We start from the raw sequence: 55500 nt of genomic DNA on the forward strand, positions 1-55500 counted from the left end.
GGCCAGCACGACCGCGTGCCGGCGGAGGCGACGACCCTCGCTCCAGCGCCAGACGGCCACGAGGGTCCCGATCGCGATCGCGATGAGCACGTACGTCAGCAGCCGGTTGCCGAACTCGATCAGACCGTGCAGGCCCAGCTCGCTGTGCGGCACGAAGGACTCCTCCGTGCAGCGCGGCCAGGTCGGGCAGCCAAGCCCTGACGCGGTGAGCCGGACGAGACCCCCCGTGAGGATGATGACCGTGTTCGCGACGAGGCTCGCCCAGGCCCACCGCTGCACGACGGCGCGGTCAGGGTGGCGCAGACCCAGGGTCGGGTAGCCGGACGGCGTGGAGGTCATTCCCATCGGAAGGTCCTAGCGGTGAGGGCGGTGCCGACGGCAGCCCACGCCGCGAGCACCACGAGGGGGAGCAGGTCGACCGTGCCGCCCTCGAAGGCCGAGCGCATGCCCTCGCCGAGAGCGCCCGACGGAAGCAGGGCGAGCACGCCCTGGGCGCCGTCGGGGTAGCGGGACAGGGGGACCAGCAGGCCCCCGCCGACGAGGAGGAGCACGTACACCAGGTTGGCCACGGCGAGCGTGGCCTCGGCACGCAGCGTTCCTGCGATGAGGAGACCGAGCGAGCCGAAGGCGGCCGTGCCCAGCACCGCGAGCAGCACGAGCAGCGCCCACGGGGCGAGGCCACCGGCCGGGTCCCACCCGAGCAGCAGGGCGACGCACGCGAGCACGAGCAGCTGGAGGAGCTCGACGACCACGACCGCCGCCGACTTGCCGGCGAGCAGCCCCCACCGGGGCAGTGGAGAGGCGCCGAGCCGCTTGAGCACGCCGTAGCGGCGCTCGAAGCCGGTCGCGATCGCGACCGACGTGAACGACGTCGAGAGCACCGCGAGGCCGAGGACGCCGGGGGTGACGACGTCGATCGGCCGTCCTGCGCCGAGGTCGACCACGCGGCCCGACCGGGTGCCCGCGACGAGCAGGAGCAGCGGGATGACCAGCGTGATCAGCAGCTGCTCGCCGTTGCGGGCGAGCAGGCGCAGCTCCATGCGGGTCTGCGCCGCCACCATGGCCGCGGTCGACGCGGCGCCGGGGCGGGGGGAGAGGTCGAGACTCATCGCAGGGCACGTCCCGTCAGGTCGAGGAACCGGTCCTCGAGCGTCTGGCGCTCCACGAGCACCGAGTCCGCGAGGACGCCCTGTCCGGCGAACCACGCGGTGAGCGTGGCGAGCAGTGACGGGTCGACGGCGCCGACGACGACGTACTGGCCCGGGGCCTGCTCGTGCACCTTGCTCTCCGGCGGCAGCGCCGACATGAGGGCGTCGACGTCGAGCGCCGGCCGCGCGGTGAACCGCACCGTGTTCTCCGCCCCCGAGCGCGAGAGCTCGGCGGGGGAGCCGCTCGCGATGACCCGGCCGGCGTCGACGATGTGGACGACGTCGCTCAAGGCCTCGGCCTCGTCCATGAAGTGGGTGGTGAGCACCGTCGTGACGCCACCAGACCGCAGCTCGTCGATCAGGTCCCACGTCGCGCGTCGGGCCTGCGGGTCCAGGCCGGCGGTGGGCTCGTCGAGGAAGACCAGCTCGGGACGCCCGACCACGGCCATGGCCAGCCCGAGTCGCTGCTGCTGCCCGCCCGACAACCGGCGGTAGGCGGTGCGACCGCACGAGCCCAGGCCGAGCCGCTCGCTGAGGGCGTCGACGTCGAGGGGGTGGGCGTGCAGCGACGCCATGTGGCGCAGCATCTCCTCGGCTCGCACGCCCGACCAGGCGCCACCGGCCTGGAGCATGACGCCGACACGGGGACGCAGACGGACGGCGTCGCGGACCGGGTCCAGGCCGAGCACCCGGACGTGCCCAGAGGTGGGGCGTCGGAAGCCCTCGCACGTCTCGACGGTGCTCGTCTTGCCGGCGCCGTTGGGACCGAGGATCGACGTGACCGTGCCGGCCTCGACCTCGAGCGAGAGTCCGTCGACCGCGGTGACGTCGCCGTAGCGGACCACCAGGTCGGTGACGGCGACGGCGGGCTGGTTCACCAGGACAGTCTAGTGATCGGGTGCCACGCCGGCGGCCCCGACCCGGCCTAGGGTGGGCCCGTGGACCTGCCCGTCATGCCGCCGCTGCGACCGATGCTCGCCAAGTCCGTGGCGGCCGTGCCGTCGGCGGACGGGGACTACCTCTTCGAGCCCAAGTGGGACGGCTTCCGGGCCATCGTCTTCCGCGACGGCGACGAGGTCGAGATCGCGAGCCGTTCCACCAAGTCGCTGACGCGTTACTTCCCCGACGTCGTGGCGGCCGTCCTGGAGCAGCTTCCCGACCGGTGCGTCGTCGACGGAGAGATCGTCACGGCCGTCGGTGACCGGCTCGACTTCGACACGCTGTCGCAGCGCATCCACCCCGCGGCCTCGCGCGTCGAGATGCTCGCCCGGGAGACGCCGGCCAGCCTCGTGGTCTTCGACCTGCTGGCCCTGGGCGACACGTCCTTCGTCGACGCGCCGCTCGGCGAGCGTCGGGCGGCCCTGGAACGCGCACTGTCCGACCTGTCCGCCCCCGTCCACCTCACGCGCACCACGGGGGAGTCGGCCGAGGCCATCCGCTGGTTCCACCAGTTCGAGGGGGCGGGCCTCGACGGGGTCATGGCCAAGCGCCTCGACGGGTCGTACGTGCCCAACGGCCGCTCGATGCTGAAGATCAAGCACGCGAGGACGGCCGACGTCGTGGTCGCGGGATACCGGTTGCACAAGACCTCCACGCCCGAGCAGCCGCTGCTCGGATCGATGCTGCTGGGCCTGTTCACCGAGGACGGCCGCCTCCAGCACGTGGGTGTCTGCGCCTCCTTCTCGGCCGCCCGCCGGGCCGAGCTCGTCGACGAGCTGGGCCCGTTGCGTGCGGATATCGACCAGCACCCCTGGGGCGCCTGGCAGAGCGAGGAGGCACACGCCGACGGACGGCTGCCCGGTGGCCAGAGCCGCTGGACGGGCACCAAGGACCTGTCGTTCGTGCCGCTGCGGCCCGAGCGGGTCGTCGAGGTCGGGTACGAGCACATGGAGGGCCGGGGCGAGCAGGGTCGCTTCCGGCACACCGCGCAGTTCAAGCGGTGGCGCCCCGACCGCGAACCCGGCTCGTGCACCTACGAGCAGCTCGAGGAGGTCGTGGCCTACGACCTCGGTGACGTCCTGACGTAGTCGACCGCCGGGGTGGCCGGTGCGAGCGCCGCGATCAGTCCGTCGCCAACCTGCGCAGCTGCTCGAGCAAGGCCTCGGACGGGACGAGCTCGTCGCCGGTCAGCAGGTCCTCGCGCACCTGTCGGGGGAGCGTCTCCACCCCGTCCTCGCCCAGGTGGCGCACCTCGTCGTGGAGTGCCTCCATGCGTGCGTCGAGCGCGTGTGCGGAGTCGGCGGCGTCGCACAGGCGCTCGGCCAGGTCGTCGGGCACGGCGCCGCGGTACTTGTAGTGGATCTTGTGCTCGAGGCTCGCCCAGAAGTCCATCGCGATGGTGCGCAGCTGCACCTCGACCGTCACCGGCACCGGCCCGTCGGACAGGTAGACCGGGACCTCCAGGAGCGTGTGCAGGCTGCGGTAGCCGTTCGTCTTCGGGGCGGCGATGTAGTCGCGGACGTCGAGCACCGTGAGGTCGTCCTGGGAGGTGAGCAGGTCGTGCACGCGGTACACGTCGGACACGAAGCTGCAGGTGACGCGCACCCCGGCGATGTCGGTGATGGTCTCGCGGATCGAGGCGTAGGTGGGGCGGGTGCCCTTGCGCCGCATCTTCTCGGCGAGGCTGTCGGGCGACTTCAGCCGCGAGGCGATGTGCTCGATCGGGTTCGTGTCGTGCATGAGGTCGAACTCGTCGCGCAGGATCGTCAGCTTGGTGACGACCTCCTCCATGCCGAAGCGGTGGCGGAGCATGAAGCGGCTGAAGTCCTGGCGGAGCAGCTTCGGGTCGCCGACGTGCAGGACGTCGTCGTCCAGGGGCACGGTGGCTCGGCTGCTCAGCTCCACCCGGTCAGCGTACGTCCCCGGCCTCGCGTCGATCCGTGGCTAACCTGTGACTCGTGGGAGTCATGGACGACGCCGAGCGTCTCGCGCCGGGGTCGAGGTCACGCTGGGGTGCCTGGTTGTCCGCCCACCACGCCGACACGCGCGGTGTCTGGCTCGAGGTGCCGGACCGGGTCGCCGACGGTGACGACGCCCTGTCCTACGAGAACGCGGTCTGCGAGGCGCTTTGCTGGGGCTGGATCGACGGGCAGGCCCGCTCAGGCGGTGAGGTCGGCGGCTCGGTCATCTGGTTCTCGCCGCGCCGGCCGGGCAGCCCGTGGGCGGCGTCGAACCGGGCGCGGGTGGAGCGGCTCGAGGCGGAGGGCCGGATGCGACCCCCAGGGCGGGCCCTGGTCGACGGAGCGCGCGGCGACGGATCGTGGACGGTCCTCGTCGGTCCCGAGAACGGGGTGGAGCCCGATGCCCTGCGTCGGGGTCTGGATGCCCATCCGGAGGCCCGGGCCTTCTGGGAGGCCCTGCCCCGCAGCGCCAGGCTCTACGCCCTCACGCAGGTGGCCACGGCCAAGCGCGAGGAGACGCGGCTGACGCGCATCGAGAAGCTGGTGGCGCAGTGCCGCGTGGGGACGCGACCGGACCGCGCTTGAAACGACATGAACAAATGTCCCGGTTTCGCGTCCGGCGACGGCTGCGTCACCTAGGATTTCGTCTGAAGCAGCGCAGAGGACGCGCGTCAAAGCGGCTCGGGGTCCCCCGTGTCCTGCACACACAGGGGTTGAGGACATGAAGTCTCGTGCCGTCGCGCTCGGCGTGGCCGTGTTGTTGATCACCGGGACATGGGCGGCAGCTGGCGCCACGCACGTCTACGAGCCCGCCCTCGAGGCCAAGGAGGGCCTGGTGTTCGTGGGCGGGCCGATCCGACTGGGCACCAACTTCGCCCTGCACGCCAATGGAACCCATGCCGTGCCTGGCGTCAAGAGCGTCAAGCGACGCGCCAATTGCGACATCGACGTCCATGTCGACTCCAGGAAGGGCGACAAGGTCGTCTCGGTCCTCGTCGACGAGGACGAGACCGTGTCGCGGCTCGGCATCACCGCAGGAGCTAGTGGAGGCTTGAACAAGATCAGCATCCAGATGTGGCGCAACGGCAAGAGGATCTGCCCCAACGACAAACGATTCGGGGCGTACGGCAACCTCTGGCTGCAGATTCTCATCTTCCGCCCGTCCGCGGCGGTCGACGAGTCCGAGTCGCGCTCCGACCTCCCGGCGGTTCCGGAGCGGAGCCCCGAGTCCGAGCGCGTCGACGCAGACTCCGAGGCGGATCCGCGGCTGCCGCCGGAACACGGCGACGTCCCGGCCCCCCAGGCCCCGGGTGAGGACGTCGAGGCACCCACGCCTTGAAGCCCGTCAGGTCGCGGCGTCCTTGGTGACCTTGTTCCGCGTGTCCTTGCTCGGCTGCACCCGCTTCGGCTCGCCCGGCATCTTCGGGTACTCCGGCGGGTAGGGCATGTCGCCGAGTCCACGCTCGAGGTCGGCGCGCCAGAGGTCGAGCAGGGGCTCGAGGGAGTGCGGTTGCGCGTCGATGTCGGCCCAGGCGTCGCCGCCCTGGGACGTCAGCAGGTCGGGGACGGTCCGGAGCGTGAAGGCCATCGGGTCGTCCACCGCGGCGAGTCCTTCCCACGTGAGGGGGAAGGAGACCGGTGCGCCCTGCTTCGGACGCAGGCTGTAGGCCGACGCGATCGTGCGGTCGCGGGCGTTCTGGTTGACGTCGACGAAGATGCGGTCGCCGCGCTCCTCCTTCCACCAGGCGGTGGTGAGCCGGTCGCTACGGCGTTCGAGCTCACGGCCCAGCGCGATCGCCGCGTGGCGCACGTCGGTGAAGGTCCGGCGTGGCTCGATGCGCACGTACACGTGCACGCCGTTCTTCCCGCTGGTCTTGGGGAACCCGCGCAGTCCCAGCTCCTCCAGCAGGGCCCGCACGTGCTCGGCCTCGCGGACGGCGTCGGCGAAGCCGGTGGCGCCGTGCGGGTCGAGGTCGATGCGCAGCTCGTCGGGGCGGTCGACGTCGGCGCGACGCACGGGCCACGGGTGGAAGGTGACCGTGCCCATCTGTGCGGCCCAGGCGACGACCGCGACGTGGTCCGGGCACAGCTCGTCGGCGACCCGGCCGGACGGGAAGTGCACGCGGACCGAACGGGCCCACTCGGGCATGCCGCGCATGAGCCGCTTCTGGTAGAACGCATCACCCTGCGGCCCACGACCGTGCGTGGCGTCGCGCGCGGTGAGCGTCATGCCGGGCAGCACGCCCTTGGGCCAGCGCTCGAGCGCCGTCGGACGGTCCCGCAGCGCTCGGACGATGCCGTCGGCGACCGCGACGTAGTACTCGACGACCTCGCGCTTGGTGATCTCCGGACCGTGGTCGGAGGCAGGGAAGATCACGCGCTCCGCGCTCGAGACACGTACCTCTCGTCCGTCCGCGTCGACCAGCACCGCGGGTGCCTTGGCAGCCATGTCGGTCAGCGTAGGCCCAGGTCGCGCGCTCCGCGGTGCTCCGGGGCCGGAGTGAGGCTGACCTTCGTTGAACGCCGGGAATCATTAACGGCACACTGGTGTTGTGAAATACATGCGTGCGGAGGAGATGTCGGCAGTCGTCGACGACGCCCCCACGCGCGAACGCGTCGCGACGTCGATCCTGGAGCACGGTCCGTCGACCGCCGCGGACCTCGCGCGGCGCCTCGGGCTCACGCCCGCAGCGGTGCGTCGCCACCTCGACGTGCTCCTGGCCGACGGGGTCGTGGCCCAGCGCCAGCCCCGCGCCACCACGGGTCGTGGGCGAGGCCGTCCGGCCAAGGTCTTCATGATCACCGATGCCGGACGCGACACCTTCGCGCACGCCTACGACGACCTCGCGGTCGACGCCCTCGGCTTCCTCGCCGAGACCGCCGGTGACGGCGCGGTCGTCGAGTTCGCCGCACGACGTCTGCGTGGTCTCACCGAGAAGTACCGCCCCCTCGTCGACGCCGCACCGGTCGACGAGCGCCCCCGCGTGCTGGCCGAGGCGCTCAGCGCCGACGGCTTCGCCGCGTCGGCAGGCACCACGCCGGCGGGCGCCCAGATCTGCCAGCACCACTGCCCGGTCGCGCACGTGGCCGCGGAGTTCCCCCAGCTGTGCGAGGCCGAGACGGCGATGTTCGCCGAGCTGCTCGGCTCCCACGTGCAGCGGCTCGCCACCATCGCCCACGGCGACGGCGTGTGCACGACCCACCTGCCCCATCCCCCTTCCCAAGCCACTGGTCCCACCACAGAGAGGGTGTCGTCATGACGACCAACTCGATCGAAGAGCTCAACCCCGGGCTCAAGGACGTCGGACGCTACGAGTTCGGCTGGTCCGACGCCGACGACAAGGGCGCGAACGTCCAGCGCGGTCTGTCCGAGGAGGTCGTGCGCAACATCTCCGGCCTCAAGGACGAGCCCGAGTGGATGCTCGCCCAGCGCCTCAAGGGTCTGCGCCTGTTCGGCCGCAAGCCCATGCCCGTCTGGGGCGCCGAGCTCGACGGCATCGACTTCGACAACATCAAGTACTTCGTGCGGTCCACGGAGAAGCAGGCCGCCACGTGGGACGACCTTCCCGAGGACATCAAGAACACCTACGACCGGCTCGGCATCCCCGAGGCCGAGAAGCAGCGTCTCGTCTCGGGCGTCGCCGCGCAGTACGAGTCCGAGGTCGTCTACCACTCGATCCGCGAGGACCTCGAGGAGAAGGGCGTCCTCTTCCTCGACACCGACACCGCGCTGAAGGAGCACCCCGAGCTCTTCGAGGAGTACTTCGGCACCGTCATCCCCGTCGGTGACAACAAGTTCTCGGCGCTCAACACGGCCGTGTGGTCCGGTGGCTCGTTCATCTACGTGCCCAAGGGCGTCCACGTCGATATCCCGCTGCAGGCCTACTTCCGGATCAACACCGAGAACATGGGCCAGTTCGAGCGGACGCTGATCATCGCCGACGAGGACTCCTACGTCCACTACGTCGAGGGCTGCACCGCGCCGATCTACTCCAGCGACTCGCTGCACTCGGCCGTCGTGGAGATCGTCGTCAAAAAGGGCGCCCGCGTCCGGTACACGACCATCCAGAACTGGTCGAACAACGTGTACAACCTGGTCACCAAGCGCGCCGTCTGCGAGGCCGGCGCCACCATGGAGTGGGTCGACGGCAACATCGGCTCCAAGGTCACCATGAAGTACCCGGCCGTCTACCTGATGGGCGAGCACGCCCGCGGCGAGACGCTGTCCATCGCCTTCGCCGGCGAGGGTCAGCACCAGGACGCCGGCGCCAAGATGGTGCACGCCGCGCCGCACACGTCGAGCTCGATCCTGAGCAAGTCGGTGGCGCGCGGTGGCGGTCGCACCTCCTACCGCGGCCTGCTGCAGGTCATGGAGGGCGCGCACGGCTCGGCCAGCACCGTCAAGTGCGACGCGCTGCTGGTCGACCAGATCAGCCGGTCCGACACCTACCCGTACGTCGACGTCCGCGAGGACGACGTGACGCTCGGCCACGAGGCCACGGTCTCGAAGGTCAGCGACGACCAGCTCTTCTACTTCATGCAGCGCGGCATGGAGGAGGACGAGGCCATGGCGATGATCGTCCGCGGCTTCGTCGAGCCCATCGCGCGCGAGCTCCCCATGGAGTACGCGCTCGAGCTGAACCGTCTCATCGAGCTGCAGATGGAGGGAGCCGTCGGATGACCCTCACCGACACCGACCGCACGGTCGAGAACATCGAGCAGGCGCTGGAGCTCGACCACGTCCAGTCCCACCTGCACCCCGTCCCCTCCTACGACGTCGCCACGCACCCGGTGCCGACGGGTCTCGAGGAGATCTGGCGCTTCACACCGCTCAAGCGGCTGCGCGGACTGCTGGAGGGCTCGCCGTCCGACGCGTCGCTCACCTGGGACGAGCAGCTGCCCGAGGGCGTCACGCTCACCCGCATCAGCACGCAGGAGGCGCAGGCCCTCGCGGTGAACGCCCCGTTCGACCGTCTGGGAGCGCTGGCCGTGGCCAACGCCGGGGGAGCGGTGCTGCTCGACGTCCCCGCCAACACCGAGCTGAGCGAGCCGGTACGTCTGCGGCTCACCGGTGACTCGGTCGAGTCCACCGTCTGGGGCCACGTCGTGGTCCGGGTCGGTGCGCACGCGAAGGCCACGGTCGTCATGGACCACGCCGGCAGCGCCACGTACGACGCGTTCACGCAGGTCGTGGTGGCCGACGGCGGTTCGCTCGACCTCGTCACCGTCAACGACTGGGCGGACGACGCCGTCCACGCCGGCCAGTACAACGTGCGGGTCGGGCGTGACGCCTCGGTGCGCGCCTTCGAGATCTCCCTCGGTGGAGACCTCGTGCGCACCAACGTCAACGTCGACTACGCCGGTCCCGGCGGCAGCGCCGAGCTGCTCGGCGTGTACTTCGCCGACGCCGGCCAGCACATCGAGCACCGTCAGTTCATCGACCACACGGCGCCCCGCACGCGCAGCAACGTCGAGTACAAGGGCGCGCTGCAGGGCCAGGACGCCCACACGGTGTGGGTCGGCAACGTGCTGATCCGCAAGGTCGCCGAGGGCATCGACACCTTCGAGCAGAACGACAACCTCGTCCTGACCGACGGCGCCAAGGCCGACTCCGTGCCGAACCTGGAGATCGAGACCGGTGACATCGCCGGTGCCGGTCACGCCAGCACCACGGGCCGCTTCGACGACAACCACCTGTTCTACCTGCAGAGCCGGGGGATCGAGGAGTCCGAGGCGCGTCGTCTCGTCGTCCACGGGTTCTTCAACGACATCATCCGTCGGATCGGCGTGCCCGAGCTGCAGGAGCGGCTCGTCGCGGCCATCGAGGACGAGCTGTCCGGTGCGGACCTGTCGAAGCTGGACCGCCGCCCGGAGGCCCCGACCGAGGCCGGTGCCTGAGCGATGAGCGAGCAGCAGACCGACCAGCAGGTGGGCGGACCGCAGTTCGCCGCGCCCCTCGACGTCCTCGTCGAGGGGGCGGCGACGCCGGTGACCGTCGACGGCGTCGACATCGCCCTCGTGCGCGACGGCGACGACGTCTACGCCATCCGCGACGAGTGCTCGCACGCCGCCATCCCTCTCTCCGAGGGAGAGGTGGAGGGCTGTGAGATCGAGTGCTGGCTGCACGGGTCGCGCTTCGACGTGCGCACCGGCTCGCCGCTCAACCTGCCGGCCACCGAGGCCGTGCCCACCTACCCCACGACCATCACCGACGGACGCGTCCTCGTCGACGTCTCCGCCCCCACCAGGAGCTGAACCACATGAGCACCCTCGAGATCAAGAACCTGCACGTCACCGTCAAGACCGAGGAGGGCGACAAGGAGATCCTCCGCGGCGTCGACCTCACGATCAACAGCGGCGAGGTCCACGCCATCATGGGCCCGAACGGGTCGGGCAAGTCCACGCTCGCCTACTCGATCGCCGGTCACCCGAAGTACACCGTGACCGAGGGCGAGGTGCTGCTCGACGGCGAGAACATCCTCGAGCTCAGCGTCGACGAGCGTGCGCGGGCCGGCCTGTTCCTGGCCATGCAGTACCCCGTCGAGGTCCCGGGCGTGTCCGTCGCGAACTTCCTGCGGACCGCCAAGACCGCCATCGACGGCGAGGCCCCCAAGCTGCGCACGTGGGTCAAGGACGTCAACGCGGCCCTCGAGCGCGTCACGCTCGACCCGACGTTCGCGCAGCGCAGCGTCAACGAGGGCTTCTCCGGTGGTGAGAAGAAGCGTCACGAGATCGCCCAGCTGGAGCTGCTCAACCCGAAGTTCGCCGTGCTCGACGAGACCGACTCCGGACTCGACATCGACGCCCTGCGGGTCGTCTCCGACGGCGTCAACCGGTACACCGGCCAGGGCGACCGCGGGCTGCTGCTCATCACGCACTACACGCGCATCCTGCAGTACATCAAGCCCGACCACGTGCACGTCTTCGTCGCCGGCCGCCTGGCCGAGTCCGGCGGCCGCGAGCTGGCCGACCAGCTCGAGGCCGAGGGCTACGACAAGTACGTGAAGGCCGCGGCGGTCTGAGCATGACGGTGAGCACTGCCGTGTCCTCGGTGGCGAACGGTGCGGGCTACGACGTCGAGGCTGTCCGCAGGGACTTCCCGATCCTCGAGCGCACCCTCGCCGGCGGTCTTCCGCTGGTGTACCTCGACAGCGCCAACACGTCGCAGAAGCCGCGCCAGGTCGTCGACGCCATCGAGCAGCACTACCTGCAGCACAACGCCAACGTCGCCCGCGCCATGCACCAGCTGGGTGCCGAGGCGAGCGAGGCGTTCGAGCTCGGTCGAACCAAGGTGGCCGACTTCATCGGTGCCCCCCGGCGCGAGGAGGTCGTGTTCACCAAGAACGCGTCCGAGGCGCTCAACCTGGTGGCGCGCGTGCTCGGCGACGCCGGTCCGGGGCACGAGCACGGTGTCGGGGAGGGCGACGAGGTCGTCATCACCGAGATGGAGCACCACTCCAACATCGTCCCGTGGCAGCAGCTCACCGAGCGGACCGGCGCCACGCTGCGCTGGTTCGGCGTCACCGACGAGGGTCGCCTCGACCTCGACGACCTCGAGTCGCTCGTCACCGAGCGCACCAAGGTCGTCTCGCTCACGTGGGTCTCGAACATGCTCGGCACCATCAACCCCGTCGAGCGCGTCGTCGCCCGCGCCCACGAGGTGGGCGCCCTCGTGGTGGTCGACGCCTCGCAGGCCGTGCCGCAGATCCCGGTCGACGTCGCCGCGCTCGGGGCCGACCTCGTGGTCTTCACCGGCCACAAGATGGTCGGACCCACCGGCATCGGCGTCCTGTGGGGCCGCTACGACCTGCTCGCCTCGCTTCCCCCGTTCCTCGGCGGTGGCGAGATGATCGAGACGGTCACCATGGCCGGCTCCACCTTCGCCGCCCCGCCGCACCGCTTCGAGGCCGGAACGCCGCCGATCGCCCAGGCGGTCGGCCTCGGTGCCGCGGTCGACTACCTGTCGTCCCTCGGCATGGAGAACGTGGCCGCGCACGAGCAGGCGATCACGGCGTACGCGCTGCAGCGACTGCAGGAGGTCGACGGTCTGACCGTGGTCGGACCCACCGAGGCGGTGCAGCGTGGGGGAGCGATCAGCTTCACCCTCGACGACGTGCACCCGCACGACGTCGCCCAGCTGCTCGACTCCCGTGGCGTGGCGGTCCGCGCCGGGCACCACTGCGCCAAGCCGGCGCACCAGAGGTTCGGTGTCCAGTCGACGACTCGCGCGTCGTTCTACCTGTACACGACCGAGGCCGAGATCGACGCGCTCGTCGACGCGGTTCGGCACACCCAGCGCTACTTCGGAGGGCGGTGACCCATGAGCGACGCCACGCAGGTCGACTCGCTGTACCAGGAGATCATCCTCGACCACTACAAGCAGAAGCACGGCGCGGGACTCCGTGACCCGTTCGAGTCCCAGGTGCACCACGTCAACCCCACGTGCGGCGACGAGGTCACGCTGCGGGTCCACCTCGACGGCAGCACCGTGTCCGACGTGTCCTACGACGCCGTCGGCTGCTCGATCAGCCAGGCCTCGGCCTCGGTGATGAACGACCTCGTGGTCGGCAAGCCCGTCGACGACGCCCTCGCCGTGCTCGACGCGTTCCAGGCCCTCATGCAGGGCAAGGGCGCCGTCGAGCCTGACGAGGACGTGCTCGAGGACGGCATCGCCTTCGCCGGTGTCGCCCAGTTCCCGGCGCGCGTCAAGTGCGCGCTGCTCTCGTGGATGGCGTTCAAGGACGCCACCAGCCAAGCTCTCATCACGCAGGAGGACGCATGAGCGACCCCGTCACCACCCCTGACCACTCCGACCTGCCCGACGTGTCCGCACCGGCCGGTGCCACCACGGCCGAGGACGTGCTGGAGGCCATGAAGGACGTCGTCGACCCCGAGCTCGGGATCAACGTGGTCGACCTCGGCCTCGTCTACGGCGCCGACGTCGACGAGCACAGCAACACCGTGCTCTCCATGACGCTCACCTCGGCCGCCTGCCCGCTGACCGACGTCATCGAGGACCAGACGCGCGCCGCGCTCGACGGGATCGTCAACGACTTCCGCATCGAGTGGGTCTGGATGCCGCCGTGGGGTCCGGACAAGATCACCGACGACGGCCGCGAGATGCTCCGCGCCCTCGGCTTCAACGTCGGCTGAGGCGCACCGCTCGTTCCTCACGGCACCGGCGGTTCGTTCCTCACCGCCGTCGGGCTGACGCCCGGGCGCCAGCCTCGCTTCGCTCGGCCCATGGTCGGGGTCGTGCATGTCACGCCCTCACGACGCCACCTTGTCGGACGGACGCCGTAGACTCCTCGGGTGAGCTACTACCAGCGGGAGTGACGACCGGACCACGTCCGGCGTTCTCGCACTCCCTCTGACCTCGTAAGGCTCCCCATGATCACCGTCCACGACGTGACGCTGCGCTTCGGCGCCCGCGTCCTCATGCAGAACGTCTCCTTCCGCGTCGACAAGGGCGACAAGGTCGGTCTGGTCGGGCGCAACGGCGCCGGCAAGACCACCCTCACGCGGATGCTCTCCGGTGACGGCCAGCCCGCCGAGGGCTCCATCACCAGCTCCGGGAAGATCGGCTACCTGCCCCAGGACCCGAAGTCCGGCGACCTGTCGATCACCGCGCGCGACCGCATCCTGGGTGCCCGTGGCCTCGACGAGGCGCTCTCCACGATGCGCAAGGCCGAGCTGGACATGGGGTCGGCCGACCCCGACGTCGCCGAGCGCGCCATGAAGCTCTACGGCCGTGCGCAGGACGTGTTCTCCGCCGGTGGCGGCTACGCGGCCGAGGCGGAGGCCGCGACCATCTCCAACGCGCTCGGTCTTCCCGACCGCGTCCTGGACCAGCAGCTCCAGACCCTGTCCGGCGGTCAGCGTCGACGTATCGAGCTCGCGCGGATCCTGTTCAGCGACGCCGACACCCTGCTGCTGGACGAGCCCACCAACCACCTCGACGCGGACTCCGTGACGTGGCTGCGCGGCTTCCTCAAGACGTTCTCCGGCGGGCTGGTCATCATCAGCCACGACGTCGAGCTGGTCGAGGAGACCGTGAACAAGGTCTTCTACCTCGACGCGAACCGCGCCACGATCGACATCTACAACACCGGGTGGAAGCACTACCTGCGCCAGCGCGAGGCCGACGAGGCCCGACGCAAGCGGGAGCGCGAGATCACCACCAAGACCGCCGAGCGACTCGTCGCCCAGGGCAACCGGATGCGGGCGAAGGCCAGCAAGGCCACCGCGGCCCAGCAGATGCTGCGCCGCGCCGAGCAGATGATGTCGGGCCTCGACGACGTGCGCCAGGCCGACAAGGTCGCCAAGATCGACTTCCCGAAGCCGGCCGCGTGCGGCAAGACCCCGCTCATGGCCGAGGGGCTCAGCAAGTCCTACGGCGCGCTCGAGATCTTCGCCGGCGTCGACCTGGCGATCGACAAGGGCAGCCGCGTCGTCGTGCTCGGGCTCAACGGTGCCGGCAAGACGACCCTGCTGCGGATGCTCGCCGGGACCCTGGAGTCCGACACCGGAAAGCTCCTGCCGGGCCACGGCCTGAAGATCGGCTACTTCGCCCAGGAGCACGAGACGCTCGACATGGACCGCACGGTCCTCGAGAACATGCAGCGGACGGCTCCGGAGCTGACCGACACCCAGGCACGCAGCGTGCTCGGCGCCTTCCTGTTCTCCGGCGACGACACCGCGAAGCCCGCCCGGGTCCTGTCCGGTGGAGAGCGGACGCGACTGGCCCTCGCCGGCCTCATCGTCTCGAGCGCCAACGTGCTGCTGCTGGACGAGCCGACGAACAACCTCGACCCCGCGTCCCGCGAGGAGGTGCTCGACGCGATCCGCCGCTACGAGGGCGCGATCGTCCTCGTCTCGCACGACGAGGGTGCCGTCCGCGCGCTCGACCCCGACCGGGTGCTCCTGCTGCCCGATGGCGACGAGGACCTCTGGAACGACGGCTACGCCGAGCTCGTGTCCCTGGCCTGATCGTCGGTCCTGGCGTCCGGCCGGCGCCGTTCGAGCCACTCGGCGCGGGCGAACCAGACGAAGCCGCCGATCGCCAGTGCGGCGAAGAACCACCACTGCAGGCCGTAGAAGAAGTGCGGCCCGCCGCCGAGATCGGGCTCCGGCTCCAGCTCCAGGCCCCCGGTCCCACCGGTCTGGCCGCGCAGGTTCAGGTAGCCCGAGCGGACCGGGTACGGCAGCGTGCTGCCGACGCCGACGCTCGAGATCGACCGGACCTGCCCGTCCACGGGGACCACGGCCTCGTCGCCGGCGCCGTTGTCCGGACGCAGCCAGCCCTCGACCTCCACCCGGCCCGTGGGAGGCGCAGGGACGTCCTCGGGGGCGGCCGACGTGTTCGCGGTGGGCACCCAGCCGCGGTCGACCAGGACGGCCGTCCCGTCCTCGAGCAGGAGCGGCGTGACGACCTCGGCACCCGGCCGGCCGTCGCGGGTGCGGAACTTCACCGTGACCTGGGACGTCGGGTCGTACCGGCCCTCCACGAGGACCCGGGTCCACTCCTGGTCCTTCGCGACCTTCCCACCGGCCGGGACCACCTCGTCGAGCGGGACGGGGGCGATCGCGAGGTGCTTCTCGACGAGCTCGTTGGAGGCGTGGCGCACCTCGCGCTTCTGCCACTGCCAGTCGCCCATGAGCACGCAGACGACCGCGAAAGCCAGCACGGCGAGGAAGAACCCGATCCATCGGGGTGTGAGCAGGAACCGCACGACCCGAACCTAGCCGGGCGGACCGAACGCCCACCGGCAGGGCTGGGCTGCGAACCCTAGGATGGAGCGATGGACCTCGGTGATCGGCACGGACGTGTGGCCACGGACCTGCGCGTCTCGCTCACCGACCGGTGCAACCTGCGCTGCCAGTACTGCATGCCGGCCGAGGGGCTCGACTGGATGCCCACCGCGGAGGTGCTCACCGACGACGAGGTCGTGCGCCTCATCCACGTCGCGGTGACCAGGCTCGGCGTCACCGACGTGCGCTTCACCGGCGGAGAGCCGCTGCTGCGACGCGGCCTCGCCTCGATCATCGCCGCCACCAAGGCCATGCCCGGCTCGCCGCGCACCGCGATCACGACGAACGCGCTCGGCCTGACCCGCACGGCGAAGGCCCTGGCCGCCGCCGGGCTCGACCGGGTCAACGTCAGCCTCGACACCACCGACCCCGAGATGTTCTCGAAGATCACCCTGCGCGACCGGTTCCGCGACGTGGTGGCCGGCCTGGAGGCGGCGGCCGAGGCCGGTCTCGCACCGGTCAAGATCAACGCCGTGCTGCTGCGGGGCCTCAACGAGGACGAGGGTCCCGACCTGCTCCGCTGGGCCATGGAGCGGGACTACCACCTGCGCTTCATCGAGCAGATGCCGCTGGACGCCCAGCACGGCTGGGACCGCAGCCGGATGATCACGGCCGACGAGATCCTCACGCGGCTGTCCGAGCACGTCACGCTCACGCCGCTCGACGGACGCGGGAGCGCTCCGGCGGAGCGCTTCCTCGTCGACGGCGGCCCTCACACGGTCGGCATCATCGGCTCGGTCACCCGGCCGTTCTGCTCGGAGTGCAACCGCGTGCGGCTCACGGCCGACGGCCAGGTGCGCACCTGCCTGTTCGCCCGCGAGGAGTCGGACCTGCGGGGCCCGCTGCGCGACGGCGCCGACGACGAGGAGCTGGCGCGCCGGTGGTCGGAGGCCATGTGGGGCAAGCGCCCCGGGCACGGGATCGACGACCCGACCTTCCTGCAGCCCACGCGACCGATGTCGTCGATCGGCGGCTGAGCAGCACGAGCGACCGAGCGACCTGGCGACTCAGTCGAAGCCGCGGCCCTCGGTCCAGGTGATCGTGCCGCCCGACCCGTCGAAGTCGACGCGGCTGCCGTCGTCGGCCACCGTCACCGACTCGAAGTCGTCGACGTCGTCGATCGTGCGCACGTCCCACGCGTCGGTGACGCCCGCGAGCGCCGCAGCCACGACCTGCTGCGGGGGCTCGCCGTCGTAGCAGTAGAGGCCGAACCCTGCGGTCAGCGCCACCGTGCCGCCGGCCTGCTGCAGCTCGACGCCCTGGCACGGGTCCTCGGCCGACTCGACGAGCGTGGCCGGTGCGCTCCAGTCGTCCTGCCCAGCGGGCCGCACCTGGACCACCAGACCGGTCCCGGCGACCAGGTAGGCGGCCACGCGCGCGCCGTCGTCCAGCGCGACCTCGGCCCGGAAGTCCTGCGGGTCCTGCCCCTCGGGGACGACCGGGGAGCCCAGCGGCTCTCCCGCTCCGGGGCTCGAGGTCTGCGACGGAGCGGCGGACGACGTGCCAGGCGACGTCGGCGCGGCCGCGGGATCGTCGTCGCCGCCGCACCCGGCGGCGAGGGCGGCGATCAGCAGCAGGGCCGCGGCACGGTGGGGGAGCGGACGCATGCTCCGACCCTAGGTGACGAGCAGCGGGTCACCCGGGGGTGACGTCGTCCTGCAGCGGCAGCGTGTCGCGGTAGAAGTCGCGCGCCGACAGGAACGACCTCAGCGTCGGCTCGTGCTCGTCGCACGCCAACCAGGTCTTGCGCCGGTCCGGCGTGTGGATCTTCGGGTTGTTCCACTCGATCCGGTGCACCGCTGCGGCCGTGCATCCCTTGGACGAGCAGATCAGCTCCTCACTCACGAGGGGCGCCGTCGCCGATCTCGCCGAACGGGGACGGCTTCATCAGGTCGCTCCCGTCGGCCTTGCTGCGCACGCCGGCGTTGGCGAGGATCACCGAGGTGTACGGCAGGAAGACCGCACCGACGAAGAGCAGGACGCCGAGCCACAGCACGTGGTTCCAGACCAGGACGCCGCCGATGAAGCACAGCGTGCGGAAGCCCATGCTCAGCGCGTACCGCAGCTCGCGTGCGCCGAGCTCGTCGCTGTGGCCCGTGCTCGCCGACGTGATGGAGTAGACCTGCTCACCGCGGCGCTCGGCCGCCTCGTCGCGGCGCTGGGCAGCATCACCGCGGCGCTGTCCTGGGCCTGCTGACGAGGAGTCCGACGGTGTCTGGTTCACTCCTCCAGCGTACGTCGGTCCCGGTCGTCCCGCCGGGCAGGCATGATGTCCCCATGAGCAACCGCACCTACCGCGTGACCGAGATCGTCGGCACCTCCCCGGACGGCGTCACCGAGGCCATCGAGAACGGCATCGAGCGGGCCGGAAGGACGCTGCGCCACCTCGACTGGTTCGAGGTCGAGGGCATCCGCGGCCAGATCACCGACACGTCCGTCTCCCACTACCAGGTGACGATGAAGATCGGGTTCCGGCTCGAGGACGACGAGTAAGGTCCGAGACCCTTCAGGAGCCGTCGGCGTGGTCCTCGTCCGCGTCGGCGGCCTCGACCTCCTCGCGCGTGATGCCGAGCAGGTAGACGATGGAGTCGAGGTACGGCGAGTTGACCGACGTGCGTGCCTGGTCGCGCACGACGGGCTTGGCGTTGAACGCGATGCCGAGGCCCGCGGCCGCCAGCATGTCGAGGTCGTTGGCGCCGTCTCCCACGGCGACGGTGTTCTTGATGCCGATCCGCGCCTCGGCGGCGAAGCGTCGCAGTGCCTCGGCCTTCCCGGCGCGGTCGACCACCCGGCCGACGACCCGGCCGGTGAGGCGCCCGTCGACGATCTCGAGCTCGTTGGCGGCCACGTAGTCGATGCCGAGGTCCGCGGCGATCCGCTCGATGATCTGGGTGAAGCCGCCGCTCACGAGGGCGAAGCGGTAGCCCAGTCGCTTGAGGCTCCGGATCATCGTGCGCGCGCCCGGCGTGTAGGTGAGCGCGGCGTGGACCTCCTCGAGCGCCGAGGCGGGCACGCCCTCGAGGCGCGCGACGCGCTGACGCAGCGACTCCTCGAAGTCGATCTCGCCGCGCATGGCGGACTCGGTGACCGCCGCGACCTCGTCGGCGCACCCTGCGTGCTCGGCCAGCATCTCGATGACCTCGCCCTGGATCAGGGTGGAGTCCACGTCCATGACGACCAGCCGTTGGGCATGGCGCAGGATCCCGCGCTCCTCGACCGCGATGTCGACGCCGTGCTCGTACGCAGCGGCCGCCAGGTCGGCCTGCAGCACGTCGGGGTCGGCGCCCGAGACCTCGAGCCGCAGGGCGGTCACCGGGTAGCGGGCGAGGCGCAGGATGCGGTCGATGTTCCCATCGGCGGCCTTGATGCGGCTGGTCAGCGCCGTCATGGCAGCCGGCCGCAGCGGGTGGCCGAGCACCGTCACCTGGCTGCGCCCGACGCGGCGCGGGCGGTTGTCACCCACCCCGTGCTCGAGTTCGACGTCCATCCCGAGCTCGGCGGCCACCTCACGCAAGGACCGCTCCATGGGGGTGGGGTCCTGCTGCACAGGCTCGCTACCGGCCGCGTCGCTCGCCAACGAGACCAGGACGCTCAGCACCAGGCGTCCTCGCACGACCAGCTGCTCGACGTCGACGACCTCGACGTCGAACGGCTCCAGGCACGCGAAGAGCCGGGTCGAGACGCCGCTGCGGTCGGGGCCGGTGAGCGTCACGAGCAGGGTCGGCGAGGTCAGGTGCACGGCTGGCACATGGGGCGTCATCGAGGACGAGGCTATCGTCCGGCCGCCGCTTCGGCGCATGGGACGTCGCGATAGGTTGGACGCATCGTGGCCGCGGACGAACGGCCGCGGTCGACCGCCGGCGAGAACAGTGCAGGAGACCCACTCATGGCCACCGCGTTCCAGCTCGACTCGGTGAGCGTGGTGAGGCCTGGCAAGGTCCTGCTCGACGACGTGTCCTGGACGGTCGGCGAGGACGAGCGCTGGGTCGTCCTCGGCCCCAACGGAGCAGGCAAGAGCACGCTCCTGCAGGTCGTCGGCGCCCACCTGCACCCCACCTCCGGCACCGCGGAGATCCTCGGGCAGCGTCTCGGCCAGACCGACGTGTTCGACCTGCGGACCCGCATCGGGCACAGCGCCACGGCGATCGCCGACCGCATCCCTGCTGGCGAGCGCGTCGAGGACGTGGTGGTGTCCGCCGCGCACGCGGTCACCGGCCGCTGGAACGAGTCCTACGACGAGGACGACCTGACCCGCGCGCACCAGATCATGGGCGAGCTCGGGATCACCCGGCTCGCCGACCGCACCTTCGGCACGCTGTCGGAGGGTGAGCGCAAGCGCACGTTGATCGCCCGCGCGCTCATGACCGACCCCGAGCTGCTCCTGCTCGACGAGCCGGGCGCCGGCCTGGACCTCGGAGCGCGCGAGGACCTGCTCGCGAGCCTGGACCTGCTCTCCTCCACCGAGGGCGCCCCCGTGCTCGTCATGGTGTCCCACCACGTGGAGGAGATCCCGCAGGGCTTCACGCACGTGCTGCTGCTGCGTGACGGCAGGATCGTCGAGGCCGGCCCGCTCGAGCAGGTCCTCACCGCCGAGTCCCTCGGACACACCTTCGGCATGCGCCTCGAGCTCGACCACGTCGACGGCCGGTACGCCGCGCGTCGCGCCCAGTACGGGCGCCGTGCGTTGCGGTGATTGCACGACGATCCGACTGGTAGCGTGACGCACCCGGTGGGGGGCCAGGTCCAAGATCGACGGGCCGCCCCGACGACAGGAGGGCACCGATGATCGAGTGGATGACGGACAACGCCTGGGTGACCTGGGTCGGGATCGCGGTGCTGCTCGCCGTGGCCGAGCTGCTCAGCCTCGACCTCGTCCTGCTGATGTTCGCCCTCGGCGCGCTGGCCGCGGCCGTCGCCGCAGCGGTGGGGGCGCCCTTCTGGGTGGCCATGCTGCTGTTCGGTGTCGTGTCCGTCGGGCTGCTCTTCCTGGCCCGGCCGCCGATCGTCGCACGTCTGCACGCCGGGCCCACCCTGACCACGGGCCATCACGCCCTCGTGGGCCGCACCGGCGTCGTGCTCGAGCCGGTCGGCCCGTTCGGCGGTCGCATCACCCTCGCCAGCGAGGTGTGGTCGGCCCGCACCACCGACGACCGGGAGCTCGAGCCGGGCGCCGAGGTCGTCGTGACCAGCATCGACGGTGCCACCGCCGTCATCACCTCGAAGGAGCCCACCGCATGACCGCCTTGACCATCTTCCTGGTCCTGCTGGCGATCCTCGCCGTCGTCGTCGTGTCGATGACGGTCAAGATCGTCCCGCAGGCCCGAGCCGGCATCGTGGAGCGGTTCGGCAAGTACCGCACCACCCTGACGGCCGGCCTCAACATCGTCATGCCCTTCATCGACAAGGTGCGCTACATGATCGACCTGCGTGAGCAGGTCGTGTCGTTCCCGCCGCAGCCGGTCATCACCGAGGACAACCTGACGGTCTCGATCGACACCGTCATCTACTTCCAGGTCACCGACCCGGTGGCCGCGACCTACGAGATCGCCCACTACATCCAGGCGATCGAGCAGCTGACCATGACGACGCTGCGCAACATCATCGGTGGCATGAGCCTGGAGCACGCCCTGACGAGCCGCGACCAGATCAACTCCGGCCTGCGCGGCGAGCTCGACGGCGCCACCGGCAAGTGGGGCATCCGCGTGAACCGCGTGGAGCTCAAGGGCATCGACCCGCCGCCGTCGATCATCGACGCCATGGAGAAGCAGATGCGCGCCGAGCGTGACAAGCGCGCCGCGATCCTGACCGCCGAGGGTGACCGCCAGAGCCGGATCCTGTCGGCCGAGGGCCAGAAGCAGGCCGCCATCCTCACGGCCGAGGGCCAGAAGCAGGCCTCGATCCTGTCGGCCGAGGGCGAGAAGCAGGCGGCCATCCTCACCGCACAGGGCGAGGGCCGGGCCATCGAGACCGTCTTCCAGGCGATCCACGACGGCAACCCCGACCAGAAGCTGCTGTCGTACCAGTACCTGCAGACCCTGCCGAAGATCGCGAGTGGCGAGAACGCCTCCACCTGGATCATCCCGGCCGAGCTCACCAAGGCGCTCGGCACCCTCGGCGGGACGGTCGGCACCGTGCCCGTCGACGGCGGCGGCAGCAAGAAGCGGGTCGACCTCGACGAGCCGATCGAGACGGGGACCTCGTCCTCGGGCACCGAGGCGGCCGTCCAGGCGGCTCTCGAGGCCGCACGGGCCGCCGAGAAGCCGGGCGTCAGCCCGTCCAAGGAGCCCGACGTCCCGACCTTCGGTGGCGACGAGCCCCCGGCGGAGCCCCCCACCCCGACGTCCTGACGGACCCGCAGCACGACGACGGCCCCGGAGCACCTCGCTCCGGGGCCGTCCTCGTCGGTGTCAGTGCTGGTACGTGCCGTGCAGGATGGCGCGACCGAGCGTCTTGAAGGCCAGGTTGAAGCCGACGACGGCGGGGGAGGCGTCGCCGTCGACGCCCAGCGTCGGCTCACCCACGGCGTGCACCACGAAGAAGTAGCGGTGCGGCTGGTCGCCCTCGGGCGGGGCCGCACCCATGAAGGCCTTGGTCCCGCCGTCGTTGCGCACGTGGAAGGCGCCCTCCGGGAGCGAGGCGTCGTCGGCGCCGGCACCGGCCGGCAGCGACGTCACGTCGGCGGGGACGTCGACGACCGTCCAGTGCCAGAAGCCCGAGACGATCGGCGCGTCGGGGTCGAAGCACGTGACGACGTACGACTGCGTCCCCTCGGGCGCACCGCTCCACGAGAGCTGGGGCGAGGTGTCGCCGTGCGCGTTGACCTGGTCGTCCTTCAGCGGGGCGCCGTCGGTCACGTCGTCACTGGTGACGGTGAACGGCGCAGCGGCCGGGAGCAGCGGGTAGGGGTCCGGGGTGACGGGGCGTTCGAGGCTCATGCCTCCACGCTAGCGACGACGCCTGAGTCGTGCAGGGCGGTCGTGCGGGGCGATCGGGGCGGGGCGCACGGCCTAGGGTGGGGCGGTGGCCAGGATCGAGCACGTCGAGGACCTCGACGACCCCCGTCTCGGCGACTACCTGGACCTGCGGGACGTGCAGATGCGGCTGGCGCACGAGAGCGAGCACGGCATCTACCTCGCGGAGGGGGAGAAGGTCGTGCGCCGAGCCCACGAGGCCGGGCACGAGGCTGCCTCGTTCCTCATGGCACCGCGCTGGCTCGACGGCCTCGCCAACGTGCTCGACGCGAGCGACGCGCCGTGCTTCGTCATGGACGAGAAGCGGATCGAGCAGGTGACGGGCTTCCACGTGCACCGCGGAGCCTTGGCCGCGATCCGTCGCCCCGCGCCCGTCTCGCCCGAGGTCGTGCTGGCCGACGCCCGCCGCGTCGTGGTGCTCGAGGACCTCGTCGACCACACGAACGTGGGGGCGGTCTTCCGGGTCGCGGCCGCGCTCGGCTTCGACGCCGTGCTGCTCTCGCCGCGGTGCGCGGACCCGTTCTACCGACGCGCCGTGAAGGTGGCGATGGGTGCGGTGTTCTCGGTACCCCACGCCCGTGCAGACGACTGGTACGCGACGCCGGCCCTGCTCGCCGAGCACGGCTTCACGACCTACGCCATGACGCTCGCCGACGACGCGGTCTCGCTCGAGGACGTGCACGAGGTGCCCGACCGGCTCGCACTCGTCGTGGGCTCGGAGGGCCCGGGGCTGACGGCGCACTGGCAGCGCAGCAGCGACGTGCGCGTGACGATCCCGATGGCGGCCGGCATCGACAGCCTGAACGTGGCGACGTCCGTGGCGGTGGCGTGCTGGCACCTGCGCGGTCGGTGACGGACCGACGGGGGAGCGGTCAGTCCTCCTCGATCGACGCCGGGGTGACCGGCCAGTCGTCGGGGTAGGCGTCGGCCAGCTCGTCGTGCCGCTTGTGGAGCTTCTTGCGTGCCTTGGCCGGCACGCGGTCGCCGAAGACCGTGCCGAACAGGTGGTCGGTCTCGTGCTGCAGGCAGCGGGCCAGCAGTCCGGTGCCGTGGAACTCCACCGGCCGCCCGGTCTCGTCGAACCCGGTCACGCTCGCGACGTCGGGACGCGAGCACTCCGTGAAGGCTCCCGGGAGCGAGAGACATCCCTCGTCCGCGGTGTCGAGGTTGCGGTCCGCCGTGGCGGGCAGCGTGAGCACCGGGTTCACCACCACGCCCGTGACGCGCACGTCGTCGTCGTCCGGACAGTCGAAGACGAACACCTTGAGGTCGACGCCCACCTGGTTGGCGGCGAGACCGACGCCGTTCGCGGCGTGCATGGTCGCGGTCATGTCGCGCACGAGCGTGGCGAGGGCGTCGTCGAACTCGGTGACGTCCTTCAGCTCGTGGTGCATGACCGGCGTGCCCCACCGGGTGATCGGCAGGACGGTGCCGCCGTCGGGAAGTGGACGGGAAGAGGGGTGCGATGCCACGCGTCACAACGTATCGCGGACACGCTGGCGCCGATGCGTGGACTCCGACCTGTGACGTCGGATACGATCACCACATCGTACTGCAACTCACAGTTACAGTACGGTCGGATGCAGCACCACCGGCACGACCCCCACCAGCACCACCCCCAGCCGTCCTGGGCGGGAAACCCTCTCGACCCGATCCACCCCTTCGTCCCTGTCAAGGAGACCCCGTGGCGAACCGACCAGACCCCATGGGCATCGGTCTTGCGGTGCTCAACCGCATCGCGAGCTCACCGGCCATCGACAAGCTCGGCCTGCGCAAGGCCACCGAGCGCGCCGTCTACCAGGGCGCCAAGTCCGGCTTCCAGGTCGCGGCCAACGCCAACCGCACGTTCAAGCGGGTCAAGGGCTCGGGCAAGCCGAAGCGCCTCGACGCCACGAGCGACAGCGGTCTGTTCGACCTGACGCCCACCGAGGACCAGCAGATGATGGTCGACGTCATCGGCGAGTTCGCGTCCGAGGTCCTGCGCCCCGGTGCCGAGGCCGCCGAGAACGCCGACGACACCCCGAAGGAGGTGCTCGACCAGACCACCGAGTTCGGCCTCACGCTGCTGAACGTCCCCGAGTCCCTCGGCGGGCTCTCCGAGGAGCGCTCGGCCGTCACGGGCGTGCTCGTCAACGAGGCGCTCGCCTACGGCGACATGGGCCAGGCCGTCGCCTGCCTCGCGCCCGCCTCCGTCGCCACGGCCATCTCGCTGTGGGGCACGGACGAGCAGCAGCAGACGTACCTCCCGGCCTTCACCGGCGACGACGTCCCGGCGGCCGCCCTCGCGATCGCCGAGGCGCGCACGCTGTTCGACCCGTTCGAGCTGCAGACCACGGCGACCGCGACCGACGGCGGCTACCGCCTCGACGGCATCAAGTCCGGCGTGGTGCGCGGCACCGAGGCCGAGCTGTTCGTCGTGGGGGCCGTCCTCGACGGCAGCCCGCGGCTGTTCGTCGTGGAGTCCGGCACCAGCGGGATCTCGCTGGCCGCGGACCCCTCCATGGGTCTGCGTGCGGCCGGGCTCACCCGCCTGCGCCTGGACGGCGTCGTGGTCCCCGAGACGGCGCTGCTCGGCACGACCGACGACTACCGCGAGTGCGTCCGGCTCTCCCGCCTCGCGTGGGCGGCCCTGGCCGTCGGCACCGGACGCGCGGTGCTCGACTACGTCAAGGAGTACGTGAAGACCCGCGAGGCGTTCGGCGAGCCGATCGCCCACCGTCAGGCCGTCGCCTTCATGGTGGCGAACATCGCGATCGAGCTCGAGGGCATGCGCCTCGTGACGCTGAAGGCCGCCTCGCGCGCCGAGCAGGGTCGCGACGCCTCCCGCGAGATCGCCCTCGCCCGCCGACTGGCGAGCGAGTACGGCATGAAGATCGGCACCGACGGCGTCCAGCTGCTCGGTGGGCACGGCTTCGTCAAGGAGCACCCGGTGGAGCGGTGGTACCGCGACCTGCGGGCCGTCGCAGTCCTGGAAGGAGCAGTCCTCGTCTGAGGGCGGACCACATCATGATCAATCTCGACACCCCCAAGAAGTTCCGCGGGTTCGTCCAGCAGGCCCACGAGGTCGCCGACAACTTCCTGCGCGCCAACTCCCGCAAGTACGACCTCGCCGAGCACTCCTACCCCAAGGAGCTCGACCTCCTCGCCTCGTTGATCGACGGCATGGGCGACTCCGGCCAGGGCCAGGGCGCCGGTGCGGCCGGCGTCCGCCGCACCGAGGACGAGGAGATCAAGGGCAAGGGCAAGAACGCCGTCAAGAACGGCACCAACCTCTCGTCGGTCCTCTCGGTCATCGAGATGTGCTGGGGCGACGTCGGACTCCTGCTGTCGATGCCGCGCCAGGGCCTGGGCAACTCCGCGATCGCGTCCGTCGCGACCGACGAGCAGCTCGAGAAGTTCAAGGGCACGTGGGCCGCGATGGCCATCACCGAGCCGGGCTGCGGCTCGGACTCCGCGGCCATCCGCACGACGGCGATCAAGGACGGCGACGAGTACGTCCTCAACGGCGAGAAGATCTACGTGACGTCCGGCGACCGGGCCGACTCCGTGGTCGTGTGGGCCACGCTCGACCCCAAGCTCGGTCGCGCCGCGATCAAGAGCTTCGTGGTGCCGAAGACCCTGCCCGGCATCCGGGTCGAGCGTCTCGAGCACAAGCTCGGCATCCGGGCGTCCGACACGGCCGTCATCGTGCTGGACAACTGCCGTGTGCCGGCCGCGAACATCCTCGGCAACGAGGAGATCGACACCAAGCAGGGCTTCGCCGGTGCGATGGCGACGTTCGACAACACCCGGCCGCTCGTGGCCGGGATGGCCGTCGGCGTCACGCGGGCCGCGTTGGAGCTCACCCGTGAGCTCCTCGAGGACGCGGGTGTGGTCGTCGACTACGACCGTCCCGCGACGTCGCAGTCCTACGCGGCGGCGACCTTCCTGCAGATGGAGGCCGACTACGAGGCGGCGCTGCTCCTGACCCTCGAGGCGGCCTGGCTGGCGGACAACCGCAAGCCGAACTCCATGGAGGCCTCGATGTCCAAGGCCAAGGCCGGTCGGGTCGGCAACGAGATCACGCTGCGCTGCGTCGAGCTCGCCGGCACCCTGGGCTACGGCGAGACCGAGCTGCTCGAGAAGTGGTCGCGCGACTCCAAGATCCTCGACATCTTCGAGGGCACGCAGCAGATCCAGCAGCTCATCGTCGCTCGACGACTGCTGAACCTCACGTCGTCCCAGCTGCGCTGAGACCCGACGTCCCCAGGTCCGAGGCCCCGTCACCGCGGTGACGGGGCCTCGGCGTGTGCGGGGGAGGCCGCGGTGGGACCCCCACCTAGGATGTGCGCATGGATCGGGAGCTGCCGCCGGACTTCGACGTCGACTACCAGCTGACACGGCTGGTACGGCAGGTCCGTGCGCGCTCGCTGCGCAGCCTGGCCTCGATCCACGAGGAGCTCGACTACAGCACGTTCGTTCTGCTGCTCGCCGTCGTCGACGCCGGCACGGGAGAGGGCGAGGGGGTGCGAGCCTCCGAGCTCGCGGACTCGCTGCACGTGCACAAGTCGACCGTGAGCCGCGCCGTCCGGCTGCTCGAGACGATGCAGCTGGTCGACCGCACGCCGCACCCGGAGGACGGACGCGCCCACGTGCTGAAGGCGACGCCGGAGGCCACGCGCCGCGTCGACGCCTACCGCGAGAACAGCCACGCGCGCCTCGCGGCAGCGCTGGAGCACTGGGAGCCCACCGAGCTGCGCACGTTCGCACAGCTCCTGGGCCGGCTCAACGACGCCCTCGGCGCGGAGGACTGACCGTCCCACGGGGCCGGCGGGCGGCCGCGCAGCGGCGCCGGCACGGTGTGCGAGGATCGACGGCATGACCTCCAAGCCTGAAGTGGACTTCATCGAGGGCCCCGCGCCCACCGAGCTGCAGATCAAGGACCTCGTCGTCGGCGACGGCGCCGAGGCGACGCCCGGCGGCGTCGTCGACGTGCACTACGTCGGCGTCGAGTTCGACACCGGTGAGCAGTTCGACGCCTCCTGGGACCGCGGCCAGTCCGCGCGCTTCCCGCTCACGAGCCTCATCGGCGCCTGGCAGCAGGGCATCCCCGGCATGAAGGTCGGCGGACGCCGCCAGCTCGTGTGCCCGCCCGAGCTCGCCTACGGTCCCGCCGGTGGCGGCCACCGCCTGTCGGGCAAGACCCTCGTGTTCGTCATCGACCTGATGGGCGTCGGCTGACCGACCGTCCCCACCCGATCCACCACGACGCCCCGCGACCACCTCGGTCGCGGGGCGTCGTCGTCAGACGGCGAGGTCGTCGAGCATGCGCCGCAGCCGCTTGACCGAGACCGGCCGGGACGTCCCGAGGTTCTGCGCCACGACGCTCACGCGCAGCTCCTCGAGCGCCCAGCGCACCTCCTGGACGTCGACAGCGTGCCGACGCAGGTCGCCGAGCCCGTCGGTGCGGTCGTGGAACTCGGCCTCGAGCTCCTGCACGCGCAGCAGCTGCTCGCTCGCAGGGGTGGCCAGCCGACGCCGTGCCGCCTCGAGGTAGACGTGCAGACGCCGCACCTGGGCGACCCCGAGCTCGCGGACGAACCCCGGGTGGACGAGCCAGCTGAGCTGCACCCGCACGTCCTCCGCGGCCTCGCCCGGACCCTGGGGCTGCACCTGGGCGAGCTTCTCGAGGGCGCGCAGCACGTCGCGGAGCACCGCGGCGGTCGCGTCGTGCACCTCGGACCGGGCCGTCTCGCGCAGCGCCACGAACGCGGCCTCGTCCCACACCGGGCCACCGTGCCGGGTCACCAGGTCGTCGAGAGCCGCGAGGCGGCAGTCGTCGAGCACGGCTGCGGCGTCCTGGTACGGGGAGGAGGCGAGCAACAGCTTCTGGCGCAGGTCGAGGGTGCGACCGAGCGACGGCGTGGTCGTCGGCGTGCCCAGGGCCAGCAGGCGTGCCTGGGCACGCACCATGGCCACCTGCTGCTCGGCCTCGGTGTCGAGCACCGTGAGCGTCACCGAGGCACCGGCGTCCACCAGCGCGGGGTAGCCGGTCACCTGGCCCGCGGGAACGGTGCGCTCGATCGTGCCGACGTCCCACGACGTGATGCCCGTGCGCTCAGCCGCGGCCGCCACCTGCTCGAGGTCGCGCCGCACGACGTCGCTCAGCTCGGCCCGCAGCGTGCCCAGGTCGCGACCCCGCGCGATCTCGGTGCCGTCGTCGACCACGCGGAACGTGACCAGCAGGTGCTCGGGGACGGCGGAGAGGTCGAAGTCGCCGGGGGTGACGAGGGTGCCCGTGCGCTGCCGGATGCCGCGCACCAGCTGCTCCAGGAGCGGGCCATCCGAGGGGTCCAGCACCTCGACCAGCGCAGCGGCGTGGTCCGGGACCGGCACGAGCTCGCGGCGTAGACGCTTCGGCAACGAGCGGACGAGCGCGACCACCAGCTCGTCGCGGTGTCCGGGCACGTTCCACAGGAACTCGGCCGGGTCCACCGACAGCAGCGCGTCGACCGGGACGTCGACGATCACGCCGTCGGTGTCGCTGCCGGGCTCGAAGGCGTAGGACACCTGGTACTCGGCCGACTGCGACGTCCACGTGGTGGGGAAGTCCCGCTCCAGGTCGCCGACGTCGGCCAGGAGCGAGTCCGGGTCGAGGTCGAGCAGGTCCGGGGTGTCGCGCGAGGTCTGCTTCCACCACGCGTCGAAGTGCCGCACGGAGACGACGTCGGCCGGGACCCGTTCGTCGTAGAACGCGAACAGGGTCTCGTCGTCGACCCGCAGCCCACGTCGACGCACGCGGTCCTCGACGGCCTCCGCGGCCTCGATGCGCTCGGCGTTCCGTCGCACGAACCCGTGCTGCGTGCGCCACTCGCCCTGCACCAACGCGTGCCGGACGAACAGCTCGCGCGCCAGGACCGGGTCGTGGCGCCCGAGCGGGACCAGCCGATCGACGACGAGCGGGATCCCGTAGAGCGTGACCCGCTCCTTGGCCATGGCCGCACCACGGCGAGCCGACCAGTGCGGCTCCGCGTACTGGCGCTTCACCAGGTGCGGTGCGGCCTTCTCCACCCACTCCGGCTCGACGCGAGCTACGGTGCGCCCCCACAGACGTCCGGTCTCGACCAGCTCGCCGGCCACCACCCAGCGTGGGGGCTTGCGCGCCAGCGCTGAGCCCGGGAACACCATGAAGCGTGCGCCGCGAGCGCCGAGGAACTCCTTGGAGTCCTCCTGGCGCACCCCCACGTGCGAGAGCAGGCCGGTGAGCAGTGCACGGTGCACGTCGGCGGGGTCGGCGCCCACCTTCCCGGGCTTCATCCCGAGGTCGCGAACCGTACGCCGCAGCTGGGCGTGCACGTCCTGCCACTCGCGGATCCGCAGGTAGTGCAGCAGCTCGTCGCGGCACAGGCGGCGGAACGCGCTGCTGCTGAGCTCGTCACGTCGCTCGCGCACGTACTCCCAGAGCACGAGCCAGGACAGGAAGTCCGAGTCGGGGCTGCGGAAGCGGGCGTGCAGCTGGTCGGCCCGTGCCTGGTGCTCGGCCGGTCGCTCGCGCGGGTCCTGGATGGACAGTCCGGCGACGATCACCAGCACGTCGGCGAGGCAGCCCTGGCGGTCCGCGGCCAGGAGCATGCGTGCCATGCGAGGGTCCGTCGGCAGGCGCGACATCGTCCGCCCGAGCCGTGACAGGCGCGGGCGTCCGTCCCGGCCCTCCTGCAGCGCGCCCAGCTCGGCCAGCAGCGCACGTCCGTCACCGACGGCACGGCGGTCCGGCGGGTCGAGGAACGGGAAGTCCTCGACGTCGCCGAGGTCGAGGGCGGCCATCTGCAGCAGGACGGATGCGAGGTTGGTGCGCAGGATCTCGGGGTCGGTGTACTCGGGCCGCCCGTCGTGGTCGTCCTCGGCGTAGAGCCGGATGCAGATGCCGTCCGCCACACGACCGCACCGTCCGGCGCGCTGGGCCGCGCTGGCACGCGAGACCGGCTCGATCGGCAGCCGCTGGACCTTCAGCCGCTGGCTGTAGCGGGAGATGCGGGCGTAGCCGGTGTCGACCACGTAGCGGATGCCCGGCACCGTCAGCGACGTCTCCGCGACGTTCGTCGCCAGCACGATGCGACGCCCCGGGTGCGAGGCGAAGATCTTGGCCTGGTCCTGGGCCGCCAGCCGCCCGTAGAGCGGCAGGATCTCCGTCTGGCGCCAGCGCAGACCCTCGAGGTGCGCCGCGGCGTCGCGGATCTCGCGCTCCCCGGAGAGGAAGACCAGCACGTCGCCCTCGCGAGGGAGCTCCGTGATGGCCGCGGTGATCCCGTCGAGCATGCCGTCGTCGGGATCGGTGAGAGGGCGGTACCGCACCTCCACCGGGTACGTGCGGCCACTGACCTCGACCACGGGCGCGTCGTCGAACATCGCCGAGAACCGACCGACGTCGATCGTCGCCGAGGTGACCACGACCTTCAGGTCGGGACGACGGGGGAGCAGCTGCTTGAGGTATCCCAGCAGGAAGTCGATGGCGAGGCTGCGCTCGTGGGCCTCGTCGACGATGACGGTGTCGTAGCGGCGCAGGTCACGGTCGTGGTGGATCTCGCTCAGCAGCAGGCCGTCCGTGACCAGCCGGATCTGCGTCTCGTCGCTCGTGCGGTCGTCGAACCGGACGGCGTAGCCCACCTCCTGGCCCAGCCCGACCTCGCACTCCTGCGCGATGCGGGCCGCCACCGAGCGGGCCGCGATCCGTCGGGGCTGCGTGTGCACGATGCGTTCGCGGCCGAGGAGCCGCGCGATCTTCGGCAGCTGTGTGGTCTTGCCCGACCCGGTCTCCCCGGCGACGACCACGACCTGGTGGTCACGCAGGGCCTGGGCGATGTCGTCGGCCCGGTCCGCGATCGGCAGGCCGGGAGCGACCTCGATCTTCATCCCCCCGCCCATCAACGGAGTCCCAGCCGGTCGCCGAGCAGCAGGACACCGACGAAGGCGAACACGTCGAGCAGCGTGTGGGCGACCACGAGGGGCGCGAGGCGGCGGGTCCGGTGGTACCAGTAGCCGAACACCAGACCCATGACGAGGTTGCCGAGGCCCTGGCCGAAGCCCTGGTAGAGGTGGTAGCTGCCGCGGATCACGGCGCTCGTCCAGATGACGGCCCAGGGCCCCCAGCCGAGCTGGCGGAGCCGGGTGAAGAGGTAGCCGACCATGACGACCTCCTCCAGCACGCCGTTCTGGAAGGCGGCCAGGACGAGCACGATCGCCGTCCACCAGTACACGTTCTCGGGGACGGTGAGCACCTCGGCGGTCACGCCCAGCGCACGTCCTGCCAGGTAGAGCCCGATGCCGGGGAGCCCGATGACGGCCGTCAGGCCGATGCCCTCCGCCGCCACGCGACGTCGGCTGCTGCCGGTGAGCCCCAGCCTGCGCAGCACGCCCGGGCCGTCACCGGCGAGAAGGAAGAGGGCGAGCGCGACGGGGACGAGCGCGAAGCCGATCCCGAGCAGCTGGTAGGTCACGTCCAGCCACTCGCGGTCGCTGCGCGAGGAGTTGAGGGTGGCGGTCGCGTCGCGCAGCGGCCCGCGGGTCAGGGTGGCCACCAGGCTGAGCACCGCGTAGACCGCGGACTGTCCGAGGGACAGCCCCAGGACCAGCCAGACCTCGGCCCGGATCCGCGAGCGGCCCGGGGTGTGCGCCGCGGTCACAGGTCGTCGGTGGCGAAGGTGTCGCACTGGTTGGCGGTACCGCCCTCGTAGCCCCGCAGGAACCAGCGCTGGCGCTGCTCGCTCGAGCCGTGCGTCCAGGAGTCGGGGTTCACCGTGGCGCCCGAGGACTGCTGGATGTGGTCGTCACCGACGGCGGCAGCGGCCGACAGCGCCGACCGGACGTCGGCCTGCGTGAGTGGCTTCAGCAGGGTGTTGCCGTCCGTGTCCTCGGTGGTCGCGGCGTGGTGGGCCCACACCCCGGCGAGGCAGTCGGCCATGAGCTCGACCCGCACCCCGCCGCCCGTCGCGCCGCTGCCCTCCTGCGCGCGTCCGAGCAGGCCGAGGACGTGCTGCACGTGGTGGCCGTACTCGTGCGCCACCACGTACTCCTGGGCCAGGGCGCCGTCGTCGGCCCCGAAGCGGCTCGAGAGCAGCTCGAAGAAGGTCGCGTCCATGTAGACGCGCTCGTCGGACGGGCAGTAGAACGGCCCCGTCTGGTTCGAGGCGGTGCCGCACGCGGACTGCGTGCTGCCGGAGTAGATGACCGTCTGCGCCGCTCGGTACTGACGGCCGACGTCGGCGGGGAGGGCGTCGTTCCAGTAGTCCTGGACGCTGTTGACCGTGCCGATGATGCGGCAGGTGTCGTCGCGGTTGGCGTCGGCGCCGGTCCGGCACTGGCTGAAGTCCTCGGTGGACTCCTCGCCCTGGGCGGCGACCTGGCTGGTGTCGAACGGGTTGCTCGAGCCGCCCGTGACGCTGCTCAGGTCGACGCCGAAGAAGAGACCGATGAGCAGGACGACGATGCCGCCGACACCCCCGCCGATGACGGCCCCGCCGCGGGCCCGGCCCCCGGTGACCTGGCTGGTGTCGAGGCGAGCGCCCTCGTTGAAGCTCATGGCAGAAGTCTACGCAGCGTGATCAGCGACTCGGCGCTCTCGACCGGCCGACGCCCTCGCGCTCACCTACGCTCGGCCCGTGAGCACCTCCCTGACCGACCCCACCGGACCCGGCCCCGCCCGGTCGTCGGGTCCCGACACGGCGTCCGGACCGGCCCTGTCGTCGGACCCCGCTGCCGACGAGGAGCGCCGTCGTGGCCTGCGCCGGATGCGGGTCGTCGCGACGTCGCTGCTCGTGGTCGCCGCGATCGTGTTCCTGCTGACGCGGGAGCGCGACGGCGCGTGGGGCTACGTGAACGCCGCGTCCGAGGCGGCCATGGTCGGCGCGATCGCCGACTGGTTCGCCGTCACGGCGCTGTTCCGTCACCCGTTGGGGCTGCCGATCCCGCACACGGCGATCATCCCGCGACGCAAGGCGTCGCTCGGGGCCAGCCTGCAGGAGTTCGTCACGGAGAACTTCCTGCGCCCGGAGGTCGTCAAGGAACGACTCGAGTCCGCCGAGCTGACCCGACGCACGGGTGTCTGGCTGGCCGACGGCGACCACGCGGCCCGGCTCGTGCGCGAGGGGTCGAAGATCACGGCCCACGCCCTCACCCGCGTGCGACCGGAGGACGTGGCCGCGCTCGTGGAGGAGGCGATCATCCCGCGTCTCGTCGAGGAGCCGCTCGCCCCGGTCGCAGGCAAGCTGCTGGGCGACGTCCTGGCCGAGCGCGCCCACGTGGGCATGGTCGACCTCGTCCTCGACGAGCTGCACGCGTGGCTGCTCGACAACGCCGACGAGGTGAGCGCGCTCGTGGGGGAGCGGGCACCGTGGTGGACCCCGCAGTGGGTCGACGAGCGCGTGGGCGCCCGCCTGCACCTCGAGGCCGTCTCCTGGGTGAGCGAGATCCGCAGCCAGCCCGACCACCGCGCCCGCCGCGCGTTGGACGGCTGGCTCGGCCGCCTCGCCGACGACCTGGAGGACGACGCCGAGACCCAGCAGAAGTTCGAGCGGCTCAAGACCCGCATGCTCAACCAGCCGCAGGTCACCCGCACGGGCCTCGCCGTGTGGGACGCCCTGCGTCGCGCCCTCATCGACACGCTGCAGGACGAGGAGGGGATGCTGCGGCGCCGCGCTCTGCAGGAGCTGCAGAACCTCGCCGTCCGCCTCCAGGAGGACGAGGCCCTCCAGGCACGCGGCGACCGGGTCGTCTCCGAGGCCGTCGCCTACATGGTCGACCACTACGGAGGCGAGGTCGCGACGATCATCTCCGCCACCGTCGACCGCTGGGACGGTGACGAGACGGCCCGCAAGGTCGAGCTGCACGTGGGCCGCGACCTGCAGTTCATCCGGATCAACGGCACCGTCGTCGGCGGTCTCGCGGGCCTGGTCATCCACACGGTCTCCCACCTCGTCTGAGCGGGGGTGGGGGTGCTGAGCGCTCCCGGACCGGCTGGTACAGTTCCTGACTGCACCACGGATCCTCAGGGTCCACGTCCGGGTGGCGGAATTGGTAGACGCGCTAGCTTGAGGTGCTAGTGGCCCGATAGGGCTGTGGGGGTTCAAGTCCCCCCTCGGACACGTTGAAGGGACCGGCCGACAGGCCGGTCCCTTCGTCGTTCCAGAGGCGCCGGAGACGCCGGTCAGCCCTTCGAACGGGACGCGATCTCCGAGCGCTGGTCCACGATCTCGGCCGCCACCTCGCTGAGCTTGACGTTGCGGCCCTGCGAGAGACGCGTCAGGTAGGCGAACGCGGACTCGGCGTCGATGTCGAAGACCGTCATCAGGACCCCTTGGGCCTGGCCGATGACCGTCCGGTTGTCGATCGCACGCATGAGGTGCGCACGCTCCTGCGCCGCGGCCAGGGCCACGGACGCATGGGCCCCGAGGACGCTCAACGTGTCGGCGTCGCTCGAGGTGAAGGCGTCGCGGCGCCGGGAGTAGACGTTCAGCGAACCGTATCGGCGGTCGCCGACGGCCAGGCGCACGCTCAGGGAGCTGGGAAACCCGCGATCCTCGGCGTACGCGCCCCACTGCGGCCACCGGGGGTCGCGAGCCGCGTCACCGGTGAACAGGACGGAGGTGTCGGTGCGCACGACGTCGAGGCACGGTCCCTCGTCGAGCTCGGCCTGTCGGGCGTGCGCCTCGTTCACCACGCGTGAGGTGCTGACCGGCGTCTCGATCCGTCCGCGTGCTCGCAGGAGCAGGATGCCCGAGTCGTCGGCGTCCACGGCCCGACAGGCGTACTGTCCGATGCTCTCGAGAGCCTCCGTGTCGGTCTGCGGACTCAGCTCCACCGCCATGGTGGAGAAGAGCTGCTGGAGTTCCATGGTCTCGACCTCCGCTGGCTGGGTCCAGGACGCCGGTCCCGGCGTCTGGCGCGCACCCGCGACCGCGGGCGCTACCCGGCACGTACCCGGTGGGGGGCGGAACTCACGGTGTCGAGCGCAGAAGCGTCGGCTCCGGCACCCGGACAGCGTTTGCCGGCCCCGAGGGCGGGTACCGGTCCACGCATGACGACCACCTCGCGCCCCGCCGCTCGCCGGAGGACGTCGTGGGGCTCCCTGCTCATGGGAATCGGGTTCGGAGGCTTCGTCGACGGCATCGTCCTGCACCAGATCCTCCAGTGGCACCACATGCTGTCCCACCGCGAGCCTGCGACGACGCTCGCCGGACTCGAGCTCAACTCGGTCGCTGACGGGTTCTTCCACGCCGTGACGTGGCTCTTCGTGCTGCTGGGGTCCTTCGTCCTCGTGCGCGAGTCGCGTCGCCAGGAGTCACCCGACCTCGCCACGTACGCCGGGATGCTGCTGATCGGCTGGGGTGCGTTCAACCTCGTCGAGGGCACGGTGAACCACCACCTGCTCCGCATCCACCACGTGCGTGACGACCTGGGAGGGCCGGCGTCCTGGGACGTCGGCTTCCTCGCCCTCAGTGTGCTCCTGCTCGTCCTAGGGTGGGCCGTGCACCGACGTGGCGGCGCAGGGCACGAGGTCTGACCCGCCCGCCGTCGCCCTACACCGACAGCGCGCGGACGTCCTGGTCGATCCCCTCGTCGGTCGTGCGCAGGAACACGACGTGGCCGAACTCGAGGTGGGACCAGTCGTCCTCCTCGTCGGTCAAGGGCTCGGAGGCGAAGATGGCCGACGTCGCCTCCTCGGGCGAGTACTGCCCGAACCCGTAGGTCCCGGCATCGTGCTCGAAGTCGCGTCCCGTCGACAGGTACATCGGCTCCAGCAGCATCGACAGGGCGAAGTCGTCGGTACCCGGTCCGGCCTTGCGCAGCTCGCGCCAGTCGCCCTCGGGCGCGGTCTCGCCCTGGTGTCCGAGCCCGGCGTTGACGCCGATGATGCGTCCGGGTGCGACGAGCGCCATCTTCAGCTTCGTCAGAGCCGGGAGGTCGAGGGTCTCCATCGCCTTGGCGACGAGTCGCAGCAGCTCCTCCACCGCGAGCTGCACGCCGTCGTCGCTGTCGTCACCGAGCAGGGACAGCAGGAGCACGTACAGGAACTCCGTGTCGGTGGTTCCGCGCATCTGGCTGAGGAACTCGTCCTTGCAGTGCTGCAGCAGCTCACGCTGAAGGAGCTGCCAGCCTGGCAGGTCGCCGTTCTGGGCGATGATCCACGGGGCGCCGTCGAACGAGAAGGGATGGCAGTTCTCGTCGGCCAGCACGCAGCTCGCGTCGTAGTCGGCGGCCCGCACGTGGGCCAGCAGCGTGCTGGCCTGCAGGCTGGGGACGATGCCGGGCGCGTTGTCGTCGTAGAACGCCGCCATCGGCCGGTGGTAGAGCAGGGGCTCGTCGGGCTTCAGCAGGTGCTCGCTCCAGATGCCGAACCCCCACCCGGCCAGCTGGAGCTGCGGGTGACGCTCCGGGTCGAGCGACTGGTTGACCAGACTGTTCTCCGGCGTGAGCAGCAGGCTCTCGACGGGGACCTCCGGCCCGATGTAGGCGAGAACTCGGCACATGGGCGTCCCTCACTGGTGGTCGGCTCCGGCGAGAGGTCGCCGCGGATGCGGCGCGTCCGATCGGGCGCGAGGCTCCGAGCCTACGGCTCGGAGCAGATCCTGCACGTCGCTGCGCGCCGCACGCACGAGCGCCCCTGGCGACCGTGGTCGTCAGGGGCGCCCGCGCTCGCGCTCAGTCCTGCGTGCGCTCGTCCTTCTTGGCCTCGACGAGGTCGTCCAGCACCTCGGCGTCGGCGTGCGCCTCGGTCGCGGCGTCCTTCGCCTTCTTCGCCTCGCCCAGGCCGGCCTTGGCCTTCGTCCGGGCAGCCTTCTTCTTGGCCTCCGCCGCGGTGGCGACGCGCTTCTTGCGCTGCTCGACCGTCTCGGTGCGGCGCGCGGCGACCTCGTCGGCGGCGACCTTCTTCTCCGACGCCTTGGCCTGGGCCTTTCGTGCGGCCTGCTCCTTGCCCTGCTCCTCCGCCTTGGTCGCCTCGGTGGCGCCGGAGGCGACGCGCTCGGCAGCCGCCTGACGCTTCCGCTCGGCCTCGCGGCGACCGTCGGCGGCGACGCGCTCGGCCGCCGCGCGACGCTCGTCGGCCTGCTTCTGGAGGCGGGCGGCCTCGACGAGGGCGTCGACCCGCTCGATGCGGGCGGTCCCGCGCGCGGCGAGGGCGTCGTGGTGCAGGAGCGTCCCGGCCGCGCGGTCAGCGGTGCCGATCGTGCGGTCCACCGTCAGGCGAACGGCCGACGACTCCGGCAGGCGCGACGTCAGTCCCCGGTCGATCACGGTGAGGGGCAGCCGTGCTGCTGCGTAGGGCAGGGCGATGAGGGTGCTGATCATGGTCATCCTTGGCTCGGGTCCTGGTCGCGCAGCTGCGCGGCCTGTCGTGCGGCGGCATCGGCCTCGCGCTCGAGACGCGCTCGGTCCTCGGCGGCCTGGCGCTCGGTGGTGGCGGCGTCGGCGGCCAGTGCCTCGGCGTCGCCCACGGCCGTCTCGGCCACGTCCTCGGCGCGCTGCTCGGCGGCCTGACGCCCGACCGCCTCCTGCTGCGCCGCCTCGCGCTCGGCGGCGACGTGCTGCTCCTGGCGCTCACGGTCGACGGCACGCTGGGCGGCGTCGGCCTGGTCGTTCGCGGCCTCCTGGTGCGCCGCGGCCTCCTGGTTGGACTCCCGCAGCTCCTGGGCCGCGCCGTCGCGCTTGGCGTCGGCGACGGCCTTCTCGGCCACGGCGTCCTTGCGGTGGGCGGCCTCGGCCTGCTGGAGCTGGCCCTCCTCGGCGAGGTCGTCGCGGCCCGTCACCGCACCGACGACCTCCTTGGCCTTGCCGGCGATGTTGTCCAGCAGGCCCTCGCGAGCCTCGGCTGCTGTGTCGTCCTTGTCGTGGGTCATGGGGACGACGTGCCCACCTCGCCCCGGTCCATGCAGTCCCTCGCGTGTGACCTCGCACTCAGGGTCGGCGGACCGCCGACGGACGAGCCGCCGGGACCGACTCAGGGAATGATCCGGGCCTCGCGGTAGCGCTCGAGGTGGTGGAAGAAGCTCTCACGGGTGTCGCGGAATCCGAGGAAGCCGGCCGCGCGGCTCTTGTTCATGTCGGTCACGCACTCGATCGTGCGTCCCAGGTCGCCGTCGGTGTGCCACCAGGAGGCCACACGGCCAAGGTCGGGCTCCGCCAGGCCGTGCTTCTCCGCGAGGTCGCGCCATGCGTCCTCCATGCCGGCCATGGCCACCTCCAACGGGCGTGGCTCGGCCTCGAAGCCCTCCCACGGGACGCCGAAGTGATCCGCGATGCGCGGCCACAGGGTCCGCCACCGGAAGACGTCGCCGTTGGCGATGTTGAACGCCTGGTCCCGACCCGCGTCGTGGGTCGCCGCCCAGACGATCTGCTCCGCGAGCAGGTCCGCGTCGGTCACGTCGGTGAGGCCGTCCCACTGCTGCTGCGACCCGGGGAAGACGAAGGTCAGGCCCAGCTCGCGGCACAAGGCGGCGTAGGCCGCGACCGTGAGCGTGAGGTTCATGGCGTTGCCGGTGGCGAAGCCGAGGACGGTGTGCGAGCGGTGGACGCTCCACGTGAAGCCATCGCGCTCGGCCGCCGCGAAGAGCTCGTCCTCCTGGGCGTAGTAGAAGTTGGGGTGGTCCAGGCGCGGCTCCTCCTCGCGGAAGGGGGTGTCCGGGACCTCGCCCGTCCCGTAGGCCTCGAACGGGCCGAGGTAGTGCTTGAGCCCCGTCATGAGGGCCACGTGCTGCACGGAGCCGGACGGCGCGAGGGCAGCCAGCAGGTGTCGCACGGCACCCGCGTTTACCCGGATGTTCTCCTCCTCGGTGTCCTGTCGCGTCCACGCCGTGATGGCGACGAGCTGCGGGTCGACGCCCTCCAGCGCTCGCACCAGGCCGTCGGGGTCGCCGAGGTCGGCAGCCACCGGCGTGACGCCGTCGGGCGCACGGCCACTGCGCGAGAGGCCGAAGGTCTGCCAGCCATCGGCCGCCAGCGTCGCGGCGAGGGTCTGGCCGACGATGCCGGAGGCACCGACGACGAGGGCCCGGCGGGCGGGAGCGTCAGTGGTCACGGAGATCCTTCGGTGGGGGAGGACCCGACGCGGAGGCGGACGGGCCCATCGCCATCGTGCGTGGTCGCTCCACACGGCGCGCGTCGTCCGCTCCGGACGCGGCGCGTCGACCCTCCCGGACCGAGAGGGTCGACGCACGCCGCCGGGCGGCGGGACCTGGGCTGCCGAGGCCGCTCAGGGGTTCATGCGGTACACCTTCACGCTGTCGACCACGTAGTCGAAGGCGTCCTTGGTGTACTGCTGGTCCGGCATGCCCCAGTAGGACGAGCCGACCTGCATGTTCAGACGGATGTTGAACGGGCTGTCGAACGCGCTCTCGGCCCAGGGCACGTCCTCGACCGGGATGGTCGACAGCACCTGGCCGTCGTAGGTGAACTGCATGCAGTCGGGCGTCCAGTTGAAGCCGTACGTGTGGAAGTCCGAGTACACGCCGGGCGACTTGGTCGCCCAGTTCGTGTGGGCCCAGGAGTACCACTCGCCCCGCTGCTTGCCGAGGTTGGTGTCCTCCCACAGGGTCGTCGTGTACGAACCCGCTGGGTTCCAGCGCTGGATGGACTCGCCTCCGTACGCCTCCATGATGTCGATCTCGCCGTTGGTCCTGTCACCGCGCAGCCAGAAGGCCGGCCAGACACCGCGCGTCATCGTGTGGGCGGTCGGCAGCTTGGCGCGCATCTCCCAGCGGCCGTACTTCTGCGAGAACTTGCCGATCGTGTCGATGTAGCCGGTGTCGTACCAGCGTTCTCTGATGCCGGTGCTCACCGTCGCGGCGCTGCTGCGACGTCGGCCCTCGATCGTCATCGTGCCGTCCGATACGTCGATCGCGTCCTTCGTCAGGTACGCGGCGTCGAAGGACAGGTGGGTCTTGTCCCGCACCCGCCACTTGCCGGGATCGAGACTCGTGCCGGTGAACTCGTCGGAGAAGGCCAACGTCCGCTTGGACGGCGAGTTGAGGTCGTTGCAGGTCTGGGTCGAGCTGCTCGGCGGCGGGGTCGTGGGTGCTGGGGTCGTGGGTGCTGGGGTCGTGGGTGCTGGGGTCGTGGGCGCCGGCGTGGGTGTCGGCGTGGGTGTCGGCGTGGGTGTGGGTGTCGGTGTGGGTGTGGGTGTCGGCGTGGGTGCCGGCGTGGGCGTGGGTGTCGGCGTCGGCAGCGGGCCCGGCGGTGTGACGGTGACCGTGGCGGCGCGGAAGCGCAGCGCCTGCCCGGCTGCGAGCGCACCACCGTAGACGAGTCGGATGCGGCTCTGTGCGCGCCGCGTCGTCAGCTGAGCACCGAACCAGGACCATTCCCCGGCGGAGTCGCGGTTGCCGGTGGCCGACTGCACGACCGAGCCGTCGTGATCCACCTCCTGCAGGGTCATCCGGACCGGTCCGTCGGACCCGCTCGCGACAGCCTGGCTCGCCACGTGCACCACCGATCCCGCTGCCTCGACCCGCGCCGATGACGTCCGGGAGGTCGCCGAGGCGTCGCCCGAGGTGCGCGCCTGGATCTCGCAGGCCGGCTCCGCGTCCTTGATCGCGTCGACCCTGGCGTTGGTCGACGGGGTCCAGCCCTCGGGGCCCAGGGAGCAACCGGGGTTCACGACCCATTCCTCGACAGGAGCAGGTGGCTCGACGACCGAGACCTGCAGGGACCGCACGAAGAGTCGCTGCTTCCCCTTCGCCTTGAGGTTGAGGGCCCGGACCGAGACCCGGCTGCCGTCCCTGCCGATCGTCAACGTGGTGGTGACGGTGCGGTAGGACAGCGAGCTGCGGTACAGGGGAGTCGTGCGCCAACGCGGCGCCGCAGTCGTGGGCGCGTGCTCCTGGACCCGCAACGCCAGCTGTCCTGCCTTGATGCTCGTCCTCAGCTGGGCCGTGACCTTCACACGCGTGCCTGCGGCGAAGGTGACCGGGCTGGAGGCGCTGCGGGCGATCATCGAGCGCGTGCGCCGGGAGGTGTTCGAGAGCACGAGGGCCTTGACGCTGCCCGACGGGCGGACCGCCAGGCTGGCACCCGGACTCGGGTACCAGCTCGCCCGACCGTCCCGGAAGTCGTGGTTGCGGACGACGTCGGACGTCGACGGTGTCGCGAGCGACACCGCTGTCACGCCGCTGTCCAGCTGACCGCCCACCGCGGGGGTGCCGAGCACCCCCGCGGTGACGATCCCCGAGATCAGCACGGCGCATCCCCGTCGTGCTGCGGACATCCCGGTGACGGTGCGTTCTCCCATGGCATGCCACCTCGTGTGTGTTGTTGTTGTCTCCCAGACGCGGTGCTGCGGTCTCCCATCCGCCCACCACGCTGCGCTGACTCAATCACACTTCGGGACTTTAGTCCCGACAAATATCAGAACCCATCGGAAAAGGACCCGGATAAACCCGGGCGAGTTTCTCGAGGTGAAGAACTCAGGCCGGAAGAAGTCGGCCGATGAAGGACTCGAGCTGCTCGATCGTGCTGCAGGCGTGCATCGACACGACCTCGGCGTACTCGGGGGCCACCGAGTCGCCGAGACCCCAGCGGGACGGGTGCTCGGGGTTGAGCCAGAACGTGCGTCGCGCGCGGTCGACCACGGCGGACAGGGCCGGAAGTCCCAAGGGCTGGTTGTTGTTGCGGGCGTCCCCCAGGATGAGCACGCTCGTCCGTGGCCCGACGGCCTCCAGGTGGGTCGTGGCGAAGTCGGCGAACGCCTCGCCGTAGTCGCTCGAGGTGTGCCACGAGGTCACGCGTGCCTCCTGCGTGATGCGATCGGCAAGGTCTCCGCCGTCCTTGACGATGTCGGTGACCTCCGCCGTGGCGTTCACGAAGGCGAACACCTTGACCTTGCTGAACTGGTCGCTCAGCGCGCGGACCAGCAGCATCGTGAAGGCGGAGAAGCCGGCCACCGACCCGGAGACGTCGCACAGCAGCACCAGCTCCGGGCGCCCCGGGTGAGGCCGCGCGTGCACGGGGACGATCGGCACGCCACCGGTGCCCATGGCGCGCCTCATGGTGCGCCGGACGTCGATCCGTCCTCGCCGCGCGGCGCGGCGGCGAGCGGACAGCCGGGTGGCGAGCCGCCGGGCCAGGGGACCGACGGCCGAGCGCAGTTCCTCCAGCTGCTGGCGGTTGGCGCTCAGGAAGTCGATGTGGTCGCTCGTGGCGCGCACCGCGTGCCGGGTCACGACGTCACGCCCCCGCGACTCGGCCGTGCGTCGCCGCGCCTCCGCGGCCACCATCTGGCGGAACGCCTCGACCAGTCGGCGCACCTCGTCGCGCTCGAGCCGGTCGGTGAACGGCGCCTCGGCCGGCGCCTGGGGCTGCGCCGCCGAGCCCTGACCGGTCCCGGACCCACTCGCTGACCCGCCCCCCGGCCCCCCGGACCCGCGGAGCCCGAGCGCCGCGGCGATCGCCGTCTGCGGCGCCAACCGGTCGAGGGTCTGGAACGCCGACCATCCCTCGGTCCGCGTGCCGGCGCTGCCCACGACGCCGAGCGCGTCCACGGCCAGCTCGGCCACCTGCTCCAGCGTTCGCAGGTCGCCGTCGGCCAGGGCCATGGCCAGCAGGTCGCGCAGGTCCTGGGCGTCCACGGGACCCGCGTGCTCCTCGACGGCGGCCGAGACACCCACTCCGGCGGGGAAGTACAGGTCGAAGGTCATGTCGAACACCTCGCGCTGGCCGCTGCGCCGCATCAGGGCCGCTGCGAGCCCTTCCCGGAGGAGCGCACGGTCCTGCAGACCCAGCACGGTGGCCACCTGGCCGGCGTCGACCACCTCGCTGGTGCCGATGCGCAGCCCCTTCGACCGCAGGGCACCGGCGAAGGCCACCAGGCGGGCGGCCAGGTCCTCACCGTCGGCCGGACCGGGGTTCGCTCCCGACTCGTCGTTCGACACGGCTGTCCCGGGACCGCTCAGGCCTCGAGGACGGCACGGACGTCGAGCGCGTCGCGCGCCTTGTCGATGTCCTCGCGATGCTTGAGCACCACGCCGAGGGTCTGGTCGACCGCCTCGTCGTCGAGCCGGCCACCGAGGGCCAGCAGCGTCTGCGCCCAGTCGATCGTCTCCGAGACCGACGGCGCCTTGCGCAGCGGCAGCGCGCGCAGGGCGTTGACGACCCGCACGAGGGACTCCGACACGGCGTCGTCGAGGCCGGGTGCCTTGAGCGCGACGATGCGACGCTCGAGCGCGGCGTCGGGGAAGTCCACGTGCAGGAACAGGCAGCGTCGGCGCAGCGCCTCGGACAGCTCCCGGGTCGCGTTGGACGTGAGCACCACGAACGGCCGTCGCGTGGCACGGATCGTCCCGAGCTCCGGCACCGTGACCTGGAAGTCACCCAGGACCTCGAGGAGCAGGCCCTCGATCTCGACGTCGGCCTTGTCGGTCTCGTCCACGAGCAGGACCGTGGGCTCCGTCCGCCGGATCGCCGTCAGCAGCGGCCGGGGGAGGAGGAACTCCTCGCTGAAGACGTCCGTGCGCGCCTCGTCCCAGGACTCGTCGCGCCCGGCCGTGATGCGCAACAGCTGCTTGGCGTGGTTCCACTCGTAGAGGGCACGGGCTTCGTCGACGCCCTCGTAGCACTGCAGGCGCACCAGCTCCGCGCCCTGCGACTCGGCCACGGCACGCGCCAGATCGGTCTTCCCGACGCCCGCAGGACCCTCGACGAGCAGCGGCTTGCCGAGCACCGACGCGAGGTAGACGGTCGTGGACACCGCGTCCGAGGCGAGGTAGCCGACCTCGGCCAGACGTTCGGTGACGTCCTGGACCGAGCTGAAGTTCGTGGTGGCCATCGTGCCCCTTCCGGCATTGGTGCCTACCATCGTGCCGTGGGAGCTTTCGAGGTCGTCCGCGAGGTACCGATGGCACCGCCCGACGTGTTCGCGCGGCTCACCGACTGGGAACGTCACGGCGAAGTCGTCCCGCTCACGCGGATCCGGCCGAGCGACACCGGGTTCGTGGCACGCACGGGCGTGGGACCGGTCGGTTTCGACGACGTCATGGACATCGTGGCGTGGGAACCGCCGACCTTCTGCCGCATCGAGAAGCGTGGCCGCGTGGTCAAGGGCTGGGCCGAGCTCTCGGTCGAGCCGACGGCGTCGGGATCGCGTGTCCGGTGGCGCGAGGAGGCCCACTGGCTCGGCGTCCCGCGGTTCGCCGCCGGTGTCGAGGAGGCCGCCGGCCGTGCGCTCTTCGGCCGCGTGGTCGACCATCTGCTGCGCACCTAGGATCGACGCATGGGGACTCCTGAAGCGCCGTACGCCGTCGACACCGAGGTGCTCGACATCTGCCGCGACCTGATCCGGCTCGACACGTCGAACTACGGCGACGGGAAGGGCCCCGGCGAGCGCAAGGCAGCCGAGCACGTCGCCACGCTGCTCGCCGAGGTGGGCATCGAGTCCGAGATCATCGAGGCCGCGCCCGGTCGCGCCAGCGTCGTCGCCCGATGGGGCGACCAGACGTCGAGCCGCGACGGACTCCTCGTGCACGGGCACCTCGACGTCGTGCCGGCGCAGGCCGACGACTGGTCGGTCGACCCCTTCGCCGGAGAGGTCAAGGACGGGTACCTGTGGGGACGCGGCGCCGTCGACATGAAGGACTTCGACGCCATGCTGCTGTCGGTGGTGCGAGCACGTCAGCGTGCGGGCGCCGTCCCGGACCGTCCCATCACGCTCGTGTTCACCTCCGACGAGGAGGCCGGCGGACGGGAAGGGGCCCACTGGCTCGTGGAGCACCGCCCCGATCTGTTCGAGGGCTGCACCGAGGCCATCGGCGAGGTCGGCGGCTTCTCGATCGAGGTCGGCGGCCAGCGCCTCTACCTGATCGAGTCCGGCGAGAAGGGCATCAGCTGGATGCGGCTCACGGCCAGGGGCACCGCCGGGCACGGGTCCATGCGCCAGCCCGACAACGCGATCACCCACCTCGCCCACGCGCTCGTGGCCATCGGGGAGCACGCGTGGCCGGCCACTCCCGGACCGTCCATGGAGCTGCTCCTGGCCAAGATCGCCGAGCTCACCGGAGACGACGCGAACGACCCCGACGCGCTCCTGGCGCACGTCGGTCCGGCGATCCGCATGCTGGGCGCCGGGCTGCGCAACTCCACCAACGCCTCGATGCTGCAGGCCGGCTACAAGCACAACGTGGTGCCGGGGGAGGCGGTCGCCTACGTGGACGGCCGGTACCTGCCCGGCCACGCGGAGTCCTTCATGCCCGCCGTGCAAGAGATCGTCGGCGACCGGGTCAGCGTGGAGCCCTACATCCTCGACCGCGCCCTGGAGTACCCGTTCCGCGGCGACCTGGTCGACGCCATGACGGTCGCGCTGCACGCCGAGGACCCCGACGCACACATCGCGCCCTACCTGATGTCGGGTGGCACCGACGCGAAGGCGTGGGACAAGCTCGGCATGACGTCCTACGGCTTCACGCCGCTTCGCCTCCCGGGCGACCTGGACTTCACGGCCCTGTTCCACGGCGTCGATGAAAGAGTTCCGGTCGACGCCCTCGAATTCGGCTCCCGGGTCTTCGACCGCTTTCTCGACCTGGTCTGACCACGCTCGCGAGGCGTGAAAAGAATGTGCTGATCTTGGAATACCAGCAATAAATCAATTAGATGGTGGCGCGCACCCGCATGATCTTGCGCCGAAGCCTGATGGTGCGCCGCCCCGAGGGATCCTTGCGCAGTCGGTCCAGCTCCCAGCCCTGGAACTCGGCCGCGTCGGTGAGCAGCCGACAGACCGCCGATCGCGACTGCGTCCGTGGCAGCGCGAAGTCCCAGAACTCGTACTCCACCGTCGCGTTGCGCAGGGCCACGTCAGTCCTCCCAGGCATGGGGCGCGGAGACGTCGTCGAGGGCCGAGACGATCTCGGCGGGCAGGTCGAGGGCCTCGGACGCGAGCAGCGTCCGTAGCTGTGCCGTCGTCCGGGCGCCGAGCAGCGTGGTGGCCACCGTCGGCCGTTCCCGCACCCAGGCCAGGGCCACGTGGGCGGGGGAGACGTCGAGTCCCTCGGCCGCCCTGACGACGGACTCGACGACGGGCGCGCTCTCCGGCGACAGGTACGGCGCCATGAAGTGCTCCCACTGCGGGACAGCGGCGCGGGAGTCCGAGGGGACGCCGGAGCGGTACTTGCCGGTCAGCACCCCGCGCGCCAACGGGGACCAGGCGATCGTGCCGAGCCCGAGGTGCTGTGCGGCGGGGACGACCTCGTCCTCGATCATGCGGTTGAGCAGCGAGTACTCGACCTGGTGGGAGACGAGCAGCGGACCCAGCGCCCGCGTGGCCGAGGTCCGGGCCACGCCGACCTGCCACCCGGAGAAGTTCGACACGCCGACGTACCGCACGCGACCGCTCGAGACGGCGTGCTCCAGTGCCGCGAGGGTCTCCTCCCACGGCGTGAGCGGATCCCAGGCGTGCAGCTGCCACAGGTCGAGGTGGTCGGTCCGCAGCGCACGCAGGGAGGCGTCGAGCTGGGCGAGCACGTGGCCGTGGGAGGCGTCCGAGACGACCTGGCCGCGGCGCAGGCCCACGACGGCCTTGCTGGCGAGCACCACCTCGTCGCGCACACCCCGCTTGGCGAGCAGGTCGCCCACGAGCGCCTCGGCCCGGCCCTCGCCGTAGACCGGAGCGGTGTCGACGAAGGTCCCGCCGGCCTCGAAGAACGCAGTGAGCTGGTCCTCGGCCTCGAGCTCGTCGACCTGGGACCCGAAGGTCATGGTGCCCAGGCCCAGTCGCGAGACCTGCAGACCGGAGTGACCGACGTGACGCTCCTGCATGGCAGCACCCTAGTCGGGCCCCTGGCGCCCGGCGTCTAGGCTCGCAGGGTGGATGTCCTGCGATCTGTCGTGCTCGGTCTCGTCCAGGGGCTGACGGAGTTCCTGCCCATCTCGAGCAGTGCCCACCTGGCGATCATTCCGCGATTCCTCGGGTGGGAGGATCCCGGCGCCGCCTACACCGCGGTCGTGCAGATCGGCACCGAGCTGGCGGTGGTCCTCTACTTCTGGCGCGACATCTGGACGATCGGCACGGGCTGGCTCAAGGGTCTCGTCTCGGCCGACGCGCGGGCCCTGCCGGAGTGGCGCATGGGCTGGTTCGTCATCATCGGGTCCCTGCCGATCGTGCTCGTCGGTCTCGCCCTCGAGGACCTCATCGACCGCGACTTCCGGAACCTCTGGGTCATCGCCACCATGCTCGTGGCCCTCGGCATCGTGCTCGGCATCGCCGAACGGGTCGGACGACGCACCCGGCCCATCGAGTCCCTGACCCTGACGCACGCCATCGCCCTCGGCCTGGCGCAGGCCGCTGCGGTCGTCCCAGGGGTCTCCCGCTCCGGCGCGACCATCAGCATGGGCCTGGTCCTCGGCTACGAGCGGGCCGCGGCCACGCGGTACGCCTTCCTCCTGGCCATCCCGGCCGTCGTGGGCGCCGGCCTCTACAAGCTCAAGGACGTGCCCGGCGGCGAGAACGCCTACGGGTGGGGCCCGACCCTCGTGGGCACCGTCGTCTCGTTCGTGGTGGGGCTGGCCGTCATCCACTGGCTGCTGCAGTACGTGAGCAAGCACTCCTACGCCCCGTTCGTGGTCTACCGGATCGCGCTCGGCACCCTCGTGCTCGCCCTGCTGGCCTTCGGCGTCATCGGTGCCGGCGTCTCGACCTCGGCCTGAGGTGGACCACGTGAGCCGCCCCACCGCCCTCGTCACCGGAGCCTCCCGCGGCATCGGTCTCGCCGTCGCGGAGGACCTCGCCCGCACGCACGACGTCGTGCTGGTCGGCCGCAGCGGCGAGAGCCTGCAGCGGGTCGCCGACGACCTTCCGGGTGCGTCCGTGCTCGTCCTCGACGTCGCGGAGGAGCACGCGGTGGACTCCGCCGTCCTGCCGGACCACCTGGACGTCGTCGTGCACGCGGCCGGCATCTCGGAGCACGGCACGGTCGAGGAGGTCTCGCGCGGCGACTGGCGCCAGGTGTTCGAGACCAACGTCTTCGGCGTGGCGCACCTGACGGCTCGCGCCCTCCCAGCCCTCCGTGCGGCGAGCGGCACGGTCGTGCTGGTCAACTCCGGTGCCGGCCTGTTCTCCACCCCCGGAAACAGCGTGTACTCGGCGTCGAAGTTCGCGCTGCGCACGTTCGGCGACTGTCTGCGCGAGGAGGAGCGCGAGAACGGCGTGCGGGTGGTGTCGATCCATCCCGGCATCGTCGACACCGACATGGGCCGCGCTGTCCTCGAACGTCGTGAGGGCGGCCGCCCCGAGCGGATGATCGCTCCCGAGACGATCGCCGCCGCGGTCCGCACCGCCGTCGACGCACCGCCCGAGGCCCAGTTCGAGACCGTCTCGATCCGCCCCACGCTCGACCCGAAGGGTCCCTGAGCGCTACAGCCAGCCCGACTTCTTGAACCGGCGGTAGATGTAGAGGCAGAGGCCGCCGATGAGGGCGAGGCAGAGCGGGTAGCCGTAGGTCCACGTGAGCTCGGGCATGTGCTCGAAGTTCATGCCGTAGATCCCGGCGATCGCGGTGGGGACGGCGAAGATCGTGGCGCCCGCAGTGAGCTTGCGCATGTCCTCGTTCTGCTGGACCGAGAGCTGCGCCAAGTGGGCGTTGAGCGCGTTGTCGAGCAGGTGGTCGATCGCGTCGATCGCCTCGGCCGCCCTCGCGAGGTGGTCGGCGATGTCGCGGAAGTAGGGGCGAGCGTCCTCCGGGACCGCCACGCTCGCGAACCGCTGCACCGGTTCGCGCAGCGGCAGCACCGCGCGACGGAACTCGAGCGTCTCGCGCTTGAGCCGGTAGATGCGCGTCGAGTCGCTCGTCCGCTCGGTGGAGAAGACCGAGCTCTCGACCTCCTCCACGTCCTGCTCGAGCTCGCGGGCGACGTCCTCGTAGTGGTCGACGATGGTGTCGATGACGGCGTGGAAGGCTGCGGTCGGCCCGTGGGACATCGCGTCGCTGACGGCCTCGGCACGCTTGCGCGCCTCGCGCAGCGACTCGCCACCGTGGCGGACGGTCAGCAGGAAGTGCCCGCCGAGGAACAGGTTCACCTCGTGCGTACGGATGTCGTCGTCGCTGTAGGTGACGCTGCGCAGCGACGCGAACAGGTGGTCGGAGTACCGCTCGACCTTCGGGCGCTGGTGCGCCTCGAGGGCATCCTCCACGGCGAGCGGGTGCAGGTCGAGGGCGCTGGCGACCCGGCTCAGCTCGTCGGCACGGGGATTGGCCATGCCGATCCAGATGAACTCGCCCTCACCGAGTGTCGCGAGGGTCTCGCGCAGGGCGTCCGCGTCGTGGGAGGTGTCCTGACGGGCACCGTCGCGGTAGGTGGCGCAGTCGACGATCACGTGCTCATTCTGGCCCCACGAGGCCGATCCGCTCCGCGACGTGCCGCACGGCCCGCCGCGGATCACCCCGGGGAGGGTTCAGCGCTGGTAGCGGGGCGGGTCCTGCGGACGCTGGTGACCGAGCTCCCCGCCGATGCGTCCGCCGAAGGGGCGACCGTGGTCGGCGAACTCGTCGCGCACGTAGGTCAGGCGCCACGGGCCCATCTCGATGCGAGACCCGGTCCGCAACGTCTGCACGGGGAGCTCGCGACCGTTGACGAAGGTCGGCGTCTGCCGTCCGCGGGCACCGATCACGTACTCGTCGGTGTCGGTGCGCGTGATGACGGCCTGCAGGTCGCTGACACCATCGAGGCACAGGTCGGCGTCCGCGGTCGATCCGACCGTCGTCTCGCCCAGAGCCAGGTGGTGGACCCTCACCTCGCGGCCCGTGGCCGGGACGCGGGTGTCGGACAGGTAGAGGCGAGGGTGTCCGCCGCCGTACGGGTCGTGGGTGGTCGTGACGCGTCGCCGCGCCCACGGCGCCGTCGGCAGGTCGGGCCAGGCGATGGGGGGCGGGAGCGCGAGAGCGTCACCGGCGCCGGTGACCGCGCGTGCCTTGAGCCGCGCGGCGGCACGCCAGCGCACGATCTGCACGTGGGATGTGCCGGTGGCCAGCCTGTGCCAGAAGCGCTCGCGGACGGCGCCCAGGCGCAGGAGGGGGCCGACCTCGTCGGCGATCTCCAGGACGACGTCGGACTCGGCCAGACGACGTGCGACCGTCCGGAAGTCACCGCCGGTCCGTCCGGCGGCGAAGACACCCAGGTCGGCGCTGCGGAACGAGACGCGCCGGCCCACGGCCGTGACCTGGGCCGTCACCGGTCTGCCCCCGGGCGTGGCGACCTCGACGTCGACCCGAGCGCGCAGGCCGCTCACGTCAGCCCCGCGCCGGGTCCGCGCCGGGCATCTCGTCGTCGCTCGTGGTCACCCTGACGGTGCCGTTGAACTTCCAGAGGGCACGCGGGGCGTCCGGGCCGGTGTCGCGCGGCACCTCGACCTCGAGGTCCTTGAGCTCGTAGCTCACGGCGGCACCGCGCCCGGTCAGGTACTCCCACATCTCGCGCCCGAGGTCGGTCCAGTCGGTGACGGGCTGCGGACCGGACGTCTGGCCACTGAGGTCGCGGGGTGAGGACGGTGTGCTGGTCATCGGGGGCTCCTTCGAAGCGGGTCCCTCCAGAGTGACGAGGCTCACACCCGACGGCAACTCGAAATGGCGACGTCCCGCACGAGGACGCGAACGTCGAGCCTCGTGCCCCGACGGATACGCTCGACCCATGCGTGCCTGGACCGGTCCCGAGATCCCCACGATCGATCCAGCGGCCCGGGACGAGATGCCCACCCTGCGTCTGCACGACACCCGGACGGGCTCGCTCGTGGACTCCGCTCCCGAGGGCACGGCCCGGCTGTACGTCTGTGGCATCACGCCCTACGACGCCACCCACCTCGGGCACGCCGCCACCTATCTGACGTTCGACCTGCTGCAGCGCCAGTGGCTGGCCCGCGGGCTCGACGTCGTCTACACCCAGAACGTCACGGACGTCGACGACCCGCTGCTCGAGCGGGCCGAGGCCACCGGGGAGGACTGGCAGGCGCTGGCCGAGCGGGAGACCGAGCTGTTCCGCACCGACATGACCGCCCTGCGCATGCGGGCCCCGCAGCATTACGTGGGAGCGGTGGAGTCCATCGACCTCGTCACCGACCTGGTCGCCCGCCTCGGCGAGTCCGTCTACCGGGTCGACGACGACCTCTACTTCGACGTGCACGCCGACGCCGCCTTCGGCTCGATCTCGAACCTCGACGAGGCGAGCATGCGGGCCGTCTTCGGCGAGCGCGGGGGAGACCCCGACCGCGCTGGCAAGCGCGACCCCCTCGACTGTCTCGTGTGGCAGGCCCCCCGCCCGGGGGAGCCGTCGTGGGAGTCCCCGCTCGGGCCGGGACGCCCGGGCTGGCACATCGAGTGCGCCGCGATCGCCCTCCAGCACCTCGGGACGGACTTCGACGTGCAGGGCGGGGGGTCCGACCTCGCCTTCCCGCACCACGAGATGTCGGCGTCGGAGGCTCGCGTGGCCACGGGCGAGGAGTTCGCCCGCGCCTTCGTGCACGCCGGCATGGTCGGCCTCGACGGCGAGAAGATGTCCAAGAGCAAGGGCAACCTGGTGCTCGTCTCGGCTCTGCGCGAAGCCGGCACCGACCCCATGGCCGTCCGGCTCGCCCTGCTGGCCCACCACTACCGCAGCGACTGGGAGTGGTTCGACGCCGACCTCACGCAGGCCGAGGAGAGGCTGCGCCGCTGGCGCACGGCCGTCGAGCGTCCGACCGGGGCTCCGGCCGGCGCGCTCGTCGCCGACCTGGCAGCAGCGCTGTCGGACGACCTCGACGCGCCCCGTGCGCTCGGTGCCGTCGACGCATGGGCCGCGCTCGACGGCACCGACGCCGGTGCCTCGCAGGAGGTCCGGGCCGCGGTCGACGCGCTGCTCGGCGTGGCGCTCTGAGTCCTGCGGTCAGTCGCGGGTCGTGAGCGACGTGCCGCGGCCCAGGTCGGCCCGCTCGCCGCTCGCGTAGCCGTGGTCGATGCCGGTGCCGCTCAGGCGACGCCGGGGTGCCCGGCGCAACGATCCGTAGCGGTCGTGCATGACCTGCTCGACCTCGTGGCTACGGTCGGCGAGCACCATCTCGACCGAGGGCTCGCCGTCTGCGCGCTCGGCCTGCGCCTGCGCTCGTGCGGCGTCCTCGACGGTCCGCAGCCGCACGTAGACCGCCTGGGAGAACCCCTGCCACCAGGACCGCTTGAACGCGGCGACGTGCTCGCCGCGCGGGATCTCGACCCGTGCGAGCTCGTGGGCGGCCTGGAGCAGCAGGCTGGTGACCAGGATCTCGGTGCACCGGACGTCGGCCTCGAGCCCGAACACGTGCACCGAGATGCAGGGCTCGGCACCCACCAGCACCGACTGGCAGCGCATCGCGTGGGCCACGTGCACGGCGAGGGTGGCCTTGTCGCGCACGTACGGCGCGTCGAGACGGACGAAGGCGTCGACGATCCCGACGGCTCGGTGCCCGTCCTTGGCCAGCAGCGCGGCGTCGATGCCGTACTGCGCCATGAGCCGCTCGGCCTTGTCGCGGCACGCCTGCGCCTCGGCCGGCGTCGCCCCGGGGTCCTCGGCCAGCACCAGCAGCTGACGGATCTTGCGGAGCTTGGCGTCCTCGCTCACGCCGACCCTCCCCTGGAAAGAGCACGATAGGGGAGCACCGGCGTGAGGTGCTCATGCTTCGTTCGCTGGCGCTCGCTCACGGCCCGCCGTCGACGTTGCGCCGACGCAGGTACCGCTCGAACTCGCGCGCGATCGCGTCGCCGCTGGCCTCGGGCAGCTCGTCGGTGGTGTGCTCGCTCTCCAGCTCCGCGACGTACTCGGCGATCTCGGGGTCCTGGCCCATGAGGTCGTCAGCGCCGTGCTGCCACGCCTGCGCCATCTCCTCCAGCGACCCCTGGGGGAGCGCGACACCCACCGCGTCCTCCAAGGCGCCGAGCAGCGCGAGGGTGGCCTTGGGGCAGGGCGGGTCGGCCACGTAGTGCGGCACGGCCGCCCACAACGAGATGGCGGGGAGGCCCTCGGACGAGGCCACGTCGCCCAGGACCGCGTTGATGCCGACGGGTCCGACGTAGCTGGACGGGCGGAGCGAGAGACGCTCGGCGAGGACCGCGTCGGTGGTGGAGCCGCTCACCGGCACCGGCCGCGTGTGCGGCGTGTCGGCCAGCAGGGCACCGAGGGTGACCACCTCGGTGACGCCGGCCAGCCTCGCCAGGCCGAGCACGGTCGAGCAGAAGCCCTTCCAGCGGAAGTTCGGCTCGGGCGCCTTGAAGAGCAGGACGTCGCGGTCCGACGACCGGGGGCGGGCGTGGAACAGCGTCGGCGTGGGCCAGTGCAGCACCCGCGCGCCGTCCTCGTCGGGGTGGACGATCGGGCGCGAGACCTGGAAGTCGTAGTAGTCCTCCGGGTCGAGCTCGGCCAGGACCTGCGCGTCCCACTCGTCGACGAGGTGGTCGACGACGGACGACGCGGCGTCACCGGCGTCGTTCCAACCCTCGAACGCCGCCACCATCCAGGGATCGTTCAGAGGGGGGATCGACTGCACGTCACCACCCTACGGGCCCGGCGGGGGTGCCGGGCCGTGGGCGGCATACAGCCCGGCGGGGGTGCCCTTCGTCAGGCTCAGGGACCACCCTTCGACAGGCTCAGGGACCACCCTTAGAGAGGCTCAGGGACCACCGGGCCGTGGGCGGCACGGCGACGCGCCCTACTCGCTGTCGGGGCGGTAGCCGAGGTTCGGCGAGAGCCAGCGCTCGGCCTCCTCGACGGTCCAGCCCTTGCGCTCGGCGTAGTCGGCCACCTGGTCGCGACCCAGTCGCCCGACGACGAAGTACTGCGACTGCGGGTGCGCGAAGTACCAGCCGCTCACCGAGGCGCCCGGCCACATGGCCATGCTCTCGGTGAGCTCGATCCCGGTGTGCTTCTCGACCTCGAGCAGCTCCCACAGGGTGCTCTTCTCGGTGTGCTCGGGGCAGGCCGGGTAGCCGGGCGCCGGGCGGATGCCGACGTACTTCTCGGCGATGAGGGCGTCGCTGTCGAGCGACTCCTGCGGCTGGTAGCCCCAGATCTCGCGACGCACCCGCTCGTGCAGACGCTCGGCGAACGCCTCGGCCAGTCGGTCGGCGAGCGCCTCGAGCAGAATGGCGCTGTAGTCGTCGAGCGCCTCCTTGAACTCGGTGATCTTGTCGCCGATGCCGTGCCCGGCCGTGACCGCGAAGGCACCGACGTGGTCGGGGAGACCGGTCTCCACGGGCGCCACGAAGTCCGCCAGGCTCTTGTGCGAGACGCCGGCCCGGTGCTCGGTCTGCTGACGCAGGTGGTGCAGGGTCGCGGCGACCTCCTCACGCTGCTCGTCGGTGTAGACGACGGTGTCGTCACCCGCTCCGTTCGCCGGGAAGATCCCGACCACCCCACGCGCGGTGATCCAGCGCTCCTCGATGATCCGGTCGAGCATCTCCTGGGCGTCCGCGTACAGCTTTGAGGCCACCTCGCCCGTGGCCGGGTTGTGCAGGATGTCGGGGAAGCGTCCCTTCATCTCCCAGGCGTTGAAGAACGGCTGCCAGTCGATGTACTCGCGCAGCTCCGCGAGCGGGTAGTCGTCGAGCACGTGCGGGACGCCCACCTCCCACTGCGGCTCGGCGGGGGAGTACTCCGACCAGTCGACGACCGTGCGGGCGGCGCGGGCGTCGGCGATCGACAGGAGCTTGCGGGTGTCCTGACGGGCGGCGT

Annotated in this window: 60 protein-coding genes and 1 tRNA gene (2 of these 61 cut by a window edge); 30 read left to right on the forward strand and 31 right to left on the reverse strand. The window is 71.3% G+C overall.

Annotated elements, in window-relative coordinates:
* The 3 genes in view from NUV38_RS00980 to NUV38_RS00990 are tightly spaced (each overlapping or abutting the next) and all read right to left on the reverse strand, a layout consistent with a single transcriptional unit that may run on beyond the window.
* Positions 1–345 carry the start of a heme A synthase gene (locus NUV38_RS00980; protein ID WP_257727347.1) on the reverse strand. 618 nt of this gene lie to the left of the window's left edge, so the window shows 345 of its 963 coding nt (coding positions 1–345); it begins with the start codon at positions 343–345; the stop codon falls past the left edge of the window.
* Positions 336–1109 (reverse strand): ABC transporter permease, encoded by a 774-nt coding sequence (locus tag NUV38_RS00985; protein WP_257727348.1) that lies wholly within the window; start codon positions 1107–1109, stop codon positions 336–338. Before NUV38_RS00985 ends, NUV38_RS00980 begins: the two co-directional genes overlap by 10 nt.
* Positions 1106–2026, reverse strand: a complete 921-nt coding sequence (locus NUV38_RS00990; protein WP_257727349.1) for an ABC transporter ATP-binding protein — start codon at positions 2024–2026, stop codon at positions 1106–1108. Before NUV38_RS00990 ends, NUV38_RS00985 begins: the two co-directional genes overlap by 4 nt.
* 60 nt (positions 2027–2086) lie before the next feature.
* Here NUV38_RS00990 and NUV38_RS00995 point away from each other — a divergent pair, with 60 nt between their 5' ends.
* Complete coding sequence (locus tag NUV38_RS00995; RefSeq protein WP_257727350.1) at positions 2087–3175, forward strand: ATP-dependent DNA ligase; 1089 nt, start codon at positions 2087–2089, stop codon at positions 3173–3175.
* A gap of 34 nt (positions 3176–3209) precedes the next feature.
* Here the strand turns inward: NUV38_RS00995 and NUV38_RS01000 are convergent, their stop codons facing one another.
* Positions 3210–3992, reverse strand: a complete 783-nt coding sequence (locus NUV38_RS01000; RefSeq protein ID WP_257727351.1) for a GTP pyrophosphokinase family protein — start codon at positions 3990–3992, stop codon at positions 3210–3212.
* Positions 3993–4054: 62 nt separating this feature from the next.
* Between NUV38_RS01000 and NUV38_RS01005 the strand changes: the two genes are divergently transcribed.
* Both NUV38_RS01005 and NUV38_RS01010 read left to right on the forward strand, forming a co-directional pair.
* Positions 4055–4633, forward strand: a complete 579-nt coding sequence (locus tag NUV38_RS01005) for a YdeI family protein (RefSeq protein ID WP_257727450.1) — start codon at positions 4055–4057, stop codon at positions 4631–4633.
* Between the two features lie 136 nt (positions 4634–4769).
* Positions 4770–5387, forward strand: a complete 618-nt coding sequence (locus tag NUV38_RS01010) for a hypothetical protein (RefSeq protein ID WP_257727352.1) — start codon at positions 4770–4772, stop codon at positions 5385–5387.
* 6 nt (positions 5388–5393) lie between these two features.
* On the opposite strand, the gene NUV38_RS01015 is transcribed toward NUV38_RS01010, so the two are convergent.
* Complete coding sequence (locus tag NUV38_RS01015) at positions 5394–6497, reverse strand: DNA polymerase domain-containing protein (protein WP_257727353.1); 1104 nt, start codon at positions 6495–6497, stop codon at positions 5394–5396.
* Between the two features lie 112 nt (positions 6498–6609).
* Here NUV38_RS01015 and NUV38_RS01020 point away from each other — a divergent pair, with 112 nt between their 5' ends.
* The 9 genes from NUV38_RS01020 to NUV38_RS01060 all read left to right on the forward strand — a co-directional run bounded on the left by NUV38_RS01020 (position 6610) and on the right by NUV38_RS01060 (position 15037).
* Positions 6610–7308, forward strand: a complete 699-nt coding sequence (locus tag NUV38_RS01020; RefSeq protein ID WP_257727451.1) for a metalloregulator ArsR/SmtB family transcription factor — start codon at positions 6610–6612, stop codon at positions 7306–7308.
* Positions 7305–8729 (forward strand): Fe-S cluster assembly protein SufB, encoded by a 1425-nt coding sequence (gene sufB, locus NUV38_RS01025; protein WP_055968058.1) that lies wholly within the window; start codon positions 7305–7307, stop codon positions 8727–8729. The genes NUV38_RS01020 and sufB overlap by 4 nt, the downstream gene beginning before the upstream one ends.
* Positions 8726–9946 (forward strand): Fe-S cluster assembly protein SufD, encoded by a 1221-nt coding sequence (gene sufD, locus NUV38_RS01030; protein WP_257727354.1) that lies wholly within the window; start codon positions 8726–8728, stop codon positions 9944–9946. Before sufB ends, sufD begins: the two co-directional genes overlap by 4 nt.
* Before the next feature lie 3 nt (positions 9947–9949).
* Positions 9950–10303 (forward strand): non-heme iron oxygenase ferredoxin subunit, encoded by a 354-nt coding sequence (locus NUV38_RS01035; protein ID WP_257727355.1) that lies wholly within the window; start codon positions 9950–9952, stop codon positions 10301–10303.
* A 5-nt stretch (positions 10304–10308) separates the two neighbouring features.
* Positions 10309–11070, forward strand: coding sequence for a Fe-S cluster assembly ATPase SufC (gene sufC, locus NUV38_RS01040; protein ID WP_055968063.1), 762 nt, complete (start codon positions 10309–10311; stop codon positions 11068–11070).
* Positions 11071–11078: 8 nt separating this feature from the next.
* Positions 11079–12365 carry a cysteine desulfurase gene (locus NUV38_RS01045; RefSeq protein ID WP_257727356.1) on the forward strand — a complete coding sequence of 429 codons (1287 nt, stop codon included), beginning with the start codon at positions 11079–11081 and terminating at the stop codon, positions 12363–12365.
* Positions 12366–12368: 3 nt separating this feature from the next.
* Positions 12369–12830 carry a Fe-S cluster assembly sulfur transfer protein SufU gene (gene sufU, locus NUV38_RS01050; RefSeq protein WP_257727357.1) on the forward strand — a complete coding sequence of 154 codons (462 nt, stop codon included), beginning with the start codon at positions 12369–12371 and terminating at the stop codon, positions 12828–12830.
* Positions 12827–13201 carry a metal-sulfur cluster assembly factor gene (locus tag NUV38_RS01055; RefSeq protein ID WP_055968071.1) on the forward strand — a complete coding sequence of 125 codons (375 nt, stop codon included), beginning with the start codon at positions 12827–12829 and terminating at the stop codon, positions 13199–13201. The genes sufU and NUV38_RS01055 overlap by 4 nt, the downstream gene beginning before the upstream one ends.
* A 237-nt stretch (positions 13202–13438) precedes the next feature.
* Positions 13439–15037 (forward strand): ABC-F family ATP-binding cassette domain-containing protein, encoded by a 1599-nt coding sequence (locus tag NUV38_RS01060; protein ID WP_257727358.1) that lies wholly within the window; start codon positions 13439–13441, stop codon positions 15035–15037.
* Here the strand turns inward: NUV38_RS01060 and NUV38_RS01065 are convergent.
* Entirely contained in the window at positions 15010–15780 is a 771-nt protein-coding gene (locus NUV38_RS01065; RefSeq protein ID WP_257727359.1) for an SURF1 family protein, read from the reverse strand. The genes NUV38_RS01060 and NUV38_RS01065 overlap by 28 nt on opposite strands.
* 69 nt (positions 15781–15849) lie before the next feature.
* Here NUV38_RS01065 and moaA point away from each other — a divergent pair, with 69 nt between their 5' ends.
* Complete coding sequence (moaA, locus tag NUV38_RS01070; RefSeq protein ID WP_257727360.1) at positions 15850–16836, forward strand: GTP 3',8-cyclase MoaA; 987 nt, start codon at positions 15850–15852, stop codon at positions 16834–16836.
* A 30-nt stretch (positions 16837–16866) separates the two neighbouring features.
* Here the strand turns inward: moaA and NUV38_RS01075 are convergent, their stop codons facing one another.
* The 3 genes from NUV38_RS01075 to NUV38_RS01085 are packed head-to-tail and all read right to left on the reverse strand — an operon-like array spanning position 16867 to position 18083.
* Positions 16867–17466 carry a hypothetical protein gene (locus NUV38_RS01075; RefSeq protein WP_257727361.1) on the reverse strand — a complete coding sequence of 200 codons (600 nt, stop codon included), beginning with the start codon at positions 17464–17466 and terminating at the stop codon, positions 16867–16869.
* Between the two features lie 28 nt (positions 17467–17494).
* Entirely contained in the window at positions 17495–17704 is a 210-nt protein-coding gene (locus NUV38_RS01080; RefSeq protein WP_055968088.1) for a hypothetical protein, read from the reverse strand.
* Entirely contained in the window at positions 17697–18083 is a 387-nt protein-coding gene (locus NUV38_RS01085) for a DUF3099 domain-containing protein (protein ID WP_055968090.1), read from the reverse strand. Before NUV38_RS01085 ends, NUV38_RS01080 begins: the two co-directional genes overlap by 8 nt.
* A gap of 53 nt (positions 18084–18136) precedes the next feature.
* Here NUV38_RS01085 and NUV38_RS01090 point away from each other — a divergent pair, with 53 nt between their 5' ends.
* Entirely contained in the window at positions 18137–18352 is a 216-nt protein-coding gene (locus NUV38_RS01090; protein WP_055968093.1) for a dodecin, read from the forward strand.
* A gap of 13 nt (positions 18353–18365) precedes the next feature.
* On the opposite strand, the gene serB is transcribed toward NUV38_RS01090, so the two are convergent.
* Positions 18366–19619 (reverse strand): phosphoserine phosphatase SerB, encoded by a 1254-nt coding sequence (serB, locus tag NUV38_RS01095; RefSeq protein ID WP_257727362.1) that lies wholly within the window; start codon positions 19617–19619, stop codon positions 18366–18368.
* 126 nt (positions 19620–19745) lie between these two features.
* Between serB and NUV38_RS01100 the strand changes: the two genes are divergently transcribed.
* The 3 genes from NUV38_RS01100 to NUV38_RS01110 all read left to right on the forward strand — a co-directional run bounded on the left by NUV38_RS01100 (position 19746) and on the right by NUV38_RS01110 (position 22206).
* Positions 19746–20552 carry an ABC transporter ATP-binding protein gene (locus NUV38_RS01100; protein ID WP_257727363.1) on the forward strand — a complete coding sequence of 269 codons (807 nt, stop codon included), beginning with the start codon at positions 19746–19748 and terminating at the stop codon, positions 20550–20552.
* An 89-nt stretch (positions 20553–20641) separates the two neighbouring features.
* Positions 20642–21097, forward strand: coding sequence for an NfeD family protein (locus tag NUV38_RS01105; protein WP_235492963.1), 456 nt, complete (start codon positions 20642–20644; stop codon positions 21095–21097).
* A complete protein-coding gene (locus NUV38_RS01110) occupies positions 21094–22206 on the forward strand; it encodes an SPFH domain-containing protein (protein WP_257727364.1) in 1113 nt (370 codons plus the stop codon). The genes NUV38_RS01105 and NUV38_RS01110 overlap by 4 nt, the downstream gene beginning before the upstream one ends.
* A gap of 60 nt (positions 22207–22266) precedes the next feature.
* Here NUV38_RS01110 and NUV38_RS01115 read toward each other — a convergent pair whose 3' ends face one another.
* Positions 22267–22794 (reverse strand): YbhB/YbcL family Raf kinase inhibitor-like protein, encoded by a 528-nt coding sequence (locus NUV38_RS01115; RefSeq protein WP_257727365.1) that lies wholly within the window; start codon positions 22792–22794, stop codon positions 22267–22269.
* Positions 22795–22879: 85 nt separating this feature from the next.
* Between NUV38_RS01115 and NUV38_RS01120 the strand changes: the two genes are divergently transcribed.
* Complete coding sequence (locus tag NUV38_RS01120; protein WP_257727366.1) at positions 22880–23683, forward strand: RNA methyltransferase; 804 nt, start codon at positions 22880–22882, stop codon at positions 23681–23683.
* Between the two features lie 19 nt (positions 23684–23702).
* Here the strand turns inward: NUV38_RS01120 and def are convergent, their stop codons facing one another.
* Positions 23703–24302, reverse strand: a complete 600-nt coding sequence (gene def, locus NUV38_RS01125) for a peptide deformylase (protein ID WP_257727367.1) — start codon at positions 24300–24302, stop codon at positions 23703–23705.
* Between the two features lie 212 nt (positions 24303–24514).
* Between def and NUV38_RS01130 the strand changes: the two genes are divergently transcribed.
* The 4 genes from NUV38_RS01130 (at position 24515) to NUV38_RS01145 (ending at position 28050) form a co-directional block, all read left to right on the forward strand.
* Positions 24515–25822 (forward strand): acyl-CoA dehydrogenase family protein, encoded by a 1308-nt coding sequence (locus NUV38_RS01130; protein ID WP_257727368.1) that lies wholly within the window; start codon positions 24515–24517, stop codon positions 25820–25822.
* A 14-nt stretch (positions 25823–25836) separates the two neighbouring features.
* Positions 25837–27063, forward strand: a complete 1227-nt coding sequence (locus NUV38_RS01135) for an acyl-CoA dehydrogenase family protein (RefSeq protein ID WP_257727369.1) — start codon at positions 25837–25839, stop codon at positions 27061–27063.
* Between the two features lie 98 nt (positions 27064–27161).
* Positions 27162–27623 carry a MarR family winged helix-turn-helix transcriptional regulator gene (locus tag NUV38_RS01140; RefSeq protein ID WP_257727370.1) on the forward strand — a complete coding sequence of 154 codons (462 nt, stop codon included), beginning with the start codon at positions 27162–27164 and terminating at the stop codon, positions 27621–27623.
* A 64-nt stretch (positions 27624–27687) separates the two neighbouring features.
* Complete coding sequence (locus NUV38_RS01145) at positions 27688–28050, forward strand: FKBP-type peptidyl-prolyl cis-trans isomerase (RefSeq protein ID WP_257727371.1); 363 nt, start codon at positions 27688–27690, stop codon at positions 28048–28050.
* A gap of 63 nt (positions 28051–28113) precedes the next feature.
* Here the strand turns inward: NUV38_RS01145 and hrpA are convergent, their stop codons facing one another.
* The 3 genes from hrpA to NUV38_RS01160 are packed head-to-tail and all read right to left on the reverse strand — an operon-like array spanning position 28114 to position 33385.
* Complete coding sequence (gene hrpA / locus NUV38_RS01150; RefSeq protein ID WP_257727372.1) at positions 28114–31719, reverse strand: ATP-dependent RNA helicase HrpA; 3606 nt, start codon at positions 31717–31719, stop codon at positions 28114–28116.
* 11 nt (positions 31720–31730) lie between these two features.
* Entirely contained in the window at positions 31731–32489 is a 759-nt protein-coding gene (locus NUV38_RS01155; RefSeq protein ID WP_257727373.1) for a CPBP family intramembrane glutamic endopeptidase, read from the reverse strand.
* Positions 32486–33385 (reverse strand): neutral zinc metallopeptidase, encoded by a 900-nt coding sequence (locus NUV38_RS01160; protein WP_257727374.1) that lies wholly within the window; start codon positions 33383–33385, stop codon positions 32486–32488. Before NUV38_RS01160 ends, NUV38_RS01155 begins: the two co-directional genes overlap by 4 nt.
* Before the next feature lie 79 nt (positions 33386–33464).
* Here NUV38_RS01160 and NUV38_RS01165 point away from each other — a divergent pair, with 79 nt between their 5' ends.
* Entirely contained in the window at positions 33465–34784 is a 1320-nt protein-coding gene (locus tag NUV38_RS01165) for a DUF445 domain-containing protein (protein WP_257727375.1), read from the forward strand.
* Between the two features lie 76 nt (positions 34785–34860).
* Positions 34861–34946, forward strand: a tRNA-Leu gene (locus NUV38_RS01170).
* 62 nt (positions 34947–35008) lie between these two features.
* On the opposite strand, the gene NUV38_RS01175 is transcribed toward NUV38_RS01170, so the two are convergent.
* A complete protein-coding gene (locus NUV38_RS01175) occupies positions 35009–35695 on the reverse strand; it encodes a GAF and ANTAR domain-containing protein (RefSeq protein WP_257727376.1) in 687 nt (228 codons plus the stop codon).
* A 183-nt stretch (positions 35696–35878) separates the two neighbouring features.
* Here NUV38_RS01175 and NUV38_RS01180 point away from each other — a divergent pair, with 183 nt between their 5' ends.
* Complete coding sequence (locus NUV38_RS01180) at positions 35879–36364, forward strand: DUF2243 domain-containing protein (protein WP_257727377.1); 486 nt, start codon at positions 35879–35881, stop codon at positions 36362–36364.
* A 16-nt stretch (positions 36365–36380) separates the two neighbouring features.
* Here the strand turns inward: NUV38_RS01180 and NUV38_RS01185 are convergent, their stop codons facing one another.
* From NUV38_RS01185 to NUV38_RS01215, 7 genes are all read right to left on the reverse strand, one after another.
* Entirely contained in the window at positions 36381–37331 is a 951-nt protein-coding gene (locus NUV38_RS01185; RefSeq protein WP_257727378.1) for a class II glutamine amidotransferase, read from the reverse strand.
* A 172-nt stretch (positions 37332–37503) separates the two neighbouring features.
* Complete coding sequence (locus tag NUV38_RS01190; RefSeq protein ID WP_257727379.1) at positions 37504–38151, reverse strand: hypothetical protein; 648 nt, start codon at positions 38149–38151, stop codon at positions 37504–37506.
* 2 nt (positions 38152–38153) lie between these two features.
* A complete protein-coding gene (locus tag NUV38_RS01195; RefSeq protein WP_257727380.1) occupies positions 38154–38699 on the reverse strand; it encodes a hypothetical protein in 546 nt (181 codons plus the stop codon).
* A gap of 101 nt (positions 38700–38800) precedes the next feature.
* Positions 38801–39877 (reverse strand): SDR family oxidoreductase, encoded by a 1077-nt coding sequence (locus tag NUV38_RS01200; protein ID WP_257727381.1) that lies wholly within the window; start codon positions 39875–39877, stop codon positions 38801–38803.
* A gap of 174 nt (positions 39878–40051) precedes the next feature.
* Positions 40052–42085, reverse strand: coding sequence for a glycoside hydrolase family 16 protein (locus NUV38_RS01205; RefSeq protein ID WP_257727382.1), 2034 nt, complete (start codon positions 42083–42085; stop codon positions 40052–40054).
* Between the two features lie 175 nt (positions 42086–42260).
* Positions 42261–43724, reverse strand: coding sequence for a VWA domain-containing protein (locus tag NUV38_RS01210; protein ID WP_257727383.1), 1464 nt, complete (start codon positions 43722–43724; stop codon positions 42261–42263).
* A 17-nt stretch (positions 43725–43741) separates the two neighbouring features.
* The gene (locus tag NUV38_RS01215; RefSeq protein WP_056554602.1) at positions 43742–44617 is read right to left on the reverse strand and encodes a MoxR family ATPase; all 876 of its coding nucleotides are present in this window, start codon (positions 44615–44617) and stop codon (positions 43742–43744) included.
* 36 nt (positions 44618–44653) lie between these two features.
* Here NUV38_RS01215 and NUV38_RS01220 point away from each other — a divergent pair, with 36 nt between their 5' ends.
* Both NUV38_RS01220 and NUV38_RS01225 read left to right on the forward strand, forming a co-directional pair.
* A complete protein-coding gene (locus tag NUV38_RS01220) occupies positions 44654–45052 on the forward strand; it encodes an SRPBCC family protein (protein WP_257727384.1) in 399 nt (132 codons plus the stop codon).
* 9 nt (positions 45053–45061) lie between these two features.
* Positions 45062–46372: a M20/M25/M40 family metallo-hydrolase gene (locus NUV38_RS01225; protein ID WP_257727385.1), complete on the forward strand. Its 1311-nt coding sequence runs from the start codon at positions 45062–45064 to the stop codon at positions 46370–46372.
* Between the two features lie 58 nt (positions 46373–46430).
* On the opposite strand, the gene NUV38_RS01230 is transcribed toward NUV38_RS01225, so the two are convergent.
* Together NUV38_RS01230 and NUV38_RS01235 are read right to left on the reverse strand one after the other, a co-directional pair.
* The gene (locus NUV38_RS01230; RefSeq protein ID WP_374625666.1) at positions 46431–46634 is read right to left on the reverse strand and encodes a DUF5703 family protein; all 204 of its coding nucleotides are present in this window, start codon (positions 46632–46634) and stop codon (positions 46431–46433) included.
* A 1-nt stretch (position 46635) separates the two neighbouring features.
* On the reverse strand, positions 46636–47595 hold the full coding sequence (locus tag NUV38_RS01235) for an aldo/keto reductase (protein WP_257727386.1): 960 nt from the start codon (positions 47593–47595) through the stop codon (positions 46636–46638).
* A gap of 48 nt (positions 47596–47643) precedes the next feature.
* On the opposite strand from NUV38_RS01235, the gene NUV38_RS01240 reads away from it, so the two are divergent.
* Together NUV38_RS01240 and NUV38_RS01245 are read left to right on the forward strand one after the other, a co-directional pair.
* Positions 47644–48483: an undecaprenyl-diphosphate phosphatase gene (locus NUV38_RS01240; RefSeq protein WP_055968181.1), complete on the forward strand. Its 840-nt coding sequence runs from the start codon at positions 47644–47646 to the stop codon at positions 48481–48483.
* Positions 48484–48493: 10 nt separating this feature from the next.
* On the forward strand, positions 48494–49186 hold the full coding sequence (locus tag NUV38_RS01245) for an SDR family oxidoreductase (RefSeq protein ID WP_257727387.1): 693 nt from the start codon (positions 48494–48496) through the stop codon (positions 49184–49186).
* A 3-nt stretch (positions 49187–49189) separates the two neighbouring features.
* Here NUV38_RS01245 and corA read toward each other — a convergent pair whose 3' ends face one another.
* The 3 genes from corA to NUV38_RS01260 form a co-directional block, all read right to left on the reverse strand.
* Positions 49190–50149, reverse strand: coding sequence for a magnesium/cobalt transporter CorA (corA, locus tag NUV38_RS01250; RefSeq protein ID WP_257727388.1), 960 nt, complete (start codon positions 50147–50149; stop codon positions 49190–49192).
* Positions 50150–50227: 78 nt separating this feature from the next.
* Positions 50228–51061: an FHA domain-containing protein gene (locus NUV38_RS01255; protein ID WP_257727389.1), complete on the reverse strand. Its 834-nt coding sequence runs from the start codon at positions 51059–51061 to the stop codon at positions 50228–50230.
* Between the two features lies 1 nt (position 51062).
* Entirely contained in the window at positions 51063–51332 is a 270-nt protein-coding gene (locus NUV38_RS01260; RefSeq protein ID WP_055968192.1) for a hypothetical protein, read from the reverse strand.
* Between the two features lie 127 nt (positions 51333–51459).
* Between NUV38_RS01260 and mshC the strand changes: the two genes are divergently transcribed.
* Positions 51460–52677, forward strand: coding sequence for a cysteine--1-D-myo-inosityl 2-amino-2-deoxy-alpha-D-glucopyranoside ligase (gene mshC, locus NUV38_RS01265; RefSeq protein ID WP_257727390.1), 1218 nt, complete (start codon positions 51460–51462; stop codon positions 52675–52677).
* Positions 52678–52686: 9 nt separating this feature from the next.
* Here mshC and NUV38_RS01270 read toward each other — a convergent pair whose 3' ends face one another.
* The 3 genes from NUV38_RS01270 to metH all read right to left on the reverse strand — a co-directional run.
* On the reverse strand, positions 52687–53394 hold the full coding sequence (locus NUV38_RS01270) for a DUF2786 domain-containing protein (RefSeq protein WP_257727391.1): 708 nt from the start codon (positions 53392–53394) through the stop codon (positions 52687–52689).
* A 76-nt stretch (positions 53395–53470) separates the two neighbouring features.
* A complete protein-coding gene (locus NUV38_RS01275) occupies positions 53471–54316 on the reverse strand; it encodes a PAC2 family protein (RefSeq protein WP_257727392.1) in 846 nt (281 codons plus the stop codon).
* 162 nt (positions 54317–54478) lie between these two features.
* Positions 54479–55500, reverse strand: the 3' end of a protein-coding gene (metH, locus tag NUV38_RS01280) for a methionine synthase (RefSeq protein WP_374625719.1). Its footprint extends 2626 nt past the window's final position; 1022 of the gene's 3648 nt are visible here — the last part of the coding sequence; its start codon lies beyond the right edge, outside the window; it ends in the stop codon at positions 54479–54481.

Origin of the sequence: Aeromicrobium sp. 50.2.37 (assembly GCF_024655735.1) — a bacterium.
Classification (GTDB): domain Bacteria; phylum Actinomycetota; class Actinomycetes; order Propionibacteriales; family Nocardioidaceae; genus Aeromicrobium.

Bases quoted from the DNA above. Each gene is read 5' to 3' on its own strand.
- NUV38_RS00985 (WP_257727348.1), bottom strand. From the start codon at position 1,109: ATGAGTCTCGACCTCTCCCCCCGCCCCGGCGCCGCGTCGACCGCGGCC.
- NUV38_RS01005 (WP_257727450.1), top strand. From the start codon at position 4,055: ATGGACGACGCCGAGCGTCTCGCGCCGGGGTCGAGGTCACGCTGGGGT.
- NUV38_RS01010 (WP_257727352.1), top strand. From the start codon at position 4,770: ATGAAGTCTCGTGCCGTCGCGCTCGGCGTGGCCGTGTTGTTGATCACC.
- NUV38_RS01015 (WP_257727353.1), bottom strand. From the start codon at position 6,497: ATGGCTGCCAAGGCACCCGCGGTGCTGGTCGACGCGGACGGACGAGAG.
- NUV38_RS01020 (WP_257727451.1), top strand. From the start codon at position 6,610: ATGCGTGCGGAGGAGATGTCGGCAGTCGTCGACGACGCCCCCACGCGC.
- sufB (WP_055968058.1), top strand. From the start codon at position 7,305: ATGACGACCAACTCGATCGAAGAGCTCAACCCCGGGCTCAAGGACGTC.
- sufD (WP_257727354.1), top strand. From the start codon at position 8,726: ATGACCCTCACCGACACCGACCGCACGGTCGAGAACATCGAGCAGGCG.
- NUV38_RS01035 (WP_257727355.1), top strand. From the start codon at position 9,950: ATGAGCGAGCAGCAGACCGACCAGCAGGTGGGCGGACCGCAGTTCGCC.
- sufC (WP_055968063.1), top strand. From the start codon at position 10,309: ATGAGCACCCTCGAGATCAAGAACCTGCACGTCACCGTCAAGACCGAG.
- sufU (WP_257727357.1), top strand. From the start codon at position 12,369: ATGAGCGACGCCACGCAGGTCGACTCGCTGTACCAGGAGATCATCCTC.
- NUV38_RS01055 (WP_055968071.1), top strand. From the start codon at position 12,827: ATGAGCGACCCCGTCACCACCCCTGACCACTCCGACCTGCCCGACGTG.
- NUV38_RS01060 (WP_257727358.1), top strand. From the start codon at position 13,439: ATGATCACCGTCCACGACGTGACGCTGCGCTTCGGCGCCCGCGTCCTC.
- moaA (WP_257727360.1), top strand. From the start codon at position 15,850: ATGGACCTCGGTGATCGGCACGGACGTGTGGCCACGGACCTGCGCGTC.
- NUV38_RS01075 (WP_257727361.1), bottom strand. From the start codon at position 17,466: ATGCGTCCGCTCCCCCACCGTGCCGCGGCCCTGCTGCTGATCGCCGCC.
- NUV38_RS01090 (WP_055968093.1), top strand. From the start codon at position 18,137: ATGAGCAACCGCACCTACCGCGTGACCGAGATCGTCGGCACCTCCCCG.
- serB (WP_257727362.1), bottom strand. From the start codon at position 19,619: ATGACGCCCCATGTGCCAGCCGTGCACCTGACCTCGCCGACCCTGCTC.
- NUV38_RS01100 (WP_257727363.1), top strand. From the start codon at position 19,746: ATGGCCACCGCGTTCCAGCTCGACTCGGTGAGCGTGGTGAGGCCTGGC.
- NUV38_RS01105 (WP_235492963.1), top strand. From the start codon at position 20,642: ATGATCGAGTGGATGACGGACAACGCCTGGGTGACCTGGGTCGGGATC.
- NUV38_RS01110 (WP_257727364.1), top strand. From the start codon at position 21,094: ATGACCGCCTTGACCATCTTCCTGGTCCTGCTGGCGATCCTCGCCGTC.
- NUV38_RS01115 (WP_257727365.1), bottom strand. From the start codon at position 22,794: ATGAGCCTCGAACGCCCCGTCACCCCGGACCCCTACCCGCTGCTCCCG.
- NUV38_RS01135 (WP_257727369.1), top strand. From the start codon at position 25,837: ATGATCAATCTCGACACCCCCAAGAAGTTCCGCGGGTTCGTCCAGCAG.
- NUV38_RS01140 (WP_257727370.1), top strand. From the start codon at position 27,162: ATGGATCGGGAGCTGCCGCCGGACTTCGACGTCGACTACCAGCTGACA.
- NUV38_RS01145 (WP_257727371.1), top strand. From the start codon at position 27,688: ATGACCTCCAAGCCTGAAGTGGACTTCATCGAGGGCCCCGCGCCCACC.
- hrpA (WP_257727372.1), bottom strand. From the start codon at position 31,719: ATGAAGATCGAGGTCGCTCCCGGCCTGCCGATCGCGGACCGGGCCGAC.
- NUV38_RS01160 (WP_257727374.1), bottom strand. From the start codon at position 33,385: ATGAGCTTCAACGAGGGCGCTCGCCTCGACACCAGCCAGGTCACCGGG.
- NUV38_RS01175 (WP_257727376.1), bottom strand. From the start codon at position 35,695: ATGGAACTCCAGCAGCTCTTCTCCACCATGGCGGTGGAGCTGAGTCCG.
- NUV38_RS01180 (WP_257727377.1), top strand. From the start codon at position 35,879: ATGACGACCACCTCGCGCCCCGCCGCTCGCCGGAGGACGTCGTGGGGC.
- NUV38_RS01185 (WP_257727378.1), bottom strand. From the start codon at position 37,331: ATGTGCCGAGTTCTCGCCTACATCGGGCCGGAGGTCCCCGTCGAGAGC.
- NUV38_RS01190 (WP_257727379.1), bottom strand. From the start codon at position 38,151: ATGATCAGCACCCTCATCGCCCTGCCCTACGCAGCAGCACGGCTGCCC.
- NUV38_RS01195 (WP_257727380.1), bottom strand. From the start codon at position 38,699: ATGACCCACGACAAGGACGACACAGCAGCCGAGGCTCGCGAGGGCCTG.
- NUV38_RS01205 (WP_257727382.1), bottom strand. From the start codon at position 42,085: ATGGGAGAACGCACCGTCACCGGGATGTCCGCAGCACGACGGGGATGC.
- NUV38_RS01215 (WP_056554602.1), bottom strand. From the start codon at position 44,617: ATGGCCACCACGAACTTCAGCTCGGTCCAGGACGTCACCGAACGTCTG.
- NUV38_RS01225 (WP_257727385.1), top strand. From the start codon at position 45,062: ATGGGGACTCCTGAAGCGCCGTACGCCGTCGACACCGAGGTGCTCGAC.
- NUV38_RS01235 (WP_257727386.1), bottom strand. From the start codon at position 47,595: ATGCAGGAGCGTCACGTCGGTCACTCCGGTCTGCAGGTCTCGCGACTG.
- NUV38_RS01260 (WP_055968192.1), bottom strand. From the start codon at position 51,332: ATGACCAGCACACCGTCCTCACCCCGCGACCTCAGTGGCCAGACGTCC.
- mshC (WP_257727390.1), top strand. From the start codon at position 51,460: ATGCGTGCCTGGACCGGTCCCGAGATCCCCACGATCGATCCAGCGGCC.